The organism is Tenacibaculum litoreum, from assembly GCF_964513915.1.
GTDB lineage: Bacteria > Bacteroidota > Bacteroidia > Flavobacteriales > Flavobacteriaceae > Polaribacter > Polaribacter litoreum.
The window spans coordinates 695,344-753,014 of the sequence record NZ_CAZEQS010000004.1; the positions used below are offsets into that span (position 1 = coordinate 695,344).

A 57,671-nucleotide genomic window follows, 5' to 3' on the forward strand; every position below is an offset into this window, starting at 1 on the left:
ACCTGTGCATTTTTAAAGGCTTCCTTTTGAGCTTCCAACGATACTTGTGCTGCTTCATACGTTTTAGCAGCTGCTTTTGCATCTAAAAAAGCACTTTCTATTTCTTGTTGTAATTGTAATTTTTGATTTTCAAGAGCTAGTTGAGAAACTTCTTTGTTTATTACAGATTTAGTGACCCTGTTTTTTGTTTGAAAACGATTAAAGATTGGAATGTTAAGTGATAAGCCTACATTATATCTAATTCTGTCTTTTGTTTGTTTAAAAAAATAATCATTGCTTTGACCAGGAAACAAGTTGTTAAACTGATGAAAGTAAGAACTACTCGCTCCTATTGAGTAAGACAAGTTAGGTAGATAAGCTCCTTTTTCTAACTTTATACTTAAATCAGCATTGCTTACATCTAATTTTGCTCTTTCTATATCTGGCCAAGCAGTTAATGCTTTTTCATACACTACATCAGCGTTATCATATAATAATGCTGCTGAAGGAGACCCAACTTCAATATCAGCTACATCAAAATCTTTAGAAGGTATTTGCAATAATTGACTTAATCTTAGTAAAGCTATGCTCAAAGTATTTTCTTGTAGTACTACGCTTTGAACATCATTTGCTGCCGTAGACTCGACATTTAATAAATCTCCTTTTGGTATTACTCCTCCTTCAAACTGAGCTCTTGCTCTTTCAATTTGCTTTTTACTAATCTCTGCTTGAACTGTTGCAACCTCTAAATTTTCTTTGGCAAACAACACATTTAAGTATTCGTTTACTACATTTAAAGAAATATCATTTTCTATTTTAGCTAAATCCAATTCACTTCCTTTAACACTTAATTGCGCTTGTTTTTTCTGGTTTAGGTTTCTAAACCCATTAAAAATAGTCCCTCTACTCGATAAACTAAATGAAGAATTAAAGTTTTGTGTATTTTTTAAAACACCTGTTTGATCTGGTGATAAACCAGAACTGAAACCAGCACTAGATGAAGCATTTAAATCAGGCAAAAAATTCCCTTTAGATATTTCAACATCCTTTTCAGCCAATTGAACGCTTAATCGGTTTTGTTTAACTGTTATGTTATTTTTTAGGGCGTAATCTACGCACTCTTTAAGTGTCCATTGTTTTTGTGAAAAAACAGCTACAGAAGTAAAAATAGCTGCAAATAATGCAATTTTAGTTTTCAAAAGATCAATATTTTTTTATTTAAACTCAGTTAGTTGATATTTCTAAAAGTAGAAATATATTGCTTTTCTATTAATTAGAAAAACTAGTAAACAATTTTGTATCTTAACGTATAAATACGGTAAGTTATTTTTTACTGCGACTATATGACGATTAAAACTGAGAAATGTTACAAAAAATATTCTTGATTTTAAAATACTAATTTTTTGCTTTCTTTTTATGGCGGTAAATAAAGTAAAATAAAAGCCCTACTAAGATATATGGAAACACCATTAAGTATGTTATTCCATTATTTACTCCCTCAGCAATAGTTTCATTATCTCCTTCAATTACTGCCTTACACATTGCACATTGTGCAGAAGCATTAAGGGAAAATACTAGAAGTATAAAAAATATAATCTTTTTAAACATAATAAGGTGATATCATTAAATAAACAACTACTCCTGTAACCGCCACATATAACCATAACGGAAATGTAATTTTTGCAATTTTTTTATGCTCTGGGAAATTACCCAAGCGAGCTCTCACAAAAGTTATTAGTACAAATGGAATAATTATTATTGATAATAATATGTGAGTTATCAAAATGAAAAAATACACATATTTAATTATTCCTTCTCCTCCAAATTTAGTAGAATCTGAAGTCATGTGATATGCTACATACATCACTAAGAATAATGCTGAACAAACAATAGCTGTGGTATTTAGTTGTTCATGTAATTTTCTTTTTCCATTTTTAATTGCAACGACCGAAGCAACTAGTAATACAGCCGTAAAACCATTTATACTAGCATAAATAGGCGGTAAAAAAGATAATGGTTCTACATTAGGTATTTTAATTCCAAATAAAGCAGCTACTGCAATAGGAATTACGATAGAAACTACAGTAATAAACTTTTTATACTTTTTTTCTTCTGCTGTACTCATGTTACTCTTTCAGTAATAACTTAATATCTTCTTTTAACTCACTAATTTGGTTTCCAAAATTATGTTCATCTAAGGCTCTGTAATACATAATTGGGTTACCATGCTCATCATAACGTGAACGGATGTATCCATCTTTATCAACTAATGCAAACAACCCAGAATGTTCAAATCCTCCATGACTAGCTTCACCTTTTCCTGCATACAATTTAAAACCTTCATTTGATAACTCATACACAACGTCTTCTGACTTTCCTGTAAGCAGATGCCAGTTTTTATGGTTTATGCCATTATTCTTTGCATACTCTTTTAATTGGTGCGGTGTATCAATTTCTGGTGTAATTGAAAATGATGCTATTCCAAAATTAGGGTTCCCCATAAATTCATTTTGAATCTCCACCATTTGTGCATTCATCAAAGGACAAATCGTAGGACAAGTAGCAAAAAAGAACTCAACTACATATACTTTTCCTTCATAATCTTTATTGGTAATTGTCTTTTCATCTTGATTAATGAATTCAAAATCCGGAACTTTATTGAATTTATGCAAATTAGCTGTTTGAAAATGTGCTACAATTTTGGGAATTGCATAAATACCAAAAAGCAATATTATCAATGAAATACCTACGTATGAATAATTTTGTTTTTTCATGTGAGTCTTTCTTAAATTTCTCTATCTGCGTTATTCTTTTTTAATGCCAAACGATATTCAGCCAATACCACCTTAACATCGTCTTTCATTTTATTATTAAGCTCAGCTACTGATTTCATATTATAACCAAACAACTTGCCTCCTGCACTATCTTCATCATCTGTTCTACCTCTTAAGCTTCCATTTTTATCAATTATAAAAGCCTTTGAAGAATGCAAACTTTTATCTAATGATTGATTTGTTTTAAAGCTATCATACAATACTTCAATTTCAGTATCGCTGGCAAAAACAAAGTTCCATTTTATCATGTTTGTATAAGCTCCTATTTCCTTCTGAAGTTTTTCTACATCTTCTTTAGATTTGCTTGAAGCAATAACAATTAACTGAAAATCTTTAAAACCATAAAATGGTTTGTAGATTTTTTCATTAAGATTAAATAACTCTCCTTTAGCCTCTTCTACATTAGTTCCTAAAAAAGCAACTATTGATATTCTTTTATCAAATTGATGCTTTTTACTAATTGATGAAACATCAATTACATTTTCTGTAAGCACAGGTAATTTTGCAAAGTTATTGATTCCTAATGATAAAAATATATAAAACAATAATGGCACAATAAATAGTGCAAACAATACTATATTTCTTTTTGTTTTATTCATTTTATATAATTTTTAATATAAAAAAAGGTGGTTAACACCACCTTTAATTTTTGTTTTATATGATTACCATTTTACTAATGGTGCTAATGTATCGTATAAGTAACCACCTTCTATTAATACCAGTGTTACTAAGTAACATATTAAGAAAACTGCTGTCCAAACGATAGCACGTCTAAACCATGGTTTTTCACCTTCTAAGTGCATAAAAGCCCATGCAATATAATACGCTTTTACAATTGTTAAGATAATGAATATCCAGTTTAACCAGCTAGTTCCCCAACCATGTAAATGTAACCCTGATGGTTTTACAATACCTAAAGCTACCTCTACTGTTGTTACTATTGTTAAGATTGCTAAAACAACCCAAATTCTTTTTGTATTCGATTCGTGTGCGTGACCCATTTTTACTATTGTTTTTTGATTATACTAAGTAGAAGAAAGTAAATACAAATACCCAAACTAAATCTACAAAGTGCCAATATAAACCTACTTTTTCAACCATTTCGTAGTGTCCTCTACGCTCATACGTACCTAACACAACATTAAAGAAAATGATAATATTGATTACTATTCCTGAGAATACGTGGAATCCATGGAATCCTGTAATAAAGAAAAAGAAATCTGCAAAAATTGGATTCCCATACTCATTAACATGTAAGTTAGCTCCTTCAACAACCATATTAGCTTTACCTAAATGAGCTAAACTCTCTTCTCTAGATAAAATAATTTTTTGTTTAGTTTCAGGATTAATTTTCTCTATTCTAATTAATAAAGATGGATCTGCTTTAAAAGCTTCCTGTACTTGAGCTACTGAATATTGAGAAATTGTTGATTCTTTTTCAAACCACAATCCATTTTCTCTTTGGTGTTGAACTCTTTCATCTTTTCTGTCATTATGAACAAAATCTGCTAAAGCAATTTGATGACCATCTTTTACAAATTGTAAGATATGATTATCAGTAGTTTTAACAGCTCCATAAGAACCATTAATAAAGTTTTTCCATTCCCAAGCCTGAGATCCAACGAAAATCAAACCAAAAACTATCGTAGCAAACATATACCAAGCTACCTTTTTTTGTTGCATTTTATGACCTGCATCTACCGCTAACACCATAGTTACCGATGATACAATTAATATAAACGTCATTAATGCTACATAATACATCGGTGCATGTACACCGTGTAATCCTGGAAAGTGTGTAAATACTTCATCAGCAATAGGCCAAGAATCGATAAATTTAAAACGTGTTAAACCATACGCTGCTAAAAAGCCCGAAAAAGTTAATGCATCAGATACGATGAAAAACCACATCATCATTTTACCATAACTAGCGCCAAATGGTTTTACACCACCTCCGCTCCAGGTCTCTTTGTTGTCAGAATTTACAGCAATATTTGCTCCCATAAATCTCTTATTGTTAATTTTTGTTAAATCAGTGCGCCAAAATTACGCATTTTTCATCATCTAATAAAATAGAAAAAGAAAAATAGATAAATCCACAGTACATCAACGAAATGCCAAAAGATTGCACCGAGTTCAAACCCAAGCATATCGGCTGAAGAATACTTCTTTTTAAAATGATTATAAATAACAACTAAAAGCACTATTATACCTGCTAATAGGTGTAAAATATGCATAAATGTTATTCCTATAATAAACGATGTAGACACCGTACTTTCAGGTCCTGTAAAATAAAGCCCTACAGCCTTTAGTTCATTAAACCCTACATATTGATACCATACAAAACCTAAACCTAACACTAAAGTTATTAGTAATAAAGTAAACGAAGCTTGTATATTATCTTTTTTTAATAGTTTTTGAGAGAAGAACAATGTAACACTGCTCAATACTATTAATACCGTACTAATATAAAATGCTTGAGGTAAATCGAAGGTTACCCAATCTTCACGGTTCATACTAACTACATAAGCACTTGTTAACCCTGCAAAAAACATCACCATACTAATCATGGAAATCCATAACATTGGTTTTGCCGATTTACGTTTCGCTACTTTTAATTCTTCTTTCAATGATTGTTCACTCATTAGTGTAAAAATTTATCTACCACATAAATAATGGGTACAATTGTAATGTAAAAAACACTCGCTAACATTAATTTACGAGCATCTGTATTTTTTTGTGTTTTATATAGTTGTATTGCATAATACAACATTAATAACCCTAACAGAAAAATAATAACTGCTGTTAGTGGATATATATATAAATCTCCTGTTACTTTTAATACGGGTGCAATAGACATTAAAATCATTATACATGTATAAAAGATAATCTGAACAACTGCTCCTTTATCTTTCTTATCCATAGGAAGCATGTGTAACCCTGCCTTATTATACTCTTCAAACTGCAACCATCCTATTGCCCAGAAATGTGGGAATTGCCAAAAAAACTGAATCATAAACAAGAACCCTGCTTCTATGCCAAATTTTCCTGTTGCAGCTACCCAACCTAACATAAAAGGAATAGCTCCAGGAATAGCCCCTACAAAAACGGCTAAAGGTGTTACCGCTTTTAACGGTGTATAAGCACTTGTATATAAAAAAATAGAAATTGCGCCAAATAGGGCGCATTTCGGATTAATGGCATATAAAATGGCAATACCAGCAATTGTAAATAATGTAGCAATCACTAAAGCTGTAGTTGCTGACATTCTTCCAGAAGGTAACGGACGGTTTTTAGTACGTTGCATTACTGCATCAATATCCTTTTCTATTACTTGATTAAAAGCATTCGATGCCCCAACCATTAAATATCCTCCTAAGGCTAATAAAATTATTGTAGTATAATTAATCGATTCTGCTCCTAATAAATATCCTGTGATAGAAGTAAAAACCACACTAATAGACAACCCAACTTTCGTTAACTGTTTAAAGTCTTTAACTATTGATTTTATGGAAGTTTTAGTATATATAGATGAAACAGAATCCACTTCTAATTTTAAAAAATTTCTGCAAAGATATTCCATTCTTATTGAACCACCATAAATTTTTATTGGAATTAAAATTGAAAAAAATTAAAAACTGCTTTGTAATTAAAAAAATGGTGTTATATTTGCACCCGCATTCGCAGTAATGCACGTTCATTAAAATAAAAAATGACTACGCGAAAGTAGCTCAGGGGTAGAGCATCACCTTGCCAAGGTGAGGGTCGCGGGTTCAAATCCCGTCTTTCGCTCAAGCCTTTTTATAAAGAGTATGCTGAAGTGGTGGAATTGGTAGACACGTTGGACTTAAAATCCAATGAGCCGTAATGCTCGTGCGGGTTCAAGTCCCGCCTTCAGTACCAAGAAACCTCACTTGTATGAGTGAGGTTTCATTTTAAAAAAGTAGTCATTAACAAAGCACATACGCTGAAGTGGTGGAATTGGTAGACACGTTGGACTTAAAATCCAATGGGCCGTAATGCCCGTGCGGGTTCAAGTCCCGCCTTCAGTACAAAAGCCTTGACATTTATTTGTTAAGGCTTTTTTTGTATCTAAACTTTTAGAAATATTCTTTGTAATGTATCTTTCAAACGCACGTCTAAACTTCAAAATCGAAATCATGCGAAAGATATTTTTACTTATAAGTTTAGCTTTTTTTCTAAACTCCACTGCCCAATCCACTACTTTTGACACACTTCTAAAAAAACATGTAAACACAAAAGGAAGCGTAAACTATAAAGGATTTAAAACAGACGAAGCTCAACTTCAAGCTTATTTAGATGAGTTAGCAAACATAAAACCTCAAAAATCTTGGTCCGTTGCAAAAGCAAAAGCTTTCTGGGCTAATGCATATAACGCATACACTATTCAATTAATCTTAGACAACTACCCTCTTAAAAGTATTATGAATATTAACAAGAACGGTAAAAATGCTTGGGAAATTCCATTTGCTAAAGTTGGTGGTAAAACCTATACATTAAACCAAATTGAACATGAAATTTTACGTAAAAAATATAGTGACCCTAAAATTCATGTGGCAGTAAATTGTGCGTCGGGTTCTTGTCCTCAACTACCAAATTATGCTTTTACAGAAAAAAATTATGAATCAAAAACTACTCTTTTAATGAAGAGGTTTATTAATGATTTTTCAAGAAATAAAATTTCAGAAAACAAAGTTCAACTATCTAAAATATTCGAATGGTTTCAAGGAGATTTTACAAAAGAAGGAGACCTAATCAATTTTCTGAATCAATATTCAGATGTAAAAATCAATCAAAAAGCTAAAATTAGTTATTTAAAATATGATTGGTCCTTAAATGGTAGATAATATCGCTACCCTTTTGTAAAATAGCAGTGAAAACAATTTGGTACTTTTACTTTTTATTAGAAACAAAAAACATGTCAAAAACATATTACGACCCTGCCGACTTACGTAAGTTTGGTAAAATAACAGAGTGGAGTGAAGAACTAGGAAACAAATTCTTTGATTATTACGGAAAAGTCTTTGAAGAAGGAGCTTTAACCGCACGTGAAAAAAGCTTAATTGCATTAGCAGTTGCACACACCGAACAATGCCCTTATTGTATTGACGCCTATACCAAAGACGGATTACAACGTGGAATTACCAAAGAAGAAATGATGGAAGCCATTCATGTAGGAGCTGCTATTAAAAGTGGAGCAACCCTAGTACATGGAGTTCAGATGATGAACAAGGTAAACAAATTAGAAATGTAAGCAGACTCTTATTTTGCTTCTGGCAAAATTTTAGAGATCGCTTATCCTGAGCATTGGTTGAAATCAAAATGCATTTTGATTGAAAGTACACTAGGAACTAGTCGAAGGATATTAATTAATAATGATGAGAAGCTGAAACAAGTTCAGCTTGAAGGGATGATGAAAAAATCTTTAAAATCTAGAAATAACGATTTAGCAAACACGCAACGCCAGCTTGAAATCTTATCAAACGGAATTTTTGCTGATGGTGAATTGCCTACGTTTGCCAAAAAACTCAAAGAAACCAATCAGTTTCCATTACGTCCTAAAAAATTAGAAATTCTTCAAATTAATTTAGGATACATGTGTAATCAAGTTTGTGCACATTGCCATGTAGATGCTGGTCCTGACCGAAAGGAAATCATGACCATAGAAACCATGGAACAATGTTTAGAAGTGATTCGAAAAACTGGAGCACATACTCTGGATTTAACAGGTGGAGCTCCTGAAATGAATCCTAATTTTCGATGGTTTGTCGAAGAAGCTTCCAAAGCAGGAATTAAAGATTTTATTGTTCGCTCTAATTTAACGATTATTAAAGCAAATAAAAAGTATTACGATTTACCTGAGTTCTTCAAAAAACACAACGTACATGTAGTTTCTTCAATGCCTCACTGGACGCGTGGAAAAACCGATAAACAACGCGGTGATGGTGTTTTCGACAAATCTATTGAAGCTTTAAAAATGCTAAATGCTGTGGGTTATGGAATTGAAGGAACTGGTTTACAACTAGATTTAGTATACAACCCGTCAGGAGCATTTTTACCAGGAGACCAAACCTCATTAGAAAACGATTTTAAAAAAGCTTTAAAAGAAGATTTTGATATTATTTTCAATTCACTTTTTGCCATTACCAATTTACCCATTAGTCGATTTTTAGATTATCTAATTGCTTCTGAAAATTACGAAGATTATATGTATTCGTTAGTAGAAGCATATAATCCGATGGCAGTAGAAAATGTAATGTGTACCAATACATTATCAGTAAGTTGGGACGGATATTTATATGATTGCGACTTCAATCAAATGCTAAATTTGAAAGTAGCAAGCAAATCACAACACATTTCTGAATACAACGAAGCATTATTACAAAACAGAAATATCATTATCAATCAACACTGTTATGGTTGTACCGCTGGTGCAGGAAGTAGTTGTCAAGGTACAGTAGCATAAAAAAATGAAAAATATCGTCTTCTTTATTTTCTTACTTTCAATAAATTCTTTTTCGCAAAAGAACCTACAACAGTTATTGAAAAAATATAATACTGAAAGTGTTCCGTATATTTCTGTTAGTGAACTACAAAAAGAAAAGGAAGTTATTTTATTAGATGCTAGAGAACCTAAAGAATTTGAAGTTAGTCATCTTAAAAACGCGATGTGTGTTGGTTATGATTTTTTCAACTTAGAAAATACCTTAACAAAGCTCCCGAAAGACAAAAATACTAAAATTGTGGTGTATTGCTCTTTAGGAATTCGGTCAGAAGACATCGCTGAAAAACTACAAAAAGAAGGCTACACCAATGTTTTTAACCTGTATGGTGGAATTTTTAAATGGAAAAACCAAGGAAACACAATCGTTAATCTACAAAACAACCCTACAGAAAAAGTCCATGCTTTCAATAAAGAATGGAGTAAATGGTTACAGAAAGGAGAAAAAACATATGAATAATCAAAATGAAATATCATTTCGAGAGCAGTCGACAAACCTTCTCCTAATATTTACTCGAAACCCAGAATTAGGCAAAGTAAAAACACGCTTAGCTAAAACAATTGGAGACGAAGCTGCGTTAGATATTTATAAATTCTTATTAGAACACACAAAACAAGTCACCCAAAATTTATCTTGTGACAAAGCCGTTTATTATTCTGTAAAAGTTCGTGAAAATGATATTTGGAATGCTACCACATATCAAAAGCACCAACAAGAAGGAAATGATTTAGGTGTACGAATGCTCAATGCTTTTCAACAAGCTTTTTCTACTGGATATGAAAAAGTTGTAATTATTGGTAGTGACCTACCTGATGTAACTTCCGAACATATCAATGATGCTTTTGAAAAATTGAGTTCTAATGATGTAGTTATGGGTCCTGCAGAAGATGGTGGTTATTACCTATTAGGCATGAAAAAACTACATGTTAACATTTTTCAACATAAAGACTGGGGAACCTCAACTGTTAGAAAAGACACCTTAAACGATTTACAAAACGAATCAGTACATTTGTTGGAAACCTTAAATGATGTAGATGTTTTTGATGACATCAAAAACAATCCAATATTCAATCAATTTTTAAACTAACCGTCATTACGAGGGAGTATATGACCGAAGTAATCTGTCCATCTCGAAATCATAACTTAAAGATTGCTTCGCTTTAGCCTGTCTTGAGCGACAGTCGAAAGGCTCGTAATGACAAACACAATATAAAATGCAAAAAAAACAACAACTACAAGAAACACAAGAATTTCTTCAACATAAAGGAATTACCAACCCAGAAATAGGAATTGTTTTAGGAACAGGGTTAGGAAAATTAGTTAATGAAATAACCATTGAACATGAAGTACCGTATGCTGACATTCCACACTTTCCACAAGCAACTGTAGAATTTCACTCCGGAAAGTTAATTTACGGAACCCTATCAGGTAAAAAAGTTGTCGTTATGTCTGGGCGTTTTCATATGTATGAAGGATATAATTTATGGGAAGTTACCTACGGTATTAGGACCATGCATGCGTTAGGTATTAGAACTTTGTTAGTTTCTAATGCTGCAGGTGCTATCAACCTTTCTTATAAAAAAGGAGATTTGATGTTACTAGAAGATCACTTGAATTTACAAGGAGGTTCTCCCCTAGCCTTTAAAGGAGCAAACGAGTTTGGGAATATTTTTGCCGATATGTTAGAACCATATTCAAAAAAATTGAACACTCAAATGAAAGCTATTGCTAAAGCCAACGACATAGACCTGAAAGAAGGAATATATGCAAGTGTTGTAGGCCCGCAATTGGAAACCAGATCTGAGTATAGAATGTTACAAATTTTAGAAGTAGATGCGGTTGGAATGAGTACTGTTCCTGAAGTTATCGTAGCAAAACAACTCAACATTCCGTGTGCAGCCGTTTCGGTATTAACCGATGAGTGCGATCCTAAAAATTTACAACCTGTAGATATTACCGAAATCATTGAAGTTGCAGGAAAAGCTGAACCGAAAATGATTACACTTTTTAAAGAATTGATAAAAATAGTTTAGCAGTAAACAGCCCTCAGTATGCACTAAAACAGCATACTGTTAACTGAAAACTGTTAACTAAATATTGAAAATATGAGTTACTTAGAAACCACCAAAGATGTATATAAAGAAGCAGCCTTAACCCCTGATGTTGGCTTATGCTGTACAACAAACCCAATTTGGGAGTTACCTGGATTAAAAATCCCGAAAATTATGCAAGAAATGAACTACGGATGTGGTTCTACAGTGCATGCACGCGATTTAACTAACAACCCTAAAATATTATATGTAGGTGTTGGTGGCGGAATGGAATTACTGCAATTCTCTTATTTCTCACGTCAGAAAAACGGCGTGATCGGGATTGATGTGGTAGATGAAATGCTAGAAGCTTCTCAAAAGAATTTTATTGAAGCTGAAGCACAAAACGATTGGTTTAAAAGTGAGTTTGTAGATTTACGCAAAGGTGATGCTTTACACTTACCTGTAGAAGATAATTCTATTGATGTGGCTGCTCAAAACTGTTTATTCAATATTTTTAAAGCTGAAGAACTGAAAAAAGCCATTGCTGAAATGTACCGTGTATTAAAACCTCACGGACGTTTGGTAATGAGCGATCCTACCTGTGAGCAACCTATGAACGAAACCTTACGTAATGACGAACGTTTGCGTGCCTTATGTTTAAGTGGAAGTTTACCGATTGCGGAATATGTAAAGATGTTAACCGACGCTGGTTTTGGAACCATTGAAATCAGAGCGCGTAAACCATACAGAATTTTAGATCCTAAAAATTATCCTACGGATGAATTGATTTATATCGAATCGATTGAAGTAGCAGCGATTAAAGATCCGATGCCTGCTGATGGCCCATGTGTATTTACAGGAAAAGCAGCGATTTACTTTGGTGATGAAGATTATTTTGATGACGGAGAAGGACACACCTTATTAAAAAACCAACCATTGGCTATTTGTGATAAAACAGCAGCCGCTTTAAAAGCGTTGGAAAGAGACGATATATTTTTCTCAGAATCTACCTATCATTACGATGGTGGTGGGTGCTGTTAGACAAAAACTACTTTAGTTCTGAACCTCGCTTTAGCGAGGTTTTTTTGTTATATAAGTTTTTTGACTATAACCTTTAAAAAATTACCTTAGCTACTGGCTAAATTTAATCATTCAAACTACAGCAGATATCTTAACAATTGAAAATGTAAATTTTTAAACTAAAATATGACGAAGATTAATTTTATTTCTAAAAAAATACTTGACTGGGACTGGAGTATTTCTGGTCAATCTGTTTGTGACCCAAAACCAGTTAAAAGAGCATATGAATTACTTAATCATTCTGAGTCATTAATCACTGATTATTCTTCAAGTTTTGAGTTATCAGATGCTCTCTCTAATTTAAAAAGAGCATTAAATCAACGGTTAAAACTAATAGAGAAAACTTATAATCTTAAATCTGTAAAGTTTTATGATTGCCCTAAAGGTTACTTGGAGCTACTAGAAAAGTATGGTTTAGCTAGACCATATTTAATAAAAATTCTTATGGAAATAAGAAATAAAATTGAACATGAAGACGCTGAACCTCCAAACATTAATAGATGTAAAGAATTAGTTGATGTAACATGGTATTTTTTTAAAATCAACAGATAAAATAGTTAACTTAAAACCTACAGATATTGAACTAGAGCCTAAAAAATCATTAAAATTATCTGATAAATATGGTTGTACCATAGGGGTTAAACAATCAAATAACAACTCCTTGTCAATATCAGGATGGTTTCCAAAAACATATATTTATAATCATGAAAAAGCAGATTCATTAAGAATTAAATGTTCTGTAATACATGATGGTCTCTATTGGAAAGGTAAAGAGCATCATGAAGACAAAACAATAAACGATATATGGCTAGTAGCTGAAATTGATCTTGATTTCAATGAAAAGCATTTATTTTTAAAAAAGGTATTTGAAGCTGTATAAATAATTTTACTAATAACATCATACATTTTAGTTAATTGATATTAATCTAATAGTAAAACCCTTACAATTTTACCAATTGATATTCGTTATTTTGTACAATGAAAACATTGAAAGAGATACAACTTCAACTTAAAGAAAACAAGAAATTAACTCTTCTGTTAAAATACGTAATAGGATTAATACTGTTTGGGTTTCTTTCAGTAGTACTATTATTCTCCTTAGTGTATTTTGAGGTGTTTGGTAAATTACCCAACAAAAAAGAGTTAACATCTGTTATTAATGAAGAAGCTTCTTTAATTTATTCATCAGACGAAGTAATTATCGGTAAAGTATTTGCTGAGAATAGAACTAATGTTCAACTAGAACAAATTCCAAATCACTTAAAAGAAGCTTTAATAGCTACAGAAGATAAGCGATTTTACTCACATAATGGTTACGACGGTCAAAGCTATGCACGTGTTTTCTTTAAAAGTATTTTACTACAAGACGCCTCAGGTGGTGGTGGAAGTACCATTACGCAACAGTTAATTAAAAACTTATACGGAAGGCAGTATCATGGTTTTTTGAGCATGCCTATCAATAAAATAAAAGAACTCATTATTGCTAGTCGTATGGAGAAACTATACAGCAAAGATGAAATCTTGTTATTGTATTTGAACTCGGTTCCTTTTGGAGAAAATAACTTCGGAGTAGAATCGGCTGCTAATCGATTTTTTAATAAATCAGTCAACAAATTAAATATCGAAGAATCTGCTGTACTTGTAGGGATGTTAAAGGCTAATACCTATTACAATCCAAGATTGAATCCTGAAAATGCTAAAAAACGTCGTAACACGGTGCTTCAATTAATGAACAACGAAGCGTATTTAAGCAATGAAGTTACCGATAGCTTACAAAAACTACCTATTACACTCAACTATCATAACCTTGATATAAATACAACAGCCGGTTATTTTACCTATCAAGTAAAGAAAAAAGCTGCTGAACTTATAAAAAAGAGCAATGAAGCTTCTAACAGCAACTATAACTTAGAAACCGACGGGTTAAAAATTCACACAACACTGAATTACGATATTCAGAAAATTGCAGAAAAATCTGCTAAGGAGCAACTCATCGTCAAACAACAACAATTAGACAAAGAATTAGCTTCAAACAGGTTAAAAAATAGATGGCTACAAAAGCAACAATTCACAGAAAAAGATAAACAAAAGAGAACTATTCAACTTTTTGATTGGGACAGTGCAAAAACAATTACTGGTAACAAAATTGACAGTCTTTGGTATTATGATAAAATGTTGAATGCTTCTGTATTAGTTACGAATCCGAAGAGTGGCGCAGTAATTAGTTGGGTTGGCGGAAATAACTTTAACACACTTCCTTTTGATATGGTGTTATCGCACCGTCAAATAGCCTCAGCTTTTAAACCGTTTTTGTATGCTACAGCGTTGGAAAATGGAATTTCTCCGTGTGATTATTTTGAAAACGAGGAAAAAACCTATCCTGAATACGATAACTGGAAGCCACAAAATGCCGACCATAGCACCACTCCTAATAAAAAAGTTGCCATGTGGTACGCCTTAATTAAATCCATGAACATTCCTAGTGTTAATCTATATTTTAAACTAGAAAAAGAATGGCTAATCGATACTTGTGAAAAAGTATTGTTCCCTGAAATTACCGACGACGCTCCTTCTATTGCTTTAGGAACGTTAGATTTATCACTATTTGAAGCCACAAGAGCTTACGGTACATTTGCTAATAATGGTGAAATGAACGATTTGTATATGATTAGCAAGATTACCGATAAAAAAGGGAATATCATTTACGAAAGCGAAAAGCAAAAGACAGAAAGAGTATTTAAAAAAGAAAGTACACAAACGTTAACTACCATTTTACAACAAGCGGTAGAACAAGGAACAGGAGCCAGTATAAAAAGCAGGTATAAAATCAAAAGTCCGTTAGCCAGTAAAACAGGTACTGCTCAAAACTATACCAACGCTTGGTTTATGGCTTATACACCGAATATTGTTCTTGGAACTTGGGTAGGAACTTCTAAAAACGACATACATTTTACTAGTGGAAATGGTTCTGGTTCTTCTTTAGCGCTGCCAATCGTTGCTAACGTTCTAAAAGAAATTGAAAACAACCCTGAACTAAAGGAAAAATACTTAACCTCTTTTGATATTCCTGATGAAATTTCTTTGTCAATAAACTGTCCTCCTTACAGAGAAAAAGGAATTAAAGGGTTTTTCAACAGACTTTTTGGAAAGAAAAAGGAATAAGTTTAACACTTTAAAAAGTTAGATCTCTAATTCAACAGTTCATCCAAAAGAGTTTTTGTCTTATCAAAAGAAGGCCTCGGTGCTTCGGTTGTTACAACCTTACCTTGAGGATCAATCAAAATAAAACGAGGAATAGAAGTTACTGCGTAGGCATTCATAAAATCACTCTCAAATGATTTATCAGCAAATAATTGCACCCCTACTAGTGCTTTATCGTTTATCATATTTTTCCATGTATCCTTATCCTCTTTCTTATCGACAGAAATACTCACAAATACAATATTCTTATCATGATAACGCTTCTCTAATTCCTTGAGATAAGGAATTTGTTTAATACAAGGTGTACACCAAGTTGCCCAAACATCAATGTAAACATACTTCCCTTTAAAATCCTTTAAACTAAACACTTCCCCTCCTATATCCTCAAAACTAAACTCTGGTGAAGCATCTCCTACGTTTAATACTTTTGAATTAATTATTTTCTCATATTTTTTTTCAACTGCTTCAATAAAAGGTTGATGATTGGTAACCCTTTTAATAAGGTCAAGATAATCTTTTGCACGATCCTCCTTGATTGTTATTTTAGAATAAAACCCATTCACTAAACTAATAGCTAATTCTTTTGACGGAACCCTACGTAAAACATTTAACATTTCATCTACACTAGGGGCTGCATCTATACGTTTACTCCAAACAGAATTCACCAAATAACGAAAGTATAACTGTTTTTTATAATCCTTATCATTATTGAGATTCACTTTTTTTATTGGCTCATAAAAATTCTCTGAGAGTATAATATCATCTCCTAAATAAAACTTATAATTTGATTTATAATTTTGAATTTTAAGAAGTCTTTCATATTCTAATGATTTTTTTTCCTCTTTTACAAAAAATCTCTCAACATCATATTGAGATAATAAATTTAAATGGGCATTTTTAATTTTCATTAAGTTTTTGAGATATCCTGTTTCATCTACTTTATAAAAAGCTTCAAAATCTTTGGTTAGCTCTTCTTCTACTTTTGCTTTCTTAGCAAGGTATTTATTTCGTATTGCTCCTTTACCTTTAAAAGCAAGAGTTTCTTTAAAGTTTTTAGCATCAAAAAAAACACTCAACTCATCTTTAGGGTTAAGATAAATGTAAATGTTATTACGTCCATATTTAAGGAAATAATAACCTCCTTCTATTTCAACAGAAATACTAAATTTACCATCAACATCAAGTTCAATAGATGTTAGTTTTTGATTATTAAGGTATGTAATGGTAATCGGATCAGATAAATGATTCTTTACTTGTCCTGAAATATTTATTTTTCCTGAATTTCCAATTGCAGATAAGCTAATAAAAACTGCAAAAAAAGTATGGATAAACTTACTCATTTGTGTTGGTAATTAATTACAAAAAACGCGCTAAAGGTAACAATCTATTTCATTACTATACACCACAAAGACTAACAATTTTAACACATTGTAAGGATACACCTCGCTTAAGCAAACAACGTAGCAAAAGCTTCTTCAATCTTACTCACTAAAATCAATTTTATCGAATGGTTTTTACTGGTGATCTTGTTGTATTTTGAGGTTACAAACGTTTTATATCCTAACTTTTCAGCTTCGGTAATACGCTGATCTATCTTGGAAACAGGTCTAATTTCACCAGCTAAACCAACTTCAGCAGCAAAACACACATCGGGATTGATGGCTAAATCTTGATTTGACGATAAAATCGCTGCTACTACCGCTAAATCTATTGCCGGATCGTCTACATGAATTCCACCAGTAACATTCAAAAACACGTCTTTCGCTCCTAACTTGAAACCTGCACGTTTTTCCAATACTGCCAAAATCATGTGCAAGCGTTTTAAGTTGTAGCCTGTCGTAGTTCTTTGTGGAGTTCCATAAACCGCCGTTGAAACCAAGGCTTGAATTTCTATCATTAACGGACGAATACCTTCTAAGGTGGATGCAATCGCAGTTCCACTTAAATCAGCATCTTTTTTAGAAATTAAAATTTCAGAAGGATTCGATACTTCTCGCAATCCGTCTGATAACATTTCGTAAATTCCTAACTCTGCAGTAGAACCAAAACGGTTTTTTTGCGAACGCAAAATTCTATAGGTATGATTTCGGTCACCTTCAAATTGCAACACCACATCTACCATATGTTCTAAAATCTTAGGCCCTGCAATATGTCCTTCTTTGTTGATATGCCCGATTAACAATACTGGAGTTGCTGTTTCTTTTGCAAACTTTATCAACTCTGCTGAAGTTTCTCGTATTTGTGAAATACTTCCTGGAGAAGCTTCAATCGTATCTGTATGTAAGGTTTGAATAGAATCTATCACCAACACATCTGGCTGAACCTCTTCTATGTTTTTAAAAATCTGTTGTGTATTAGTTTCTGTAAGAATTAAACAGTTAGGATTTTTCCCTTCGATACGTTCTGCTCGCATTTTAATCTGCGACTGGCTTTCTTCCCCAGACACATACAACACTTTTTGTGGAATTTGTAAAGCAATTTGTAACAGTAACGTAGATTTCCCGATTCCTGGTTCTCCACCTAGTAACACCACAGCACCTTTGACCAATCCACCACCTAAAACAGTATCTAATTCTTGGTTTTTAGTACCAAAACGCTCTTCTGGATTCAGTTGAATATCTTCAACTCGTAAAGGTTTTGCAACTCTTTTTTGTGAATTTGATGGCGATTTCCAGTTTCTTTTTTCTTCTTTTTGAATAACTTCTTCAACAATAGTATTCCATTGTTTACAAGAGCCACATTGCCCTACCCATTGTGCATGTTGTGCTCCACAGTTTTGACAGAAAAAAGTTGTTTTGGTTTTTGCCATTCGATTTGTAAGATTTACTTACAAAGAAAAGAAAACTATTTGTTTTTATTGTAGATGGGCAAGAACAAAAACGCCAATCCACCAAAGACAATAATCATAGCTGTTTGAGCGGTCCACATAATCCAACCAAAGGCTGTTGCAGGTTCTTCAGCAATTCCAAATAACGCTAAGGCTCCAGCTACAGCAACAGGATACAACCCTATTCCACCGTTAGTGGCTGCAATAGCAAATCCACCAGCAATAAAACCGATTAAAACACCTCCTAAAGGAACATGAAGTCCATTAATTGCTGGAATCGTTGCCCAAAACATTAATACATACATCAACCAAATAAAAACAGTATGAAAAATGAATGCCCATTTATGCTTCATTTTAAAGATACTGGTAACTCCTTCAATTAACCCAACAACAAAGCTCTTGATTTTTAATCCAATTCCTGATTGCGCTTTTTTTACAAAACGTGTAAAAACTACAAAAACCAAGATTAATCCTACTAAAAGGATTCCTATTTTAATTGGATCAAAATTTTTAGTCAGTAATTCATAAATAAAGTCAAATTGTACAAAAAGTGTGATTGCTATAATACTAAGCATCATTAGCAAATCTGCCATTCGTTCAGCAACGATAGTTCCAAAGCCTTTTTCAAACGGAATATTTTCATAGTTAGTCATCACTGCCGCTCGAGATACCTCCCCTGCTCTTGGCACTGCATAATTTACTAAATACGCTACTAAAACCGCCATGGTACTATTACCAAAATCTGGCTTATACCCCATAGGCTCTAGTAAAAATTTCCAACGATAAGCACGAGATAAATGACTTAATATTCCAAAGAACAGCCCTAAAGCTATCCATCCGTAATTAGCATCTTTAAAATATTGTACTAAGGTTTCAATTGAAATTTTTGACAATGAATACCAAACTAAAAAACCTCCCAAAATGAGAGGTAATAGTATTTTTGTGATTTTCTTTACTGATATACTCAAACTATTCTAGCAAGTTGTTTTCTTCGTTAGGAAATACTAATTGTGGTTTAAACTTTTTGGCTTCTTCTAACTCCATAAAAGCATACACAATTAAAATAAGTACATCTCCTTTTTGAACTCTACGAGCTGCTGCTCCATTCAAAGTTATCTCTCCACTCTTTCTTGGTCCTGGAATAGCATAGGTTTCTAAACGTTCTCCGTTATTGTTATTCACAATCTGTACACGCTCACCCTCAATAATTCCAGCAGCATCCATTAAATCTTCGTCAATGGTGATACTTCCTATATAGTTTAAATCCGCGTTAGTTACTTTAACACGGTGTATTTTCGATTTTACTACTTGTACTAACATGCTGCAAAAATAGTTGTTTTTTAATGAATACTAGGTTGTTTTTTGATGATTTTAACATTATTACAAACCTCATTCTTAGCCCTAAACACTAACTTTTTAATTATTCTTTAAACGAATATTATCAATTAAGCGAATGTCTCCTGCAAAAACAGCAATAAAGGCACGATACTTTGTATTTTCTTTAATCTCTGTTACCGTTTGTAATGTTTTTTCATCTGCAATGGTAAAATATTCTAACTCAAATAACGGATGTTTTTTAAATTGTTTTTCTACCCATTTAGTTAACTCTTCTGGACCTTTTGCTCCAAATTTCTTTTTCGCTTTTTTTAAAACCTTATAAATAAATGGCGCTGCCTCTCTATGTTCTTTACTTAAACGAGTATTTCTGGAGCTCATCGCCAGTCCATCTACTTCTCTGAAAATTGGTCTTCCTTCTATTTTTACTGGGAGTTTGTATTTCTCAACTAGCTTTTTGATAATTTGCAGTTGCTGAAAATCTTTTTTACCAAAATAAGCTATACCTGGAGCTACTATTTCAAATAATGTTTTTACAATAGTACCCACTCCATCAAAATGACCGTCTCTAAACTTCCCTTCCATTTGATATTCTAATCCATCAAAATCGAAGTTTTCAGAAACTATATTTTCAGCATATATTTCCTGTACAGAAGGAAAAAATAACACGTCACAATTAACAGACTCTAACAATGCCACATCATTATCATAAGTCTTAGGGTATTTATCTAGATCTTCTTTATTATCAAACTGTGTAGGGTTTACAAAGATGCTAACCACAGCAATATCATTCTTTTTTTTGGCTCTTTTAATAAGCGATAAATGCCCTTGATGTAGAGCTCCCATAGTCGGGACAAATCCGATTGACTTTTTATCCTTTTTTTGAGTGGATAAAAACTCTTTTATTTCGGATTTTCTTTTGAAAATTTTCATTGTTATTTAATTGAAATGCATGCAAAATTAGCAATTTAACACGATTTTTGCATTAAATTTCGTATTTTTGCACCTTCAATAAAAGAGACCGATTTAATGAAGGATAAGAGAATTTTATATGTTTCATCAGAGGTAACACCATATTTACCAGAAACAGAATTATCGTCTACCGCATTTAACGTTGCTAAAAATGCACATTCTAAAGGAATTCAAACCCGTATATTCATGCCTCGATTTGGGGTGATTAATGAGCGAAGGCATCAGTTACACGAAGTTATTCGTCTATCGGGTATGAACTTAATTATTAATGACATGGATATGCCTTTAATAATTAAAGTTGCTTCTATCCCTAAAGAAAGGATGCAAGTATATTTTATTGACAATGACGAATACTTTAAGCGTAAAGCTGTATATTCTGACGAAGATGACAAGTTATTTGACGATAATGATGAGCGTATGATTTTCTTCGCCAAAGGTGTTGTTGAGACTGTAAAAAAGCTAAACTGGGCTCCTGATATTATTCATGTTCATGGATGGATGGCTTCATTACTTCCTTTATATTTAAGAGAATTTTATAAAGAAGAACCATTGTTTGCTGAAAGCAAGATTGTAACTTCGCTTTACAATAGTGATATTAAGGACTTGAATAAAGAATTAGCTAACAAAGTTCGTTTTGATAAAATTGAAGATTCTAAAGTAGCTACAATCGAAACACCAAGTCATATTAATATTTTAAAGAGTGCTATTGAAAATTCAGATGCTATTATAAAAGGTAGCGAAGTTTTACCTGAAGAAATTGAAACTTTCATTGAAGAAAGCAATGTAAAAGTTTTAGACTTCCAATCTGAGGAAACTTTAACTGAAGCATATTTAGAATTTTATAAAGAAAACGTTTTAGAATTAAGCGAATAATGATTAGAAAAATTGGTGTACTTAGTATTAGCTTGCTATGTTTAGCAGCTATTACATCTTGTGAAAAAGACTTTAGTGAAGTTGGAACAAACGTTGTTAACAACGATAAATTCGAAACAGGAGAAATCTTATTAGATGTTAAAATAACTCCAATAGACGTTGAAAGTGTACAAGCTGATAATATTAACGCTACTATAAGTGATTATTGGCTAGGAGTATATAATAACCCTAATGCTGAAAAAATTGAAGCTTCAATAATTTCTCAAATTGGTTACGTTATAAATCTTAATAATAAAGATACAGATACTACTGCATTTAACCTTGACAAGGTGATTTTAAAAATCCCATATCAAGCTACCTCTAAAGGAACTACTGACGGAGTTACTAGTTTTAAGTTGGATTCAATTTTAGGGAATCCTAATATTGCAACTAATGTTCAGGTGCTCCAAAATGAAACATACTTAAACACATTAGATCCTAGTGATCCATCTAAAAAAAACACATTCTATTCTGATAATGAATATTTAGGAGACAATATACTAAGTGAGGGTGGTATTTATGAATTAAAACCTAAGGCTACAGATACTACTTTTATTTTTGACAGAATTGACAGATCTTCTTCATTAACAAGTACAACTACTTATAAAGATACTGTTAGAGCTATAAACTCACAAAAGCTCAAGGTTCCATTTTTAGCGATCCCTCTGGATATAACAAAAATGAAAGCTTTATTTTGGGATAAGTTTCATAGCGAAGAATTTGCATCTAAAGAAGCTTTTGACAATTATTTTAGAGGAATTAAAATAGTTGCAACAGGAAATGACGGATCTATGATTCCTATTAATTTAACTTCTATAAGTCCTACACCATCTATAGATTTTTTATATACTAAATCCAACATTGATGGATCTACAGTTAAAAACACTACCAAAGGTGTATTTAGTTTCCCTCTTTCTGGTATAAGAAATAGTCATTACAAAATGACTCCTGCTACAAATCCAGTACCTAATAATAACTTTGTTATTCAAGGAACAGCAGGATATATGGCAAAAGTTGAAATTTTAAACGATACAAAAGTTCAAGAGTTAAAAAGTAATAATTGGTTAATCAATGATGCATCTCTTACTTTTTATATAAATCAAACAATTAACAACGATGCTAATATTGTTCCTCAGCAGTTATTCTTATATCAAAATAAAGAAAACGAAACAGGAAGTATTTCACCTACTCAGTTAACTGATGCTTATGTTGACGCTACTTCTTTTGGGGGGGGGTTAGAGAAAACCGATGATGATAACCCTGAAAAATATACGTTTAGGATTACCGATTATATTTCCAAACTATTATCGGGAGAAGAAAACACAACTATTGACCCTTTAGTTTTAAAAGTATACAACCCTACAGATGCACCAGTTAATAATAATATTTTAACAACTTCTGTTAAATCTTATAACTGGAACCCTAGAGCTGTGACATTATTAAATGGAGACGAAGCTGCTAACGGAACTAAAAGAGCCGTTTTAAAAATATCATATTCAAAAGAAAAATAAGTTGTTATGTGCGGAATCACAGGATATATTGGACACAGAGATGCTTATCCGATTGTAATTAACGGACTTAAGCGTTTAGAGTATAGAGGTTATGATAGTGCAGGTATTATGATGTATGATGGTGAAACAATGCATTTATCAAAAACCAAAGGAAAGGTTTCTGATTTAGAAATAATTACAAACAAAGAAGAGGAAAGAAAAAAAGGACAAATAGGTATTGGTCATACTCGTTGGGCAACTCATGGTGTTCCTAATGACGTAAACTCTCACCCTCATTTTTCTCAATCTGGTAACCTTGTAATTGTTCATAATGGAATTATTGAAAATTATGACACCATCAAAAAAGAGTTAATTTCTAGAGGTTATGAGTTTAAAAGCGATACTGATACCGAAGTTTTAGTAAACCTTATTGAGGAAATTAAAAAAAGTGAGGACTGCAAATTAGGAAAAGCTGTTCAATTAGCTTTAACCAATGTAATTGGAGCTTATGCAATTGCTGTTTTTGACAAAACAAAACCTAATGAATTAGTCGTAGCTCGATTGGGTAGCCCTATTGCTATCGGAGTTGGAAAAAACAACGAAGAGTTTTTCGTAGCTTCTGATGCTTCTCCTTTTATTGAGTATACAAAAGATGCTATTTACCTTGAAGATGGTGAATTGGCTATTATAAAAAAAGACAAAGGAATTAAAGTTCGTAAAATTGAGAATGATAAAGAAATTGATGCGAACATTCAAAAGCTACAATTAAGCCTTGAACAGATAGAAAAAGGTGGTTACGATCACTTTATGTTGAAAGAAATATATGAACAACCTAAGGCTATTATAGATACTTATAGAGGTAGAATGTTAGCCAATGAAGGAATTATAAAAATGGCTGGTATTGATGATAATATGTCTAAGTTTTTAAATGCAGACAGAATTATCATTGTAGCATGTGGTACTTCTTGGCATGCAGGTTTAGTTGGAGAATATCTTTTTGAAGATATGGCTCGTATTCCTGTTGAAGTGGAATATGCTTCAGAGTTTAGATATCGTAACCCTATCATAACTCCAAAAGATGTAGTAATTGCTATTTCTCAATCTGGGGAAACAGCGGATACTTTAGCTGCCATTAAATTAGCTAAATCTAAAGGAGCTTTTGTTTTTGGAGTATGTAATGTTGTAGGTTCTTCTATCGCAAGAGAAACACACGCTGGTGCTTACACGCATGCTGGACCAGAAATTGGAGTAGCATCAACTAAAGCATTTACAACACAAATAACAGTTCTCTCTTTAATCGCCTTAAAACTGGCACAAGCTAAAGGAACTTTATCTACATCTGCAGTAAATACTTATTTACAAACGATGCAACAAATTCCTGCTCAGGTAGAAAGTTTATTGAAAATTGATGCTCAAGTTAAAGAAATAGCAGCTGTTTATAAAGACGCTAAAAACTGTTTATATTTAGGTAGAGGATTTAATTTCCCTGTTGCTTTAGAAGGTGCTTTAAAATTAAAAGAAATTTCTTATATCCATGCTGAAGGATATCCTGCAGCTGAAATGAAACATGGACCTATTGCCTTGATTGATGAAAACATGCCTGTTTTTGTGATTGCAACAAGTAGAGGGCATTACGAGAAGGTAGTAAGTAACATTCAAGAAATTAAGTCTAGAAGTGGAAAAATAGTAGCAATCGTTACCGAAGGTGATGAAACAGTTAAAGGTATAGCTGATCATGTAATTGAAATACCAGACACAGAAGAGGCTTTTTCTCCTTTATTAACAACAATACCATTTCAATTACTGTCATATCACATAGCGGTAATGTTAGGTAAAAATGTTGATCAACCAAGAAACTTAGCAAAATCGGTTACTGTTGAATAACAGCCCGCTTTATTCAAAATATAAATCCTGAGAAAGTTTTTCTCAGGATTTTTTTATCTATCTTTTTCAAGAGTAATATAAACAGGAAAATGATCTGAAAAGCCCCCCTTATAAAAAGGTCCTATAAAGGTTCTAAAAGGACTTCCCTCATATTTTCCATTATATATTTTTAACCAATCTTTATTATAAATTTTTGCATTTAAAAAAGTATGCTTACTTTTTTCCGTATCAAAAAAATCTCTAGAAAACATTATTTGATCAAACAAATGCCATTCTTTATAATGAGTAGTGGTTCCTACTCCTCTTTCATACAAAGGTTTCATTGGGTTATATAAGTCATCCGACATTAGATACTCTTCAATACTTTTATTTATAGGGTTATCATTAAAATCCCCCATAATAATAAACTTTGAAATCTTTTCTTCTTTTTTAATTTTATCCATAACACTTCGAGTCAATTGGGCTGCTTTTATTCTATTATTTTCAGTTTCAGACACTCCTTCTCTACGTGAAGGCCAATGATTAATTAAAACGTGTGCCTTTTCATTATTAAGCACTCCTTTAACCACTAACAAATCACGCGTATAATCTACCCCACCTTCTTCATCATTTAATAAGAGTGAATGTGTTTCAGAAAATATCACCTCAAAGAAATCTTTGTTGTACATCAAAGCAACATCAATACCTCTCTCATCAGGAGAATCATAGTGAACATAATCATAATTGAAATTTGACAAGTTTTTATGTTTTACTAAATCTTTTACAACTTTTGCGTTTTCAACCTCTACTAAACCAACTATAACGGGTGGATGAGCAGATTGATTATTTCCTAACTGACTAATAACTGATGTTATTTTTCTAAGTTTATGACCGTACCTTCTCCTATTCCATCTTAATTTACCATTTGGCGTATAATCATTGTCATAAGTATTTGGATTATCTACAGTATCAAATAAATTTTCAACATTATAAAAAGCAATCGTATATCTGTTTTTTCTCTTATTGGCAGTCATTAAAAAATATTTATCCCCCGAAAATACGAAAATGAAGGAAGCTCTATAACATAAAGCTAACCTTAATTATTAATGAATTTGTATAAGGTTTTAAAAATAACCTTATACATTTTGATAAAAATTACTGAATTATTTAAAATTCAGTAAAAAAGAAAAGTAAAAAAGACAAATATCTGCAATATTAAGTATATGTAAAACTGTTATAAGGCGCTTATTTATTTTACTTTAAAACAATATTTTATTAATCATCAATACCCCTTTAAAAAACTCATTTACAATACTTTTACATCGTTAAATTCTAACAAACTTAAAACAAACCCTAAAACTCTAAAAAATGAAAAAGTTATTTGTATTAATGTTCGTCACCCTGATGAGTACTTCAGTTTTTTCAACAAACGAAAATCCTGCAAAAAAGCAAATTAGAACAAGAATCGTTGAACTATTAGGTAACCCTAACTTTGTTCTAGATAAAGAAGTAAAAACTACCGTAGAATTTTTAATAAATAAAAACGGAGAAATAGTTATTTTGAATGTTAACTGTGATACTGAACAAGTTTGTCACTATGTAAAAAGTAGATTAAATTATAAACTTATATCTAAAGAATTAATGGTGAAGAACCATATCTATAAAATGCCTTTAACTATAGAAAAAAGTAGTAATAAGTAATCACTTACCGATTATCCCCTAATAAAAAAAGCCTCATAGAAAATCTATGAGGCTTTAATTTTATTATCTGTAAATTATACTGCTCCTTGGTCAAGCATTGCATCAGCAACCTTAACAAAACCAGCAATATTTGCTCCTTTTACATAATCAACATATCCTCCTTCTTGTGTACCATATTTTACACAAGCTTCGTGAATGTTATTCATGATAGAATGTAATTTAGCATCCACTTCTTCACGAGTCCAAGACAAACGTAAAGAGTTTTGAGACATCTCTAAACCAGATGTTGCTACACCTCCTGCATTTGAAGCTTTTCCTGGTGCAAATAAAATTTTTGCATTGTGAAATACTTCAATAGCCTCTGGAGTAGACGGCATGTTTGCTCCTTCTGCAACACAAATACATCCATTATCAACTAATGCTTTTGCTTCTTCTCCATTTAACTCATTCTGAGTTGCACATGGTAAAGCTACATCACACTTAGTTCCCCAAGGTCTTTCTCCTTTAAAGAATTTTGCTGATGGGTATTTCTCTACATATTCATGTATTCTTCCACGTTTTACATTCTTTAACTCTTGTACAAAAGCTAATTTTTCAGCATCAATACCATCTTCATCATAGATATAACCTGATGAATCAGATAAAGTAACAACTTTAGCTCCTAATTGAGTTGCTTTTTCAGTAGCATACTGTGCTACGTTACCAGAACCAGAAACAACTACAGTTTTACCTTCGAAAGAATCTCCTTTGGTTTTTAACATGTTTTCAGCAAAGTAAACATCACCATAACCTGTAGCTTCAGGACGGATTAATGAACCTCCCCAAGAAGCTCCTTTACCAGTTAATACTCCGGTAAACTCGTTACGTAAACGCTTGTATTGACCAAACATGTAACCAATTTCACGACCTCCAACACCAATATCTCCAGCAGGAACATCAGTATCAGGACCAATATGACGCGCTAACTCTGTCATAAATGATTGACAAAAAGCCATTACTTCACGATCAGACTTTCCTTTAGGGTTGAAATCAGATCCTCCTTTACCTCCACCCATTGGTAAGGTTGTTAATGAGTTTTTGAAAACTTGCTCAAATCCTAAAAATTTTAAGATTGATAAGTTTACTGAAGGATGAAAACGTAACCCTCCTTTATAAGGACCAATTGCTGAGTTAAACTCAACTCTATATCCTCTGTTTACTTGAGTTTCTCCGCTATCGTCAACCCAAGGTACTCTAAACATAATAGTACGTTCAGGTTCAACCATACGCTCAAGTAATTTCTTACCTTGATATTTTGGATTATTTTCAATAAACGGAATTACAGTTTCTGCTACTTCATGTACAGCTTGCAAAAACTCTGGTTCATATGTATTACGCTCTTTTACGTAATCCATAAATGCTTGTATCTTAGATTCCATAAACTTAGTTGTTGTTCTGTTATTTTATAATATTAACAATTTTACTATGCAAATATAATTATTTTACTATTCGTTAATTTCTATTTTTCTGTTTATTTCCCTTATTTTATTGGTGTTTTTGCAAACACTATCAAAAGTCCTTTTTTTTACACAAAAAAACGTAAATTTGCACCTTAACTTTTGGAAAGATTATGTTAGACAAGGTAAAAGAATTGATTGGAGAGGTAAAAGCTTTTAATGCCACTTCAAAAGAAGAAATTGAAACATTTAGAATTAAGTATTTAGGAAGCAAAGGAATTTTAAAAGATTTATTTGCCGAATTTAAAAATGTACCTAACGACCAAAAGAAAGAATTTGGACAAACCATTAATTTGCTTAAAAATTCTGCTGAAGAAAAAGTAAACACTTTAAAAGAAGCTATAGAAAATGCTGTTGAGGAAAAAGGTGTTTATGGCGATTTAACTCGTCCGTCTGAACCAATTAACTTAGGTTCTCGCCACCCTATTTCTTTAGTAAAAAATCAAATTATCGAAGTATTTAACCGTATTGGTTTTACCGTTTCTGAAGGACCAGAAATTGAAGATGATTGGCATAACTTTACTGCTTTAAACTTACCAGAGTATCATCCAGCACGCGATATGCAGGACACTTTCTTTATTGAAAAGAATCCTGATACGTTGTTAAGAACACATACCTCATCGGTACAAGTACGCTATATGGAAAACAACGAACCTCCAATTCGTACAATTTCTCCAGGACGTGTATTTAGAAATGAAGATATTTCTGCACGTGCACACTGTATTTTCCATCAAGTAGAAGGATTATACATTGACACTGATGTTTCTTTTGCTGATTTAAAACAAACCTTATTATACTTTACCAAAGAAATGTTTGGTAAATCTAAAATACGTTTACGTCCGTCATACTTCCCATTTACTGAGCCAAGTGCTGAAGTAGATATTTACTGGGGATTAGAGACTGAAACCGATTATAGAATTACCAAAGGAACAGGTTGGTTAGAAATTATGGGATGTGGTATGGTAGACCCAAATGTTTTAAAGAACTGTAATATCGATCCAACAAAGTATAGCGGTTATGCTTTTGGAATGGGTATCGAGCGTATTGCAATGTTATTATACCAAATTCCAGATATTCGTATGTTCTATGAAAATGACAAACGTTTCTTAGAGCAATTTAAATCTGTAATTTAATTTTGAAATAAATTCAAACAACATAAAAGACGAAAGCACTAAACTTTCGTCTTTCCTTTTAAAGAAGTATTCAATGAAAAAAGATATTGAAATTCCTAAAGTAACAGGTGTAGAAATCGCTGTAGTTTTAGAAACCAATGAAATTGACGGTAAAGAGGATTGGAATGTATATATTCTAAACAGAAAGGATGTTGACTTAGAGATGGTCGTAATTGTTTCTCAAGGATTCTCAGACACTAAAACTACTTCTGTTTTCCGTAGAAAAATAGACAAACTCCCTGCAAACAGCTATCAAAAATTTGAATTGATGCAACCTGAATTGTTTAATTTAGACAATCGTTTTCAGGTAACGTTTTTTGAAAACAATAGGCTACATGATAAAACCTTTATTTTTCAAGCAGAAACTATTCAAGAAGGTTTTTTAAGAGATATTGAATTCTTAGGAAAAAAGGGAATCGTTTGTAAATAAACACAGTACATATAAAATTCACAAAAGAACGATAGTTGTTAATTCACAGCTATCGTTCTTTCTTTTGTATTCACTTTTAGTACTTTCGCTTAAAATATCACTTTATGTTTGCAAACATTCAAGACTTAGTTGCTCAATTTTCTTCTTGGGTATGGGGAATTCCTTTATTAATATTACTTATTGGTGGCGGTTTATACCTCTTTATTTACTCGGGATTAATTCCTTTTAGATACATCGGTCATGCTATTGCCATTTTAAGAGGAAAATACGACAAAGCTGATTCTCCTGGAGATTTATCGCACTACGAAGCCTTATCATCTGCTATTGCAGCTACCGTAGGAATGGGGAACATTAGCGGTGTTGCTATTGCTATTGCAACTGGAGGTCCTGGTGCTATTTTTTGGATGTGGGTAAGTGCTTTTGTAGGTATGGCTACTAAGTTTTTTACCTGTAGTTTGTCAGTTATGTATCGTGGAACTGATGAAAGTGGAAATGTAAAAGGCGGCCCAATGTATGTAATTATGGAGGGATTAGGAAAAAAATGGAAACCCTTAGCCATATTTTTCTCTGCTGCAGGGTTGATAGGAACTTTACCTGCTTTTCAAGCAAACCAATTAACACAAACATTAATTGATGTTTTTCATGTACAAGAAACCAATCATTTTACTGCAAAATTATTGCTAGGAATTACCATTGCCATTATTGTAGCTATGGTAATTTTTGGGGGAATTAAACGAATTGGTAGTGTTGCTGGGAAATTAGTTCCTGTAATGGTAGTAGTATACCTTATTACAGTGTTAACTATCCTATTTTTAAGAATGGAACAAGTTCCAGCTATTTTTTCTTTAATTTTTGAAGATGCATTTTCAGGAAAATCAGTTTTAGGAGGTGCTTTAGGAGTTTTGATTATTACTGGTGTTAAACGTGCAGCATTTTCTAATGAAGCAGGATTAGGTACTGCACCTATGATGCATGGAACAGCAAAAACTAAAGAACCTATTCGTGAAGGATTGGTTGCTATGTTAGGACCTGCTATTGATACACTTTTAGTTTGTTCTTTAACTGCCTTGGCTATTTTAGCTTCGGGAGTTTGGAAAGGTTTTGAAGGTAACGGAATTTCAATGACGCTGGCTGCATTTGATGCAGTACTTCCTCACAACATAGGAAGTGTTATTTTAACCATTTGCGTATTAATTTTTGCTTTCTCAACACTATTTACCTACTCCTTTTACGGATTGAGTTGTTTGAGTTTTTTAACCAACACTAAAATAGGAAAGAACTACAACTATATTTACATTTTTACAATTGTAGTTGCTTCTATCATAAAATTAGACTTTGTAATCAATTTAATTGATAGTGCGTATGCTTTAATGGCAATTCCTACTGTACTCTCAACGCTAATTTTAGCACCTAAAGTAAAGAAAGAAGCCAAAAAATATTTTCATAAACTAAAGACTAATTCGTTTTAATACGTGTAAGCTCTTCAGTAATTTTAGAAGATAGAGAATCTATTTTCTCTGATGCATCTTTTATATATTCCTGATGTTTTGTTGAACCCTTTACAACATCTAACGTTGTTTTGGTTGAATTGATATACCAATCTTTCCACGCTGAAATAATGGATAATTGTGTTGATAACGAATCCCCCTTTTTTAGAGCTATTTCACTTTGTTTTTGCTCTTCTTGAAGTCTTTCTATAGCTGCCTTTTCAATATCTTGAAGTATTGATTTTGCTGTGATACTATCTGCATTTAATAAAGTATAAGCTGAAGCCAATGAAGCAATCCCAACATTTTTCAGCGTTTTTTTAGACACTTTATCAATTCGATCGTTATCGGTATGATAAAATTGGTCGGTAAAATGCCAGAACAAAACACTAGGAATATTTCTTTTCAAAAAAGGTACGTGATCACTTCCTCCTTCAAACGGATTTGTATTCACTATCCAATTTGTTCTTTTTCCTTGTTCTTTAAATTTATCAATTAAAAAATCATTTAGATAGTGTGGAGTCATTTCTTCAAGTTTCATTTTTCGCCCTCCCCATTCAGTATGTTTATCATTACCTCTCGTCCAAATAGCACTAGGATCGGGCATTTTTTCAATTAAAAAAGTACCGCCTGTTTTTTGAGTATCTTCTCCAACCATATCTAAAGAAATTCCCCACTTAATATCTTTTGCTCTTATACTATCTTCTTTCACATACCTGTTTGTTGAGATAATTTCATCACCCCATAAAAAAGTTAAAGTTCTGTTAGGTACAAATATGTTGTTTTTAATAAGTTCAGCTGTAAGTGTCGCCATTTCTAAAGCAACTCCTACACCTGTAGCATTGTCGTTTGCTCCAGGTTCTTGTATATGAGCACTAAAAACCAAACGCTCTTTAGGATACTTATCCCCTTTTATATCGGCAACAATTGTCAACTCTTCTGATGGGTAGATATTTGTTTCAATATGTACATCTAGAAAAACTTTTCCTTTTAACAATGCTGCCTTTAATTCTTCTTTAGCCTTATAAGACATGGCTATTGCCCAAGATTTCACCTCTTTATTTAATGGGATAGTTCTAAATTGAATAGAAGTAGTATTTTTCTGAGGCTGTAAGTATTTTGGATTGCTATAGGTAATAAGCCCCAAAGCACCACCTTTTACAATAGCTTGATTAAATATTCTATGAGGGTTTGTTTCAACAAAAACAATCTTCCCTTTAACATCTAACTCTTTCAACTTTTTTAAGTCTTTAACGTAAACAACCTCTGCATTAACTCCCTCTTTAGGTGTACTGTAAGAATTTAAAGCAATCATATTTCTATTGGTGCTATGTCCCAAAAGAGGAACCTCATCTCCAACTATTTTTACAAAAGCGTTCACAGATTCCCAAGTAGGATTTTTTAAGGGTCTTTTTTCTATTCTATAGGTTAAAATATCATTACTCGTAGCGCTATCTTCTTTAACAAATCCTGCCTTTTCTAATTCTTCTGCAATTTTGTATACACTTTTATTAAAGCCTGTATTACCAACAACACGCCAATATTTTTCTACAAAAGAAGTTGTTTCATAGGCCAAGTCACCCGTAAATTCTTCATTTAAAACATCAAAATAATTAGAGGTATTTAAAACGGGAACTGCTTTTTCATTCTTACAACTTATAAATAATAAAAGGAAAGGTAATAGATAAAGGTTTTTTTGCATAACGGGATTTTATGGCTTTAAATGTACACTTTTTATGTCTTCTTGTGCTTGTCAACTTTACTTTCTTAATGACGACAGTTTATTTAGTATGTTGCAAAAAACTGTAAGCTTAAAAAAAGGAAAAGCTAAAAAGTATTTTCAAAAAATAAAAAAATCATACTTTGAAAAACCTAAATGTCACTTTTTTTCTTCATTTAGAATCAAAAAACTCTTGTTAAACCCATATAAACACTAAGAATTATACAATTTAAAGTTTTATCAAAATAGGACAAAAAATAATTTCTGTAATTCTGTCCTAGAACATTTCCTTATTTTACAGTCACTTCAAAGAGACACAAAACTTAACATCAAACACCTAAAAATACATAAACAACTAATAATAAGATAATTACACTTTGTTAAAAGCTGTTTTTTGTGTCCTATTTTTATTTTACATGCTATCATAAAATTGTTGAAAATAATTAGTAACAAAAAATAATGAACAAACTTTATTTAACCGCTTTAAAAGAAATGATTTGTAGCTTTGGGTTAATAGAAAGTTAAATAGGATTATAATAATGAACAATAACTTTAACATACTTCCTAAGTTTACTGGAAAATATATTCATAAATCAATAAAACTGATTGTATTTTATGTAGTCCTACCCGTCATAGTAACTATAATTTTATTAATAGTATTTGATAATGAAAAGTTAATTAATCTATTATCTGCTTTATAGTTTACGACTTATTTTCTGGTTCTGGAGGTTTTACTCTTTCCCAATTGGGTAATCTTCATAAAAATCTTCAAAGGTTTTATCGGTGGTGTAATGGTCTTTTAATACTTTGTAAACCATTAACACTACTAGTAGTTGACCGATAACTGTAAGTATAAAAACCCAGCTAAAGCCTATATTAGTATAGACCAAAGCAGTTAGCACCAATAAAAAAACAGTGACAAACAATACCAAAAACATCGCCGAATTCCTCATAATCACACATTACCCTATAATTTACGAAAAAATCAACAAATAATGAACCCCTAATTACTTTATAAAAAGTATCCTTAGATTTTTAATAGTACTATGAAGCATTTATTTGAGATAGAAGAAGTAGACTAATTCTCTAACAATACTTAACGTTTTGTTAGCGCCTCTCCTTCAAAAAATAAGCCTTCAAAACCAGTTTTTATAAAATTTCTAATGTTTTGGTGATCTGTTCCTTCAGGATTTTTTAAAACATCTTCAAAATAATACTGTCCAAAACAAGCCAAGGTTTCTTCTTTACTGAACCCTTGTTGTATAGCAAACGAAAACACTTTACATGAACCTTGATTTTTTTCAGCTTCATTGTGTAATTCTCCATTTTTAAAGGCAGTGGGTGTAAAACTATATAGGTTTTCAATCACTAACATAGTATCAGAAAACTCAACTTTTTCTGGTGTACTTTCTATGATTTGTTTAAATCTATCTAGTCTCATTTTAAAAAGGTTTTATGCTGCAAAACAAAAGATTAAAACTCATAAAAACTAACCCGTAGTAATTTTTTACAAACTAACATTTATAGTTAAATTTGCACAGCAAAAATTTCAAGAAATGTACAGAACGCATACTTGTGGTGAATTAAGAGCATCGCACATCAATACTGAAGTAACCCTTTCTGGATGGGTACAAAAATCACGTGATAAAGGTTTTATGATTTGGGTAGATTTACGTGATCGTTACGGAATTACACAGTTAATTTTTGACGAAGAGCGTACTTCTAAAGAGTTAATGGAAAAAGCCAAAACTTTAGGACGTGAGTTTGTTGTACAAGTAACTGGAAAAGTTATTGAGCGTCAATCTAAAAATGCAAATATTCCAACAGGTGATGTAGAAGTTTTAGTATCGAACTTAGAAATTTTAAACGAAGCTAAATTGCCACCTTTTACTATTGAAGATGAAACGGATGGTGGTGAAGATTTACGTATGAAATATCGTTATTTAGATATTCGTCGTAACCCAGTTAAAAACAGCTTAGTTTTCCGTCATAAAGTATCAATGGAGGTTCGCAAATATTTATCTGACAAAGGATTTATTGATGTGGAAACTCCATATTTAATCAAGTCTACTCCAGAAGGGGCGCGTGATTTCTTAGTACCTTCACGTATGAACGCGGGACAATTTTACGCCTTACCACAATCTCCTCAAACCTTTAAACAGTTGTTAATGGTAGGTGGTATGGATAAATACTTTCAAATTGTAAAGTGTTTTAGAGATGAAGATTTACGTGCCGATCGTCAACCAGAATTTACACAGATAGACTGTGAAATGGCATTTGTTGAGCAAGAAGATGTGTTAGAGATTTTTGAAGGAATGACACGTCATTTATTAAAAGAAATCAACGGAGTTGAAGTAGACAAATTCCCAAGAATTACGTTTGATGAAGCAATGCGTAAATATGGTAACGACAAACCAGACATCCGTTTCGGAATGGAATTTGGCGAGTTAAACGAAGTAGCACAACACAAAGACTTTAAAGTATTTAACGATGCTGAGTTAGTAGTAGGAATTGCTGTACCTGGAGGAGCTTCATACACTCGTAAAGAGATTGATAAATTAATTGATTGGGTAAAGCGTCCGCAAGTAGGAGCTTTAGGAATGGTATATGTAAAATGCAACGAAGATGGAAGCTTTAAATCATCAGTAGATAAATTCTACGACCAAGAAGATTTAGCAAAATGGGCAGAAGCTACCGGAGCGAAGGCAGGAGATTTAATTTGTGTGCTTTCAGGAAATACTAACAAAGTTCGCGCACAATTAAGTGCTTTACGTATGGAAATGGCAGAACGTTTAGGTTTACGTAAACCTGATGAGTTTGCGCCATTATGGGTAATCGATTTCCCATTATTAGAATTAGATGAGGAAACAGGTCACTACCACGCAATGCACCATCCATTTACTTCTCCAAAACCAGGTCAGTTAGCATTATTAGATACTGATCCAGGAGCTGTAAAAGCAAACGCTTATGATTTAGTGTTAAATGGAAACGAAATTGGTGGAGGATCTATTAGAATTCACGATAAAGAAACACAAGCTATCATGTTTAAGCATTTAGGATTTACCGAAGAAGAAGCAAAAGCTCAGTTCGGATTCTTAATGGATGCTTTTGAATATGGAGCACCACCACACGGAGGTTTGGCTTTTGGATTGGATAGATTGGTAGCTATTTTAGGAGGTCAAGAAACCATTCGTGATTTTATTGCCTTCCCTAAAAACAATTCAGGACGTGATGTAATGATAGACGCACCTGCAACTATAGACGCCGAACAACTACAAGAACTAAGCATCAAACTAGATGTGAAATCTTAAAAAATAAAAACCCTGCAAAATTTGCAGGGTTTTTTATTACCTTTAATGTACGTCTTGAAAAGGTTAAACTTCACGAAAACAAACCAATAACATATTATGAAGCAAGCTATTTCTAAAAAGCTTAATGAACTAGAATCAACTGCTATTTGTGGTAACGACATTAGCTCCTCTGTTTTGTATGTATCAGCATTAGCTATTGCTTTTGCAGGTCAATATGCATGGATAACTCTTTTAATAGTATCAGTGGTATTGTTTTTATTTCGGAAAATTTATGGTGAAGTAGTTGGTGCAATGCCTTTAAATGGTGGTGCTTACAACGCTTTATTGAATACCACAAGTAAGTTAATGGCTTCTTTTGCTGCAACCCTTACCATACTTTCTTATATGGCCACTGCTGTTATTTCAGCCAATGAAGCAATTCATTATCTACACCATCTAGTTCCTTCTATGCCTATTATTATAGCAACTGTTGGACTTTTATTGTTTTTTGCTTTATTGACTATTGGTGGTATAACAGAATCCGCTAAAGTTGCTGTCGGAATTTTTTTGTTTCATCTACTATCGTTAGTTGTTCTTGCCTTTTTTATTGTTTTTTATTTATCTCAAAACGGAATAGAGATTCTTTTTAACAACTGGAATCATCAATCTGAAAACAGTATTTGGTATGCTATCTTTTTTGGTTTTGCAGCATCTATGTTAGGAGTTTCTGGTTTTGAAAGTTCTGCAAACTTTGTTGAAGAACAACAAAAAGGTGTATTTCCAAAAACACTAAAAAACATGTGGGTAATTGTAAGTATCATTAACCCTTTAATGGCTGTTTTTGCTTTATCTCTTTTCGCAATTCCTGTTTTACAGAGCACTGATTATCAAAATACTTTATTAGTTCAAATGGGAGAATTTGTTGGTGGTGATTGGATTGCGGCAATTATTGCTATAGATGCTTTTTTAGTATTAAGTGGAGCTGTTTTAACCAGCTTTGTAGGTGTTACAGGCTTGTTGGAACGTATGACATTAGACCGAATTATGCCTCAATTCTTCTTAAAAAAGAACAAAAGAGGTAGCTCTTACCGTATTATTATTCTATTTTTTATCCTAGCTGTTTCTGTATTACTAATAACGAATGGAAATGTTGCCTTATTAGCTGGTGTGTATACTATTTCTTTTTTATCGGTAATGGCATTATTTGCTATAGGAAACATCTTATTAAAAATAAGGAGAAATCAATTGCCTAGGCCTGAAAAAGCAACTTGGGCTTCTGTTCTGTTAGCCATAGTTGCTGTATTATGCGCTTTAATAGGTAATATTTTAATGGAACCGAAAGATGGTTTACCTAGCAACACGTCTGTATTTTTAAATTATTTTATCCCTACTATAATTTTTATCATAATTATGCTAAACCGTACTGTTTTATTAAAATTAGTACTGCAAATAATTTATGCTCTTTTTAACCCTTTGAGACGACTAGTTTCAAGCACGGATAGGAAAATTACCCAAACCATTAATAAAATAAACGATCAAGAGTTTGTCTTTTTTACAAAAGGAGATAATATTGCTACTCTCAATAAGGTTATGTTATACATTATTAAAAATGAGCATACAAAAAAGATAAGAATTGTATTAGCTCTTGACGAAGGGGATACAATTCCTGAAAACTTACCTAATGAGATCACTTTTCTAGATAGAGAATATCCCAAGATTAAAGTAAACTTTCAAGTTGTTCAGGGAAAATTTAGCCCTGAGTTAATTAGAGAATTGTCTGAGAAATGGAATATCCCTATTAATTTTATGTTTATAGGTGCTCCAAGTGATAAATTCCCTTACAAAGTTGAAGAACTTGGAGGCGTCCGATTAATTGTCTGATAAAATTTTTTCTTCTTATTTAATAAATCAAAAAGAGGATAGTATCTTTAAGTATTCTTAACTAGCTTTTCAAATATTAACTAAGAGTCTAGAAAACAATGCCTACATCTAAGGAAGCTTATAAAAAAATATTAATTTGGAGATACAAACATATCTCTGAACGACAATTTGTATATGTTTTAAGCGTTTTAGTCGGGTTTTTAGCCGGTATTGGTACCTTAATTCTTAAGAACCTTACTTTTTACTTTCATCGTATTTTAGAAGATGGACTTATTAAAGATTATCATCATTCTTTGTACTTTATTTTTCCTATCATCGGGTTATTTTTAGTGTTTTACATTAAAAAATACCTCATCAAAAAAGATATTGGTCATGGTATTTCAACCACCTTGCAATCTATTTCTAAAAAAAATGGAATTATTGAGCGTTATAAAGTTTATGCTTCTTTAATTACAGCGCCCATAACTGTAGGTTTTGGAGGATCTGTAGGGTTACAAGGCCCTGCTGTAAGTACTGGTGCTGCCTTAGGTTCTGGCGTTGCACAGTTTTTTCATATGAATATGAGAACTCGCATGTTACTAATTGGTTGTGCTACTGCTGGTGCAATGTCTTCAATGTTCAAAGCTCCCATTGCTGCTATAATTTTTGCGGTAGAAATTTTTAGCTTAGATCTTGCTTTTGCCTCATTAGTACCTTTATTGCTAGCATCTGTTTCTGCAGTAATTACTTCTTATTTCTTTTTAGGAAAAGATGTGTTGTTTAGTGTGCAACTTCAGGATGCTTTTGAAATTAACGACCTTATCTTTTACATAGCTTTGGCTATTTTTACAGGATTTTCTTCTGTATACTTTTCTAAAATTTACTTTAGAATCATTAATTTTTTCAAAAAATACAATCCCTTTAAACGGTTGGTGTTTGGTGGAATTGCTATTGGTATAATGCTATTTTTAATTCCTCCTTTATTTGGTGAAGGATATGGGATTATCAACAATTTATTGTCTGAAAATGCCAGTGCTGCTCTAAAAAGTATTCATTATTCGATTGATTTTGATAATGTTTGGATGGTTATAGTTTTCCTATTAATTATTGGCGTTTTTAAAGTAATTGCCATGACTACTACTTTTGCTGCTGGGGGAGTTGGTGGTATCTTTATTCCTACACTTGTTATGGGAAGTGCTTTGGGAAATGTTACTGCTAAAATTATCAATCAATTCGGATTTGATGTCTCGGAAACTAATTTTACCTTGATTGGTATGACAGGCTTAATGGCTGGTGTTTTACACGCACCTTTAACTGCAATTTTCTTAATTGCTGAAATAACTGGAGGTTATGATTTATTCGTTCCATTAATGCTTGTTTCTGCAGTTTCTTATGCTATTACTAAATACTTTGTTTCTAATTCAATTTACACTATTGAGCTAGCCAAACGTGGCGAACTTATTACGCACAACAAAGACAAAAATGTAATGATGATGATGAAGATTAGTAAGATTATTGAAAAGAACTTTATTAAAATTCATCCTGATATGACTTTGGGAGAAATGCTAAAACAAGCTGTTTCTAAATCGAAACGAAATATCTTTCCTGTCGTTGATAGCAACAATAAGTTTATAGGAATTGTTTTACTAGATGATATCCGCCCAATGATGTTTAATCAAGAGCTGTATGATACGACTACTGTTAAAGATATTATGAAAATAGCTCCCGCCATTATTTTTTATGATGATGGCACTGAAAAGGTGATGCAAAAATTTAAAGAAAGCGGTGCTTGGAACTTGCCTGTAGTTAAAAATGGGGTATATGTTGGATTTATTTCTAAGTCAAAACTACTATCTGTGTATAGAAATAAGCTAATTGAGGTTACCGTTTAGTTTAACACTCTCATTTCACATTTTGATGTAAAAAAATAACTTCCTTCTTTAGATTTCTTAGGCAGTCTATTATCCACACACATATAACGTAACTCACAATCTTTACATTCATTTATTACATCTTTATTAACTCTCCAATACTTTTGAAACTGTTCTGAATCTATAATCGCTTCCAAGTCCTTAAATGTTATTTTCGTTATGTTTCCGAATACCTCTTCAGTTTCTGGAGCATTGAATATCCCTCCTTCTTTATTTATAAAGATTTTTTTATTAAAGTATGTATTATATTTTTGAGATTCAGTAAATAAGGATATGTTTATCTTGAAAAAATATTCTTTTTTATTTACAAATTTCTTAGGTGATGTTATAAGAATTTTTGAAGATGATGTTTTTAACTGTTCTTCACTCAACAGAAAAATAGTTTCTATCCTTTTATTTTCAACTATAAGCTGTTCATAATCGGTTATTCTTTCTTCTTTATTGAATTTTGCTTCAAAAACAACAGAAAAAATAGAAGAAGTGGTTAATTTTCCCACAATATCTTTAATAACATTATAAGATTTAGGAATACATATTTTAATATACAAATATTCACAGCCTAATGCTGTAAGGCATTTTAATATTTTATCTAAAAAAGGATATGTTGTTTCACTTATCTCAATAATTGCATTTGATATTTTAGCAGGAGATGTCCATTTCATACTCAATTTAGGAAATAACTCTAGCTCATCTTTATCTATTAAAAATGTAAGCTCTTTATTTGTTAAAAATTGAAAGTACTCTTCTACAACTTGCTCATTATCTTTACCACATAATTCAAATATTTCTGAAATAGTATGTTCTTCGAATAACTGAATGAAGTTGTATAAATCGTTAGGAATATTAAACATTTGCTTTCTTTGCAAGTCGTATATAACGGATTTATCTCTCCCTAAAACTGGAATGCAATTAGAAAACATTCTTACATATTTATTACTGTTATTCATTAGTAGGGTGTTGTATTGTTATTGGCTTATAAAAACTTCTTTTTAAAGCATACCTATCGTGATATTTATCTATTGATATTCTATTATGAATTAATGACATTGAACTATTACTAATAGGTTTTATTTCTGATAAATAAATTACTGCCGGTAATTTGTTTTTACACTCTTCTTTCGTTTTATTTAATAACTGTTGAGCTTCTTTTTGAGATATCATAATTTTTAAGTTTGTATGCTATTTTTTCTTCTAAATAGTAATTACATGGATAAGAAACCATCCCAAATTGTCCAATAGGGTTTACCTCTAAGAAAACATACTTTTTAGAAGGTGTGTAAATTAAATCGAAAGAACAACTAGTTAAATTCAGTTTTTCTGCCAGCGTTTTTAATTTTATTTCTATGTCAGAAGGTAGGTTGAACGGAATTGTTCTATTAGGTTTTTGATTATTATAACATCTAAAATCCGTTTTAGTTTGTTCATCTAACTGAGAAAAAATAGCCATTGAATGAAACTCTCCATCCAAAAAACAACTACGTATTTCTAGAGTTTTTTTAATATTTTCTTGAAATAAACTAATTCCAAAAGAATCATTAAATAAATCAGCTTTTTCTTCATTTATTGATGTTGTATAGGTAGGTAACCAATAAGTATCTCCATACAAACTAATAGGATCATTAATAGGCTTTGTAACTATTAACTTGTCTTTTAATTCTTCTTTTAAAACCTTTTTTTGATTTGTAATTGTAGTTTTTGGAATACACAATCCCAACTCTTTAGCTATTGTTAATACAATAAGTTTATTAACTTTTTTAAAGTTATAATTATTTATAGATGGTTTTTGATTCAGTAAAAAGTGTAAGTACTCAAATAAATCTTTTTTCTCCTCATTATAAAACTCTGTTATTTTATCTCCGATAAAATCTTTCATCTCAATACAGTCATAGAGGGTAAAGTTTCCTCTTCGATACCAAACCGAGGTAACTTCATTAAAATTAACTGTTACGTCTTTGATAGTAATAAAAACCTCAGAGGTGTTTATATTTACGGTTAAACTGTTTATAAGCTCATTATTATTAAGCAGTATAAAATCTTCTTTTAAATAACAAAGCCACCTTATTATATCAATGGTACTTTCATCTTGCTCTATGGATAAAATTAATATCATACTTCAACTATTTAACCCATTCTGCCAAAATAGAATTAGCTGAATGGGTTATTAAGAACTAATTAATCTTTATAACCATCAGTTCCCATATTAATCCCGTCTACATAGGTTCCAATATTAAAACTTCCTACATAGTCTTCTTCTCTCTCGTCTCTCCAATAAACACCAGATCCGTAGTAAAGACCTCCTTTGGTTGTGTCCATCTCATTTTGAGACATTTCAAACTCTTTTAATGATTTCATTTTTGAATTCATAATAAATATTAATTTGGTTACCTACTCTGTTTACTATGGGATTTTCGGCTTACTCCCTTTACTAACTATATCAATTCTTACGTATTTTTACGTCCCTTTTAAAAAAGGTTGAATACAAATATTGAATTTTTAGCAAGGTAAAATTGAAGTGCTAGGGAACTATTTATAAAATTAGGAGGTACTATTTAAAAATTATAACAGCTTAATAAAGCTAATCTCTAATTGTAAAATCGTTTTTTTGTTAGTAGTTAAAGCCGTTAAAGTTTATCGTTTTTTCACATACTGCTTAAGGTTATTAGAGTCTCTACAAAACTTCTTAAACAAGATTAAGTATTTGCTTATTCTGTAGCAAATTAGCATGCTACAAACTCCTTTTTTTTATCTGTAAAAAAGTATTATACCTGTAATTCATCTACAAAAAAACTCATAAAAAGTTACTCTTGTTAGTTGAATTTAAGTAATGTGATTGTTACCATAGCAACATGAGCTACACTTTTAAAAATTTTTAAAAATATAGTTCTCTCGTTTTGGCAAATTGCTTGAAGTATATACGCCTATTATCTAGCTAAAAAAGTAACCATTTTATCAGGAAAGTCGGTAAAACCACCATTTACATTTGCTTCGAAAAGTAAAACTTGCATCATTTCTTCAAAAGAAGAAAACTCATCTAATTGATCAGCTCTAAAAGTGTACGGATGCACTTGTAATCCTAGTTTATGAGCTTCTTCAACCAATGCTGTAAACTGCCATTGATTTCCTTCTTTCTTATCTAAAATTTGTTTATACCAAGGCCCTAACCCGTCAGCATAAGTTGCAAAATGCTTCAGTTGTTTAGTTTCCTCTGAGAATTCAATTAATTGAACTAAAAACAAATCTGACTGTAACTCTTTTCGAACCCTCTCCAATTCTTTTGCATCAAAGCATTGAAACATGCATTTATCTTTCTTGGTTTTATAACCGTATTTTGAAAGAATATTCAACGTAATTTTGGCAATGTCTTTTCCATTTTCATTATGAAATTCTGGATTTTTAATTTCAGGATAAATCCCGATGTTTTTTCCTGAGGAAGCATTCAATCCTTGAATTAACTCTATCTCTTCTTGTAAAGAATGTAATTTAAAGTTTCCTTTTCCCTTTGGGAATCGATTCGGGTACACTTGCTCTCCCGTCTTCGTATTGAAACGTTCTGTAACATTTAACTCTTGTAGCTCTTTAAAAGTAAAATCAATTACATAAAATCGTCCATCTTCTCGTTTTTTTTCTGGGAATTTTTCAGCTACATCTGTAACATCATCCAAATAAATATCATGAATAACTACAGCAACATTGTCTTTACTCAATACTAAATCTTGTTCTATATAATCAGGGTTCATAGCATGTGCCATGGCTTTAGCTTCCATAGTATGTTCTGGTAAATATCCTGAGGCTCCACGATGAGCAATTACAATTTTCTTTTGCATATTCGTTGGTTTTGTTTTTGGATTACATCCAAAGAAAAGAGATAAGAAATACAGTATATAAATTTGTTTCATTATTTACAGATATACTTGTGCAGTTAAAACCAGCATTGTAAAAACTGTTAAGATAATTACTAACGGGATTACAAACTTCAACCATTTATCATAACCAACTTTCACAATAGCTAGGGATGCTAAAATTAACCCTGTTGGGTTGATAAAAGCAAATAAACCCATACCGTATTGATACGTATTTACAATCACCTCTCTACCCACTCCAACCGTATCTGCCAACGGCGACATAATAGGCATAGTTAAAACTGCCATACCTGAAGAACTTGGAATAAAAAACGACAATCCTGAATAAATAAATAACATTACGTTTGTAAAAACACCTTTGGACATTCCTGTTGTAAACTCACTTGCATGTTGTAAAATAGTATCGCTTATTAAACCTTGTTCCATTAATACTGAAACTCCACGTGCAATACCTATAATAAAAGCGACTCCTAATAAATCTCCTGCTCCTTTAATAAAAGTATTTACAAAGTTTTCTTCTTTCATTTTGGCTAAAAAACCAATTAAAATAGCTCCTATTAAAAACACTACAGTCATTTCTTCAAACCACCAACCTAAGCGAGAAACCCCGTATATCATAATTACGAAACACATCGCAAAAATGGTTAGTATAATTCGTAACCTACCCGTTAACGTATGTGTATTTGATGTTAAGTTACCAAAAAGATTTTCAATCATTTCTTTTTGATCGTAAATAATCGATTTTGTTGGGTCTTTTTGAACTTTGTTTGCGTAACGTAAAATGTAAGTAACGCAAATAACAACACCTCCAATTAGCATTAACAATCTCCCAGTAAAACCAGTTGTCCAGTTAATTCCTGCTGCATCTGAAGCAATAATAACACTAAATGGATTTACTGTTGAGCACATCGTACCAATAGACGACCCAATATATACACAAGCTAAAGCTACAATTGCGTCATATTTTGCTGCTAAAAATATGGGAATTAGTATAGGATAAAAAGCAATGGTTTCTTCTGCTAACCCAAAGGTAGTTCCTCCTACAGCTATTAAAGTCGTTACTACAAATATGAGCCAATACTCTTTTCCTTTAAGTACTTTTGCTAACCAAGCTATTCCTGCATCAAAAGCACCTGTAAAATTCATTATACCTATAATTCCACCTAAAATTAGAACAAATAAAATTATATCAGATGATTGGATAATTCCTTTTATAGGAGATTTAAAGAAGTCTAAAAAGCCTTGTGGTTTTGGATCTAACTGAGTGTATGTTTCTGGTACGCTAATTGGTTTTGCTATATCTCCATTAGTAAACTTTTCCAACGGAATTTTAATTCCCAAAGCTTCTAATGTTTCTTGATTAGCTGGCATTGTTTTTTCATCCTCTAAATGTAAATAGATAAATGAATTACTGTTTTTTTGATACTGTAACGTATCGAACTTACCTGCAGGCACAAACCATGTTAAAATAGCCACTAACCCTGCTATCAATAATAAAATGGTATGCGGGGTTGGAAATTTAATGTTCTTCAAGACAACAAATTAATTATTTATCTGCATAAAAGTAAAAAAAACCAAGAGATGCACATCTCTTGGTTTAATAATAATTAAAATAATTATTGGGAATATTGAAAAAAGACTTTGGTTTTCTAATTTAACATAGAAGCTCTTGCTCCTCCTGGTTGAAAGATTGCTCTCATTCTGTTGCGTTGACCATCTGTAAACATATACATACAAGCATCATCAGTATAATCCATATAGTTCATTGTCATGTCTGCCGACTTACAATTAACTGTTGGATATGAAGGACAACCGTAATTAGGTCCATCAGAAGCAGGTGTATCTTCTACAAAATCATCTTGACGACATCTACCATCTCCCCAAATATGACGAAGATTTAAGTAATGACCTATCTCATGAGTTAAAGTTCTTCCTTCATTATAAGGTGCTGCAGAACCTCCTGGTAAACTTGAGTACAGTAACACAACACCATCAGTATCTGAATTCCCTCCAGGAAATTGAGCGTACCCTAAAATTCCTCCTCCAATATTACATACCCATACATTTAAATGAGTTTCTGGTGTAATTGGTGGATAAGCTTGTTTTACTGCATCATTTGTTCCCCATGAAGACCTAGAGTCATCATACCTAAAAGTACCTGCTAACGTAAATGTTATTTCTGTATTGGTAGCATCGTTAATAAAATCAGTAGCTCCTGAAGGTAGTTGATCTGTATTTGGACTTGTAAAATCACTATTAATCACATTCATTTGTGATTGTACTTGTGAGCTTGTAACTACACTAGCATCTGGTAATACTATATGAAAGTATACAGGAATATTAATACTTAAACCATCATCTATTGGCTCAACATCAACGTCTCCACCTCCTCCATTATTTCCTCCGTTTCCACCTCCTGGTGTCCCATCAGGTTTCTTACTGTTTAGAAACTTTCTTGTAGTATATTCTATATTATACATTTTCTTATACAGTCCAAGGTTTTCTTTTACTTGTCGATTCAAAACCTTCATGGAATAACATTTGTTAGATATGGTTCCTTTTGAAGCAACTTCATCTGTTTCAATATAGAAATTGCTCATATCAACAGCCACCTCTTGAGTTATTTCTTGTTTGTTATTTGTTTCATCCTGACAGCCAATTAATAGACTTACCATTACCGCAAGCCCTAGGAAAAGTTTTTTCATTTTTTAAAGTTTTAAAGAGTTAGTTAAAATTTTCATTTAATAGCTATCCAATTTACAAATAACAAAAACAAATAAAAACAGGAAAAACACCTGATAAACAACAACTTAACCTCCTTTTTAATATTTAAAACTTAATTGTTTTCTAAATAAAAAAGCCAAGAGATTTAAATCTCTTGGCTTATAATAATTGTAATAATTATTGAGAACGTCTTAAAAAAAGACTTTGGTTTCTTAGTTTAACATAGAAGCTCTAGCTCCTCCTGAAGCAAATAAAGCTCTCATTCTGTTACGTTGACCATCTGTAAACATGTACATACAAGCATCGTTTGTATAATCCATATAGTTCATTGTCATATCAGCAGATTTACAGCTAACATCTGGATAAGTTGGACATCCGTAGTTTGAAGCATCAGAAGATGGAGTATCAGCTACGAAATCGTCTTGACGACATCTACCATCTCCCCAAATGTGACGTAAGTTTAAGTAGTGACCTACTTCGTGAGTTGCAGTTCTACCCATGTTATATGGAGCAGAAGAACCACCTGGTAAGCTTCCAGCTAATAAAACTACACCATCAGTAGCAGAGTTACCTCCTGGGAATTGAGCATATCCTAAAATACCTCCTCCTATTTCACACACCCACACGTTTAAGTGAGTTTCTGGAGTAACTGGAGGGTAAGCAGCTTTTACAGCATCGTTAGTTCCCCAAGAAGACTTAGAGTCATTGTGTCTAAAAGTACCTGCTAATGTAAATTGGATTCCTGTGTTAGTTGCATCATTAATAAAATCAGAAGCTCCTGAAGGAAGTTGATTTGTATTTGGATTACTAAAATCATCATTTAACACATTCATTTGTGCTTGAATTTGACTATCTGAAACACTATTTGCATTTGGTAAAACAACGTGTACGTATACAGGAATATTAATAGTTCCTAAACCGTCTTCGATAGGTAATACATCTACATCTCCTCCACCAGTGTCTCCACCTCCTGGTTTACCTTTCGCTGTTGTTAATTTTCTTGTAGCATACTCAATGTCATACATTTTTTTGTATAATCCTGGGTTTTCTTTTACTTGTCTGTTTAAAACTCTCATTGAGTGACATTGTTCAGATCCTCCTTTATGAGAAACTTCTTCAGTTTCTACGTAGAAGTCGCTCATGTCAATTGATTGTTGAGGGTCTAAAGCTTCGTCTTTAGAGTTTTCCTGACATCCTACTAAAACCGAGGCTGCTACAGCTAGTGTTAAAAAAATTCTTTTCATGTTGTGAAAAATTAAAAAAATTAGTTATTGAAAAAAACTGCCTATAAGGCAATAAACTTGTTAAAAAACTCAAAAGAGAAGGCTTCTACAATTAAATTGTTAAATACCTATCACTTTGATAATTATTTGAAGGGTTTTTTAACGATGTGCAATATATAATTTTTTTTTAATGCTAAAAAAAAGTTAAAAAAAAGTTAATTTCTTAGACTTTATCACTTGGGAACCTCCATTTCTTAACAATATAGAAATGTTAAAATTTAACAAAAACAATAAAAAAACGTCAATTTTAAACAAAACAAATCATCAACAAGATAATTTTCAAGCTCTTAATATGTATTTTCAACAACACTAACACACAAATTTAAAATCACCTAAAAAGCATATCTTTACGCTCTATTTAAAAAATTAATTATGGAAAATTCATTTAACTCAAAAGTGCTTGTTGCACAAGTCTCAGAAGCTGATAGAATTGCTTTTTACAAAAAAACATATGCACACGTTGCTGGTGGTGTATTATTGTTTGTTTTGTTTGAATATTTATTTTTACAAAGTGCTACTATTGTTGAATTTGCCTTATCAATGACACAGGGTTATAAATGGTTATTGTTATTAGGTGGTTTTATGTTAATTACTAATTACGCTGAAAGTACTGCTTTAAAAACCTCTGATAAAAACTTACAATACTTAGCATATTCAGGATATATTTTTGCTGAAGCATTTATTTTTATTCCTCTAATTTATATTGCAATAGCATACACTAATAACTTTGACGTTATAAAACAAGCAGGGATTGTTACACTATCGTTGTTTGTTGGAATTTCATCAATCGTTTTTATTACCAAAAAAGATTTTTCTTTTATAAGAGCTGGATTATCTGTTGGATTTTTTATTGCTATCGGGCTAATTATTGCTGGTGCTTTATTTGGATTTAATTTAGGATTATGGTTTTCAGTTGGAATGTGTGTATTAGCTGCTGGTTCTATTTTATATCAGACATCTAACTTAGTTCACAAATTCTCTACAGATGATTACATTCCAGCAGCATTAGGCTTATTTGCTTCTTTAATGTTGTTGTTCTGGTATGTATTACAGATATTTATGTCGAGAGATTAAGAAAGACACTTATAATTTATAATAACATAAAAAAAGCCTCCAAAATTGGAGGCTTTTTTTATGTTCTAGTTATATTATCTTTTTAACTTAACATCATCTGTGCTTTCTTAACAGCTTTTACCAATACATCAACTTCTTCTTTAGTGTTATAAAAAGAAAAAGAAGCTCGTACTGTTCCTGGAATACAGTAAAAATCCATAATAGGTTGTGCACAATGGTGACCTGTACGAACCGCTACTCCTAGTTTATCTAAAATAGCTCCAACATCATACGGGTGAATTCCTTCGAGATTAAAGGATATAACTGATGTTTTATTTGATGTTCCATAGATTTTTAATCCATCTATTTTTTCTAATTCTTGTGTGGCATATGATAACAGTTCGTTTTCTTGTTTCTCTATGTTATCAAAACCAACTGAATTCATATAATCTACAGCAACACCAAAAGCAATACCACCACAAATATTTGGTGTTCCAGCTTCAAACTTATGAGGTAACCCTGCGTAGGTAGTTTTTTCAAAAGTTACAGTTTCAATCATTTCTCCACCTCCTTGGTATGGTGGCAATAATTGCAACAGTTCTTCTTTACCATATAACATTCCAACTCCCGTTGGTCCACACATTTTATGAGCTGAAGCCACATAAAAATCGGCATCTAATGCTTGTACATCTGGTTTTATGTGCGGTACTGCTTGTGCACCATCAATCAACACATAAGCACCAAATTTGTGTGCAGCATGAATAATTTCTTTTATTGGATTAATTGTTCCTAATGCATTAGATACGTGATTACAAAAAACTAATTTTGTTTTTGGATTCAATAATTCATGGTATATATCCATGCGTAAAGAACCATCTTCATCCATCGGAATTACCTTTAAAATAGCTCCTGTTTTTTTACATAACATTTGCCAAGGCACGATATTAGAATGATGTTCTAAAGCTGAAACAATTATTTCATCTCCTTCTTGTAAAATTGATGCGAAACCAGATGCTACAATATTAACTCCATGTGTTGTTCCTGAGGTTAAAATAATTTCATACGAATGCTTCGCATTGAAATGCTTTTGAATCTTAATTCTGGCTTCCTCATACTTATCAGTTGCTTCCTGACTTAATGTATGTACACCTCTATGAATATTTGCATTGTAATTAGAGTAATAATCTACAATGGAATCGATTACTACCTGTGGTGTTTGTGAAGTTGCTCCGTTATCTAAATACACTAATTTTTTCCCATGTACTTCTCTATTTAAAATAGGAAAATCAGCTCGAATTTTATCTATACTAAACATATAAAATATCAAATTTAGCACAAAGGTAGGGCTTGCTTTTCAAATACAAACATCAAACAATTAAATTCTTACATTTGCTAGAAACCCGTCACATGAAAAATTTAAAAAGAATCCTTTTACTCATTCTGATTGCCTTAGCAATTGCTGTTTTTTACAACTATCCGAAGTTAAATATTTTGGCAGGATATTCCGCTAAAAATACCGCTTCATCAGTATTTCTAGCAGGAAGAAGTTTAGCCTTTACAGATGCTAATGACAACAATTTTTCCCCTATAAATATTACTTCTGATAAAATTAATACAGAAGAAAAATCAGCTACTGGTTCTGTTTATGGATTACTAAAGAGAAAAGCTATTTATAGAGAAGGCCTTGGAGCTGTTTTGGTTACTAATGATTTTGATATTACCCAACCTCAACTTACTCCAAAACGTTCTGAACCTGACAATTTTACTCCTTTTCCTTACGGAAATGCAGATCATAAAGACACTATTTTTGCTAACATTGATTATACAAAACTGAACGAAACCATTGATACTATTTTTAATGATAGAAATCAAACACGCTCGGTAGTAGTGGTATATAAAGACAAGATTATTTTTGAAAAATATGATACAGGTTTTACCAAAGAATCAAAACAGTTAGGTTGGTCAATGACCAAAAGTATTACAGGAACTTTATTTGGGATTTTAAAATGTCAAGGAAAAATTAATGTTCAAGAAGATAATTTATTTTCTGAATGGGAAAATGACGATCGAAAAAACATCACTATTCATAATTTATTACAAATGAATTCCGGTTTGGAATGGAACGAAGATTATAATAGTATTTCAGACGCTACCAAGATGCTTTTTCTAGAAAAAGACATGACCAAAGTTCAAGTAAATAAACCATTGGTAGGAAAGCCAAACGAAACTTGGAACTACTCTTCTGGAACCTCTAATTTGTTATCGGGTATTTTACGAACAAAATTCGACACACACCAAGAGTATCTTGATTTTTGGTATAGTGGTTTAATTGATAAAATAGGGATGAACTCAATGATTGTTGAAACCGATATGAGTAACCACTTTGTAGGATCTTCATACGCTTGGGCAACAGCAAGAGACTGGGCTAAACTAGGATTACTATACCTACATAATGGCGAATGGAACGGAGAGCATTTGTTTGATAAGGATTGGGTAAGCTATGCTACAACCCCTACTCCTACTTCAAATGGCAGGTACGGTGCACAAATTTGGTTAAACAAAGGTGGTAAACACCCAGATGTACCTAAAAATATGTTTTCTTTTAATGGATATAAAGGTCAAAATGTGTTTATTTTGCCTAGTCAAGATTTGGTAGTAGTTCGTACAGGACTCACCAAAAATGCAGATGTAAATACCTTATTAAAAGGAATTGTAAATTCTATTAAACACTAAACCATGAATCCATTTTATTACGTGCTTTCTATAAACGGATTGCTTTTTTTATTCAGTATTATTTTTCATTTTTTCCCTCCTAAAAAAATCAATGCTATTTATGGGTATCGTACTAATAAAACTATGAAGAATGATACTATTTGGCAATTTGCCAATGCTTTTTTCACCAAAGAGTTTATGAAATATTCAGCAATTTCGTTAGTTGCAGCTTTGGTTTTAGCCTATATATCAAAAGAATTAACATGGCAACCTATGGCAATTATGTTATTGTCACTAGCCGTATCTGTTGTTAAAACCGAACAAGAAATAAATAAGAATTTTGATGAGGATGGGAATAAGAAGTAAAAAACTCATTAAAACGTTTTAACCAAAAGCCCTTGATGTTTTTATAAAAACATCAAGGGCTTTTTTTAAACTCATATGTGTCATCTTGAACTATTTTTACTTCATTATCACTTCAATAATTCAATAGTAAAAATTGTTTTCTCAACCTCTTTGAGTAAACATATTAACCTTCTCTTTATAAATTAAACACAACATGCAAACCAAAGAGCTATCAAAAACATAGTATATTTACTACCGGATAAAAGTATTTGTTAACCTATATATATAACAACAAAATGAAGGGCCTGTAAAATTAATTCACATAATTAAACCTATTAATTACAATGGCTTTACTCAACAACAATGATAGCTCTACAACAATTTGTGAGCTAATTAACAAACAGATGATAGCTCATCCAAAACGAAGAGCTATTATAGACGGAACTACTCATATAGATTATGCTACTTTAGTTAAACGTAGCAATGAGGTAGCAGGAGAACTCAATAACAAAGGAATAAAACCGGGAGCTTTAGTAGGCGTCTGTATGAACCGTTCGTGGGAATTGGTGGCTACTTTAATAGGTATCATGCAAGCAGGGTGTGCATATATACCTTTAGATCCTGCATACCCGAAAGATCGTATACACTACATGCTAGAACACTCTCGTACCTCTGTTGTTTTTGTTAACTCTGATATTACAGCAAACTTATGTAACAGTGTTAACGAATTGATTCGGATAAATACAGTAGGTAATTACACAGATACAACAATTAACACTTATTCAGAAGACTTGGCGTATGTAATTTACACGTCAGGATCCACTGGTCGTCCTAAAGGTGTAGCTGTCAAGCACAAAAGCATTGTTTCTTTAGTAGAATCTATGAATGAATTGTTTACAGAAGATGATTTAAAAGGTATGGTTGCTGCCGCTTCTGTTTGTTTTGATACATCCGTAATGGAAATTATAGGAACACTATCGTTAGGAGGAACTATCATTTTAGCAAAAAATGCTTTAGAACTCACCACACTTCCTGCAGTTGACCTTGTAACAATGTTTGTTATGGTTCCTTCGGCAGTACAAGCTATTATCTCTTCACAAAAATTACCTAAAAACTTACAATGCTTAGTATTTGGTGGTGAAGTTCTTAAACGTTCTTTAGTAGAACAAGTATACAAGCAAAAACCTAACCTAAAAGTATTCAATGCCTATGGTCCTACCGAAGACACTGTATATTCAACAATTGCTAAAATAAATAAAGGTGATAGGTTAATTACAATTGGATCCTCCGTTCCTAACTCTTGTGCCTATATTTTAGACGAAAAACTAGTGCCTGTAACTAATGGAGAAATTGGTGAGTTATACCTTTCTGGAACTAAACTAGCTCATGGCTATTTATTTGATGAAGAACTAACCAAAGAAAGGTTTATCAATGTAAAGTTTAATAACCAAAACACAAGTATTCGTTTGTATAAAACAGGTGATTTGTGTCGTTGGACTCCTAATAATGAAATTGAATTTATTGGACGTTCCGATCAACAAGTTAAAATCAGAGGACATCGAATTGAACTTGAAGAAATTGAAGCTGTTATTGAAACTATGGAAGACATTGATACAGCTGCCGCCGTAGTTACTGATGGAGGTATTGGTCAAAAAGTGCTTATCGCCTACGTAATCAGCAATGAAAACAAACAAATAAACTTTTCTGATGTTAAATCTTTTGTAGCAAAGCACTTACCAAAATACATGATTCCTCAAGTTATTAAACAAGTAGAAAAGCTACCACTACTTCCCAACGACAAGCTAGACAGAAAAAAACTAACCAACCTTTCTATCGAGCTATCTTCTGAACTGGTAACCGAAAATTCTCAACACTATCAAACCCCTCCAAAGCAGCACCTTTCTTCAAATGATTACAAAGAACACCTATTGAGGACCATTCAAAATGAAGTAGCTAAACTTCTTACCATGAACAACTCAGCAAATGTATTGCCTGATGATTCATTTGACAACCTCGGAATCGATTCGTTAACCACACTAGAACTGAGTAGCAGACTGAGTAACCTATTACAGTTAGATATTAGTGCGTATGATATCTTTGAAAACCCTACGCCCAACGCCTTAATCAATCATATCATTGGCACAAAAGAAAACACCAAAGAAAACAAGAATTTAAAATTAAAAACAGATACGCTTACAAGTTTTCAAACTCATATTCAGTCCAGTCATCCCACTTTTCAAGCAGCTAAGGTTTCTGCATGGTCAGTAAACGATAAAAGCAAGCTAGTACAAGAAGTATTGCAAATGGTAAACGATACTCGTAGAAATCCATACAGTAAAGTGTTGCTTACTGGAAGTGCTACCAAAGGATTAGTAGGAGACGCTTATAATGATGAAACACAAGAAGCAATTATTTGGACAACAAATCTATACCTAGGATTAAATCGTGATCCTGAAGTAATAAAAGAAGCTACTATTTCTTTAGAAAAGTATGGAACAGGTATGGGAACGTCTGCTGCAGCCTCAGGTATGACACGTCAGCATCTTGAATTTGAAGAAGAATTTGCGGACTTAGTAGGTAAACCTAGTGCATGTTTATTCCCTACAGGTTACACTGCCAATGTAGGTGCTGTCGCTGGACTTTTAGGAAGAAACGATATGGTTCTTATAGATCAACTCTGTCATGCTTCTATTGTAGATGGTGCTAGACTTTGTGGAGCCAAAGTTCGAACTTTCAAACATAATGATGCACAAGATTTAGAAAGTATTTTACAGTCAGAAGTATCTCCGTATCGTACTATTTTAGTAGTTTTAGAAGGTGTTTATAGCATGGGAGAAGGAGCTGCTCCCGTAGCAAAAATTATTAAAACAGCTAAAAAATATAATGCTCTTACTCTAGTAGATGAAGCTCACTCTTTTGGTTTTTACGGCAAAGGAGGTGCAGGGATATGTGCAGCACAGGGAGTAACCGAAGAAGCAGATTTTATAATGACGACGCTAAGCAAGGCACTAGGGAGTCTTGGGGGTGTCGTTGCTGCCAGTGAAGAACATATTGATTTATTAAAATCATCTTCTAGAGCCTACATTTTTCAAGCTTCTATTAGTCCTGCAGATATGGCTGCTGCCTTAACAGCTTTAAGAAGACTTAGAAAAGATGATGCCTTGCGTCAAAAGTTATGGGATACTACCCGCTACATGCGCCAAAAATTTGAAGAAGCTGGTTATGATTTAGGTACTGGTGATGGCCCTATTGTTACGCCTCATTTTGAAAATAAAGACAAACTTTATGCAATTGTACAAGAACTTTACAAGTTAGGAATTCAAACATCTGCTGTTACCTACCCTATTGTTGAAAGTGGAAGAGGACGTCTTCGATTAATTTGTTCAGCTGCTCATACACGTGAAGACGTAGATAAGACATTAGCGGCTCTAATTAAAGCAGAACAAAAGGTAGATATAATGCTGGAAAAAAAGCAAAAAAATAAAGAATATACCAGCGTTCCTTTTTCTGAATTAGAAAATTGGGCTAAAAATTTTTCACATTACTTAAAAACAATAATCAATGAAAGTACACCTAACTTAGCTGTAGAGTTAAAAAACACTGAAAACACTGACACTATTTCTATCTTGGTAAAAGATAACAAGGTTACTCTTAATCATAATATCTCTCATGAACTACCTACTTGTTCTTTACTAATAAGTGAGAAAGCAGCTATAGATGCTTTAGAGTCTTTTAATATTCAAGACTTATTACATACTATTTCAAATGGTTCTTGTGTTTTAAAAGGTCAAATAGAACCTTTTGTGTGGCTAATTGGGCGTATTTCAGAATATGATAAAGCTGCCGTTTTACAAGTAAATTAAAAGTTTATTCACTTTTTAAAACAAACTTGTCAAAACGTTTTAACCAAAAGACCTTGATGTTTTTCAAAAACATCAAGGTCTTTTTTTAAGCTCATACGTGTCTTTTGTACAAGTTATATTGACAAACTACTTTTTATACTCTTCTTTTAACAACGTAATGTCATCAATAATTTTCTGCATATTTTCTTTCTTGGTTCCATCATACGAACCCCTAATACGTCCTTCTTTATCTATCAGCACAAAGTTTTCAGTATGTACCCAATCGTTTTCTCCTCCATCTCCTTCATCCAATACAGCAAAATAATGCTTACGTGCTAAGTTGTAAATATGTTTCTTTTCTCCTGTAGTTACATTCCATTTTCCATCAATCACACCTTTTTCATCAGCATACTTTCGTAATTGTGGTACACTATCCATTACTGGAGTTACGGAATGTGACAAAAACATGATGTCGTCATCATTTTTATAATGCTCTTGCAACTCACTCATATTATACGCCATCGCAATACAAATAGTTTGACAACGCGTAAAAAAGAAATCAGCTATATAAATCTTTCCTTTATAATTAGCATTCGTAATGGTATCTCCATTTTGGTTAATCAACCTAAACTCACCTACTCTATGATTTTTTGTTCTATTTCTCACAGAAGCGTCAACCAATTTTGGATTGATATCAGCAGGGTTATAAATAGGTAATTTGTTATCAACTTTTACTAAATGATAAAAAACAGGAACTCCAACGGCACAAAAAACTAAAATAAAAATTAAGGTGCTTTTTGACTTTTTAAAGAATTTAATATCCACAGTACTAAAATTTTCTGCAAAAATACGACTAAAAACAAGGTTTATAAACCACTACCCTAAAAACTTTGTTAAAACAAATGCGCAACTGTTACACAAACTTTTAGAACTGTACTGAAAAACGTACATTTGTCAGATTTTAAATTTAGACGAACACCATTTATGGAAATTTTAATAAAAGCATCACAATTCATTTTAAGCTTATCGCTCTTAATCGTTTTACACGAATTAGGACACTTTATTCCAGCGAAATTATTCAAAACCCGAGTAGAAAAATTCTACCTGTTTTTCGATTATAAATTTTCTTTATTTAAAAAGAAAGTTGGTGAAACTGTTTACGGTATTGGTTGGATTCCGTTAGGTGGGTATGTTAAAATTGCAGGAATGATTGATGAAAGCATGGACACTGAGCAAATGCAAAAGCCTGCTCAACCATGGGAGTTTCGTTCTAAACCAGCATGGCAACGTTTAATTATTATGTTAGGTGGTGTTATCGTAAACTTTATACTAGGTATATTAATTTATATCTGTTTAATGTGGGCTTATGGTGAGAAATACTTACCGAATGAAAGCTTAAAAGATGGCGTTTGGGTTCAAGATCAATTAGGAAAAGATTTAGGTTTAGAAACAGGAGATAAGATTTTAACAATTGACGGACAAAAAATAGAAAAGTTTAGAGAACTTCCGTTAGAGTTTATTAACGGTACTTCTTATACTGTTGAAAGAAATGGAACTGTTCTTGAAAAAGAAATTCCTACCGACTTTATCTCGAAGTTAGTAGATAGAGGTAAAGATGCTGGAGCTTTTATAACTCCAAGATATCCATTTGTTATTGCTGGTGTACAAAAAGATTCGTTAAATGCTGATAGTAATATTTTACCAAAGGATATTAT

General features: G+C 32.2%; 54 protein-coding genes and 3 tRNA genes (2 of these 57 only partly in view). 28 read left to right on the top strand and 29 right to left on the bottom strand.

Features of this window, described 5'->3' with window-relative positions; translation table 11 throughout:
* From ACKTTR_RS14640 to cyoE, 9 genes are all read right to left on the bottom strand, one after another.
* Positions 1 to 1,178, bottom strand: partial view of a TolC family protein gene (locus ACKTTR_RS14640; protein ID WP_408028538.1) — the 5' portion only. Its footprint begins 154 nt before the window's first position; only the first 1,178 of its 1,332 coding nucleotides appear in the window; it begins with the start codon at positions 1,176 to 1,178; the stop codon falls past the left edge of the window.
* A 196-nt stretch (positions 1,179 to 1,374) separates the two neighbouring features.
* Positions 1,375 to 1,587 carry a hypothetical protein gene (locus tag ACKTTR_RS14645; RefSeq protein ID WP_408028539.1) on the bottom strand — a complete coding sequence of 71 codons (213 nt, stop codon included), beginning with the start codon at positions 1,585 to 1,587 and terminating at the stop codon, positions 1,375 to 1,377.
* Positions 1,580 to 2,104: a DUF420 domain-containing protein gene (locus ACKTTR_RS14650; protein ID WP_408028540.1), complete on the bottom strand. Its 525-nt coding sequence runs from the start codon at positions 2,102 to 2,104 to the stop codon at positions 1,580 to 1,582. Before ACKTTR_RS14650 ends, ACKTTR_RS14645 begins: the two co-directional genes overlap by 8 nt.
* Position 2,105: 1 nt before the next feature.
* Positions 2,106 to 2,753 carry an SCO family protein gene (locus ACKTTR_RS14655; RefSeq protein WP_408028541.1) on the bottom strand — a complete coding sequence of 216 codons (648 nt, stop codon included), beginning with the start codon at positions 2,751 to 2,753 and terminating at the stop codon, positions 2,106 to 2,108.
* Positions 2,754 to 2,764: 11 nt separating this feature from the next.
* Complete coding sequence (locus ACKTTR_RS14660) at positions 2,765 to 3,412, bottom strand: hypothetical protein (protein WP_408028542.1); 648 nt, start codon at positions 3,410 to 3,412, stop codon at positions 2,765 to 2,767.
* 63 nt (positions 3,413 to 3,475) lie between these two features.
* A complete protein-coding gene (locus ACKTTR_RS14665) occupies positions 3,476 to 3,814 on the bottom strand; it encodes a cytochrome C oxidase subunit IV family protein (protein ID WP_408028543.1) in 339 nt (112 codons plus the stop codon).
* A gap of 19 nt (positions 3,815 to 3,833) precedes the next feature.
* Complete coding sequence (locus tag ACKTTR_RS14670) at positions 3,834 to 4,817, bottom strand: cytochrome c oxidase subunit 3 (RefSeq protein WP_408028544.1); 984 nt, start codon at positions 4,815 to 4,817, stop codon at positions 3,834 to 3,836.
* Between the two features lie 56 nt (positions 4,818 to 4,873).
* On the bottom strand, positions 4,874 to 5,458 hold the full coding sequence (locus ACKTTR_RS14675) for a cytochrome c oxidase subunit 3 (protein WP_408028545.1): 585 nt from the start codon (positions 5,456 to 5,458) through the stop codon (positions 4,874 to 4,876).
* Positions 5,458 to 6,396, bottom strand: coding sequence for a heme o synthase (gene cyoE, locus ACKTTR_RS14680; protein ID WP_408028546.1), 939 nt, complete (start codon positions 6,394 to 6,396; stop codon positions 5,458 to 5,460). The genes ACKTTR_RS14675 and cyoE overlap by 1 nt, the downstream gene beginning before the upstream one ends.
* Positions 6,397 to 6,533: 137 nt before the next feature.
* Between cyoE and ACKTTR_RS14685 the strand changes: the two genes are divergently transcribed.
* The 13 genes from ACKTTR_RS14685 (at position 6,534) to ACKTTR_RS14745 (ending at position 15,612) form a co-directional block, all read left to right on the top strand.
* Positions 6,534 to 6,605 (top strand) — tRNA-Gly (locus ACKTTR_RS14685).
* A gap of 22 nt (positions 6,606 to 6,627) precedes the next feature.
* Positions 6,628 to 6,716: transfer RNA gene (locus ACKTTR_RS14690), tRNA-Leu, on the top strand.
* A 63-nt stretch (positions 6,717 to 6,779) separates the two neighbouring features.
* A tRNA-Leu gene (locus ACKTTR_RS14695) sits at positions 6,780 to 6,865 on the top strand.
* A 108-nt stretch (positions 6,866 to 6,973) separates the two neighbouring features.
* Complete coding sequence (locus tag ACKTTR_RS14700) at positions 6,974 to 7,681, top strand: DUF547 domain-containing protein (RefSeq protein WP_408028547.1); 708 nt, start codon at positions 6,974 to 6,976, stop codon at positions 7,679 to 7,681.
* 71 nt (positions 7,682 to 7,752) lie between these two features.
* The gene (locus ACKTTR_RS14705; protein ID WP_086029663.1) at positions 7,753 to 8,088 is read left to right on the top strand and encodes an arsenosugar biosynthesis-associated peroxidase-like protein; all 336 of its coding nucleotides are present in this window, start codon (positions 7,753 to 7,755) and stop codon (positions 8,086 to 8,088) included.
* A 156-nt stretch (positions 8,089 to 8,244) separates the two neighbouring features.
* A complete protein-coding gene (gene arsS, locus ACKTTR_RS14710) occupies positions 8,245 to 9,300 on the top strand; it encodes an arsenosugar biosynthesis radical SAM (seleno)protein ArsS (protein ID WP_408028739.1) in 1,056 nt (351 codons plus the stop codon).
* A gap of 4 nt (positions 9,301 to 9,304) precedes the next feature.
* Positions 9,305 to 9,796 (top strand): rhodanese-like domain-containing protein, encoded by a 492-nt coding sequence (locus ACKTTR_RS14715; protein WP_408028548.1) that lies wholly within the window; start codon positions 9,305 to 9,307, stop codon positions 9,794 to 9,796.
* A complete protein-coding gene (locus tag ACKTTR_RS14720) occupies positions 9,789 to 10,424 on the top strand; it encodes a TIGR04282 family arsenosugar biosynthesis glycosyltransferase (protein ID WP_408028549.1) in 636 nt (211 codons plus the stop codon). Before ACKTTR_RS14715 ends, ACKTTR_RS14720 begins: the two co-directional genes overlap by 8 nt.
* Positions 10,425 to 10,551: 127 nt before the next feature.
* On the top strand, positions 10,552 to 11,370 hold the full coding sequence (locus ACKTTR_RS14725; RefSeq protein WP_408028550.1) for a purine-nucleoside phosphorylase: 819 nt from the start codon (positions 10,552 to 10,554) through the stop codon (positions 11,368 to 11,370).
* Positions 11,371 to 11,442: 72 nt separating this feature from the next.
* The gene (gene arsM, locus ACKTTR_RS14730) at positions 11,443 to 12,411 is read left to right on the top strand and encodes an arsenosugar biosynthesis arsenite methyltransferase ArsM (RefSeq protein WP_408028551.1); all 969 of its coding nucleotides are present in this window, start codon (positions 11,443 to 11,445) and stop codon (positions 12,409 to 12,411) included.
* 165 nt (positions 12,412 to 12,576) lie between these two features.
* Positions 12,577 to 13,002 (top strand): hypothetical protein, encoded by a 426-nt coding sequence (locus tag ACKTTR_RS14735; protein WP_408028552.1) that lies wholly within the window; start codon positions 12,577 to 12,579, stop codon positions 13,000 to 13,002.
* A 109-nt stretch (positions 13,003 to 13,111) separates the two neighbouring features.
* Positions 13,112 to 13,330 (top strand): hypothetical protein, encoded by a 219-nt coding sequence (locus ACKTTR_RS14740; protein ID WP_408028553.1) that lies wholly within the window; start codon positions 13,112 to 13,114, stop codon positions 13,328 to 13,330.
* A gap of 98 nt (positions 13,331 to 13,428) precedes the next feature.
* Positions 13,429 to 15,612, top strand: a complete 2,184-nt coding sequence (locus ACKTTR_RS14745) for a transglycosylase domain-containing protein (protein WP_408028554.1) — start codon at positions 13,429 to 13,431, stop codon at positions 15,610 to 15,612.
* Positions 15,613 to 15,638: 26 nt separating this feature from the next.
* Here ACKTTR_RS14745 and ACKTTR_RS14750 read toward each other — a convergent pair whose 3' ends face one another.
* The 5 genes from ACKTTR_RS14750 to panC all read right to left on the bottom strand — a co-directional run bounded on the left by ACKTTR_RS14750 (position 15,639) and on the right by panC (position 20,746).
* Positions 15,639 to 16,991: a TlpA family protein disulfide reductase gene (locus ACKTTR_RS14750; protein ID WP_408028555.1), complete on the bottom strand. Its 1,353-nt coding sequence runs from the start codon at positions 16,989 to 16,991 to the stop codon at positions 15,639 to 15,641.
* 107 nt (positions 16,992 to 17,098) lie between these two features.
* Positions 17,099 to 18,460: a DNA repair protein RadA gene (gene radA, locus ACKTTR_RS14755; protein WP_408028556.1), complete on the bottom strand. Its 1,362-nt coding sequence runs from the start codon at positions 18,458 to 18,460 to the stop codon at positions 17,099 to 17,101.
* Positions 18,461 to 18,495: 35 nt separating this feature from the next.
* Positions 18,496 to 19,446, bottom strand: coding sequence for a lysylphosphatidylglycerol synthase transmembrane domain-containing protein (locus ACKTTR_RS14760; RefSeq protein ID WP_408028557.1), 951 nt, complete (start codon positions 19,444 to 19,446; stop codon positions 18,496 to 18,498).
* Position 19,447: 1 nt separating this feature from the next.
* Positions 19,448 to 19,798 carry an aspartate 1-decarboxylase gene (gene panD, locus ACKTTR_RS14765; RefSeq protein ID WP_028891458.1) on the bottom strand — a complete coding sequence of 117 codons (351 nt, stop codon included), beginning with the start codon at positions 19,796 to 19,798 and terminating at the stop codon, positions 19,448 to 19,450.
* A 96-nt stretch (positions 19,799 to 19,894) separates the two neighbouring features.
* Positions 19,895 to 20,746: a pantoate--beta-alanine ligase gene (gene panC / locus ACKTTR_RS14770; protein WP_408028558.1), complete on the bottom strand. Its 852-nt coding sequence runs from the start codon at positions 20,744 to 20,746 to the stop codon at positions 19,895 to 19,897.
* A gap of 96 nt (positions 20,747 to 20,842) precedes the next feature.
* Here panC and ACKTTR_RS14775 point away from each other — a divergent pair, with 96 nt between their 5' ends.
* The 3 genes from ACKTTR_RS14775 to glmS are packed head-to-tail and all read left to right on the top strand — an operon-like array spanning position 20,843 to position 25,071.
* On the top strand, positions 20,843 to 21,658 hold the full coding sequence (locus tag ACKTTR_RS14775; protein ID WP_408028559.1) for a glycogen/starch synthase: 816 nt from the start codon (positions 20,843 to 20,845) through the stop codon (positions 21,656 to 21,658).
* Positions 21,658 to 23,208 carry a DUF4270 family protein gene (locus ACKTTR_RS14780; RefSeq protein WP_408028560.1) on the top strand — a complete coding sequence of 517 codons (1,551 nt, stop codon included), beginning with the start codon at positions 21,658 to 21,660 and terminating at the stop codon, positions 23,206 to 23,208. Before ACKTTR_RS14775 ends, ACKTTR_RS14780 begins: the two co-directional genes overlap by 1 nt.
* Positions 23,209 to 23,214: 6 nt before the next feature.
* Positions 23,215 to 25,071: a glutamine--fructose-6-phosphate transaminase (isomerizing) gene (gene glmS / locus ACKTTR_RS14785; RefSeq protein WP_408028561.1), complete on the top strand. Its 1,857-nt coding sequence runs from the start codon at positions 23,215 to 23,217 to the stop codon at positions 25,069 to 25,071.
* Between the two features lie 53 nt (positions 25,072 to 25,124).
* On the opposite strand, the gene ACKTTR_RS14790 is transcribed toward glmS, so the two are convergent.
* Entirely contained in the window at positions 25,125 to 26,084 is a 960-nt protein-coding gene (locus tag ACKTTR_RS14790; protein WP_408028562.1) for an endonuclease/exonuclease/phosphatase family protein, read from the bottom strand.
* A gap of 334 nt (positions 26,085 to 26,418) precedes the next feature.
* Here ACKTTR_RS14790 and ACKTTR_RS14795 point away from each other — a divergent pair, with 334 nt between their 5' ends.
* Positions 26,419 to 26,751: a hypothetical protein gene (locus tag ACKTTR_RS14795; RefSeq protein WP_408028563.1), complete on the top strand. Its 333-nt coding sequence runs from the start codon at positions 26,419 to 26,421 to the stop codon at positions 26,749 to 26,751.
* A gap of 74 nt (positions 26,752 to 26,825) precedes the next feature.
* On the opposite strand, the gene gdhA is transcribed toward ACKTTR_RS14795, so the two are convergent.
* A complete protein-coding gene (gdhA, locus tag ACKTTR_RS14800; protein ID WP_408028564.1) occupies positions 26,826 to 28,169 on the bottom strand; it encodes an NADP-specific glutamate dehydrogenase in 1,344 nt (447 codons plus the stop codon).
* A 191-nt stretch (positions 28,170 to 28,360) separates the two neighbouring features.
* On the opposite strand from gdhA, the gene pheS reads away from it, so the two are divergent.
* From pheS to ACKTTR_RS14815, 3 genes are all read left to right on the top strand, one after another.
* The gene (gene pheS, locus ACKTTR_RS14805) at positions 28,361 to 29,380 is read left to right on the top strand and encodes a phenylalanine--tRNA ligase subunit alpha (RefSeq protein ID WP_408028565.1); all 1,020 of its coding nucleotides are present in this window, start codon (positions 28,361 to 28,363) and stop codon (positions 29,378 to 29,380) included.
* 73 nt (positions 29,381 to 29,453) lie between these two features.
* Positions 29,454 to 29,849 (top strand): hypothetical protein, encoded by a 396-nt coding sequence (locus ACKTTR_RS14810; RefSeq protein WP_408028566.1) that lies wholly within the window; start codon positions 29,454 to 29,456, stop codon positions 29,847 to 29,849.
* A 104-nt stretch (positions 29,850 to 29,953) separates the two neighbouring features.
* Entirely contained in the window at positions 29,954 to 31,318 is a 1,365-nt protein-coding gene (locus ACKTTR_RS14815) for an alanine/glycine:cation symporter family protein (protein ID WP_408028567.1), read from the top strand.
* Here the strand turns inward: ACKTTR_RS14815 and ACKTTR_RS14820 are convergent.
* From ACKTTR_RS14820 to ACKTTR_RS14830, 3 genes are all read right to left on the bottom strand, one after another.
* On the bottom strand, positions 31,305 to 33,038 hold the full coding sequence (locus ACKTTR_RS14820) for a M28 family peptidase (RefSeq protein ID WP_408028568.1): 1,734 nt from the start codon (positions 33,036 to 33,038) through the stop codon (positions 31,305 to 31,307). The genes ACKTTR_RS14815 and ACKTTR_RS14820 overlap by 14 nt on opposite strands.
* Positions 33,039 to 33,787: 749 nt before the next feature.
* On the bottom strand, positions 33,788 to 34,009 hold the full coding sequence (locus ACKTTR_RS14825) for a hypothetical protein (RefSeq protein ID WP_408028569.1): 222 nt from the start codon (positions 34,007 to 34,009) through the stop codon (positions 33,788 to 33,790).
* 143 nt (positions 34,010 to 34,152) lie between these two features.
* Entirely contained in the window at positions 34,153 to 34,497 is a 345-nt protein-coding gene (locus ACKTTR_RS14830) for a HopJ type III effector protein (RefSeq protein ID WP_408028570.1), read from the bottom strand.
* A 115-nt stretch (positions 34,498 to 34,612) separates the two neighbouring features.
* Between ACKTTR_RS14830 and aspS the strand changes: the two genes are divergently transcribed.
* The 3 genes from aspS (at position 34,613) to ACKTTR_RS14845 (ending at position 40,098) form a co-directional block, all read left to right on the top strand.
* Positions 34,613 to 36,367: an aspartate--tRNA ligase gene (gene aspS / locus ACKTTR_RS14835; protein ID WP_408028571.1), complete on the top strand. Its 1,755-nt coding sequence runs from the start codon at positions 34,613 to 34,615 to the stop codon at positions 36,365 to 36,367.
* A 96-nt stretch (positions 36,368 to 36,463) separates the two neighbouring features.
* The gene (locus tag ACKTTR_RS14840) at positions 36,464 to 38,227 is read left to right on the top strand and encodes an APC family permease (protein WP_408028572.1); all 1,764 of its coding nucleotides are present in this window, start codon (positions 36,464 to 36,466) and stop codon (positions 38,225 to 38,227) included.
* Positions 38,228 to 38,325: 98 nt separating this feature from the next.
* A complete protein-coding gene (locus tag ACKTTR_RS14845) occupies positions 38,326 to 40,098 on the top strand; it encodes a chloride channel protein (RefSeq protein ID WP_408028573.1) in 1,773 nt (590 codons plus the stop codon).
* Here ACKTTR_RS14845 and gwsS read toward each other — a convergent pair.
* The 8 genes from gwsS to ACKTTR_RS14885 all read right to left on the bottom strand — a co-directional run bounded on the left by gwsS (position 40,095) and on the right by ACKTTR_RS14885 (position 47,965).
* Positions 40,095 to 41,084: a grasp-with-spasm system SPASM domain peptide maturase gene (gwsS, locus tag ACKTTR_RS14850; protein ID WP_408028574.1), complete on the bottom strand. Its 990-nt coding sequence runs from the start codon at positions 41,082 to 41,084 to the stop codon at positions 40,095 to 40,097. The genes ACKTTR_RS14845 and gwsS overlap by 4 nt on opposite strands.
* Positions 41,077 to 41,298, bottom strand: coding sequence for a hypothetical protein (locus tag ACKTTR_RS14855; RefSeq protein ID WP_408028575.1), 222 nt, complete (start codon positions 41,296 to 41,298; stop codon positions 41,077 to 41,079). The genes gwsS and ACKTTR_RS14855 overlap by 8 nt, the downstream gene beginning before the upstream one ends.
* The gene (gene gwsG, locus ACKTTR_RS14860) at positions 41,261 to 42,247 is read right to left on the bottom strand and encodes a grasp-with-spasm system ATP-grasp peptide maturase (RefSeq protein WP_408028576.1); all 987 of its coding nucleotides are present in this window, start codon (positions 42,245 to 42,247) and stop codon (positions 41,261 to 41,263) included. Before gwsG ends, ACKTTR_RS14855 begins: the two co-directional genes overlap by 38 nt.
* Before the next feature lie 62 nt (positions 42,248 to 42,309).
* A complete protein-coding gene (locus ACKTTR_RS14865) occupies positions 42,310 to 42,489 on the bottom strand; it encodes a hypothetical protein (RefSeq protein ID WP_125066489.1) in 180 nt (59 codons plus the stop codon).
* Positions 42,490 to 43,058: 569 nt separating this feature from the next.
* The gene (gene glpQ / locus ACKTTR_RS14870) at positions 43,059 to 44,033 is read right to left on the bottom strand and encodes a glycerophosphodiester phosphodiesterase (protein WP_408028577.1); all 975 of its coding nucleotides are present in this window, start codon (positions 44,031 to 44,033) and stop codon (positions 43,059 to 43,061) included.
* Between the two features lie 3 nt (positions 44,034 to 44,036).
* Positions 44,037 to 45,530: a YfcC family protein gene (locus ACKTTR_RS14875; protein ID WP_408028578.1), complete on the bottom strand. Its 1,494-nt coding sequence runs from the start codon at positions 45,528 to 45,530 to the stop codon at positions 44,037 to 44,039.
* Between the two features lie 116 nt (positions 45,531 to 45,646).
* A complete protein-coding gene (locus ACKTTR_RS14880) occupies positions 45,647 to 46,702 on the bottom strand; it encodes a zinc metalloprotease (RefSeq protein WP_408028579.1) in 1,056 nt (351 codons plus the stop codon).
* A gap of 231 nt (positions 46,703 to 46,933) precedes the next feature.
* Complete coding sequence (locus ACKTTR_RS14885) at positions 46,934 to 47,965, bottom strand: zinc metalloprotease (protein WP_408028580.1); 1,032 nt, start codon at positions 47,963 to 47,965, stop codon at positions 46,934 to 46,936.
* Positions 47,966 to 48,376: 411 nt separating this feature from the next.
* On the opposite strand from ACKTTR_RS14885, the gene ACKTTR_RS14890 reads away from it, so the two are divergent.
* Positions 48,377 to 49,078 (top strand): Bax inhibitor-1/YccA family protein, encoded by a 702-nt coding sequence (locus tag ACKTTR_RS14890; RefSeq protein ID WP_206197832.1) that lies wholly within the window; start codon positions 48,377 to 48,379, stop codon positions 49,076 to 49,078.
* Between the two features lie 82 nt (positions 49,079 to 49,160).
* Here ACKTTR_RS14890 and ACKTTR_RS14895 read toward each other — a convergent pair whose 3' ends face one another.
* Complete coding sequence (locus ACKTTR_RS14895; RefSeq protein ID WP_408028581.1) at positions 49,161 to 50,372, bottom strand: aminotransferase class V-fold PLP-dependent enzyme; 1,212 nt, start codon at positions 50,370 to 50,372, stop codon at positions 49,161 to 49,163.
* Positions 50,373 to 50,464: 92 nt separating this feature from the next.
* Between ACKTTR_RS14895 and ACKTTR_RS14900 the strand changes: the two genes are divergently transcribed.
* The 3 genes from ACKTTR_RS14900 (at position 50,465) to ACKTTR_RS14910 (ending at position 55,977) form a co-directional block, all read left to right on the top strand.
* A complete protein-coding gene (locus ACKTTR_RS14900; protein ID WP_408028582.1) occupies positions 50,465 to 51,790 on the top strand; it encodes a serine hydrolase domain-containing protein in 1,326 nt (441 codons plus the stop codon).
* Positions 51,791 to 51,793: 3 nt separating this feature from the next.
* Positions 51,794 to 52,135, top strand: coding sequence for an SdpI family protein (locus ACKTTR_RS14905; RefSeq protein ID WP_330487855.1), 342 nt, complete (start codon positions 51,794 to 51,796; stop codon positions 52,133 to 52,135).
* A 323-nt stretch (positions 52,136 to 52,458) separates the two neighbouring features.
* On the top strand, positions 52,459 to 55,977 hold the full coding sequence (locus tag ACKTTR_RS14910) for an amino acid adenylation domain-containing protein (protein WP_408028583.1): 3,519 nt from the start codon (positions 52,459 to 52,461) through the stop codon (positions 55,975 to 55,977).
* Between the two features lie 126 nt (positions 55,978 to 56,103).
* Here the strand turns inward: ACKTTR_RS14910 and ACKTTR_RS14915 are convergent, their stop codons facing one another.
* On the bottom strand, positions 56,104 to 56,781 hold the full coding sequence (locus tag ACKTTR_RS14915) for an SCO family protein (protein ID WP_408028584.1): 678 nt from the start codon (positions 56,779 to 56,781) through the stop codon (positions 56,104 to 56,106).
* A 159-nt stretch (positions 56,782 to 56,940) separates the two neighbouring features.
* Here ACKTTR_RS14915 and rseP point away from each other — a divergent pair, with 159 nt between their 5' ends.
* Positions 56,941 to 57,671: the 5' portion of an RIP metalloprotease RseP gene (gene rseP, locus ACKTTR_RS14920; RefSeq protein WP_408028585.1), read on the top strand. Its footprint extends 616 nt past the window's final position; the window shows 731 of its 1,347 coding nt (coding positions 1–731); its start codon is at positions 56,941 to 56,943; its stop codon lies off the right edge, out of view.

Coding starts and splice junctions, on each gene's coding strand:
- ACKTTR_RS14645 (WP_408028539.1), bottom strand. CDS start 1,587: ATGTTTAAAAAGATTATATTTTTTATACTTCTAGTATTTTCCCTTAAT.
- ACKTTR_RS14650 (WP_408028540.1), bottom strand. CDS start 2,104: ATGAGTACAGCAGAAGAAAAAAAGTATAAAAAGTTTATTACTGTAGTT.
- ACKTTR_RS14655 (WP_408028541.1), bottom strand. CDS start 2,753: ATGAAAAAACAAAATTATTCATACGTAGGTATTTCATTGATAATATTG.
- ACKTTR_RS14660 (WP_408028542.1), bottom strand. CDS start 3,412: ATGAATAAAACAAAAAGAAATATAGTATTGTTTGCACTATTTATTGTG.
- ACKTTR_RS14665 (WP_408028543.1), bottom strand. CDS start 3,814: ATGGGTCACGCACACGAATCGAATACAAAAAGAATTTGGGTTGTTTTA.
- ACKTTR_RS14670 (WP_408028544.1), bottom strand. CDS start 4,817: ATGGGAGCAAATATTGCTGTAAATTCTGACAACAAAGAGACCTGGAGC.
- ACKTTR_RS14675 (WP_408028545.1), bottom strand. CDS start 5,458: ATGAGTGAACAATCATTGAAAGAAGAATTAAAAGTAGCGAAACGTAAA.
- cyoE (WP_408028546.1), bottom strand. CDS start 6,396: ATGGAATATCTTTGCAGAAATTTTTTAAAATTAGAAGTGGATTCTGTT.
- ACKTTR_RS14700 (WP_408028547.1), top strand. CDS start 6,974: ATGCGAAAGATATTTTTACTTATAAGTTTAGCTTTTTTTCTAAACTCC.
- ACKTTR_RS14705 (WP_086029663.1), top strand. CDS start 7,753: ATGTCAAAAACATATTACGACCCTGCCGACTTACGTAAGTTTGGTAAA.
- arsS (WP_408028739.1), top strand. CDS start 8,245: ATGATGAAAAAATCTTTAAAATCTAGAAATAACGATTTAGCAAACACG.
- ACKTTR_RS14715 (WP_408028548.1), top strand. CDS start 9,305: ATGAAAAATATCGTCTTCTTTATTTTCTTACTTTCAATAAATTCTTTT.
- ACKTTR_RS14720 (WP_408028549.1), top strand. CDS start 9,789: ATGAATAATCAAAATGAAATATCATTTCGAGAGCAGTCGACAAACCTT.
- ACKTTR_RS14725 (WP_408028550.1), top strand. CDS start 10,552: ATGCAAAAAAAACAACAACTACAAGAAACACAAGAATTTCTTCAACAT.
- arsM (WP_408028551.1), top strand. CDS start 11,443: ATGAGTTACTTAGAAACCACCAAAGATGTATATAAAGAAGCAGCCTTA.
- ACKTTR_RS14735 (WP_408028552.1), top strand. CDS start 12,577: ATGACGAAGATTAATTTTATTTCTAAAAAAATACTTGACTGGGACTGG.
- ACKTTR_RS14745 (WP_408028554.1), top strand. CDS start 13,429: ATGAAAACATTGAAAGAGATACAACTTCAACTTAAAGAAAACAAGAAA.
- ACKTTR_RS14750 (WP_408028555.1), bottom strand. CDS start 16,991: ATGAGTAAGTTTATCCATACTTTTTTTGCAGTTTTTATTAGCTTATCT.
- radA (WP_408028556.1), bottom strand. CDS start 18,460: ATGGCAAAAACCAAAACAACTTTTTTCTGTCAAAACTGTGGAGCACAA.
- panD (WP_028891458.1), bottom strand. CDS start 19,798: ATGTTAGTACAAGTAGTAAAATCGAAAATACACCGTGTTAAAGTAACT.
- panC (WP_408028558.1), bottom strand. CDS start 20,746: ATGAAAATTTTCAAAAGAAAATCCGAAATAAAAGAGTTTTTATCCACT.
- ACKTTR_RS14775 (WP_408028559.1), top strand. CDS start 20,843: ATGAAGGATAAGAGAATTTTATATGTTTCATCAGAGGTAACACCATAT.
- ACKTTR_RS14780 (WP_408028560.1), top strand. CDS start 21,658: ATGATTAGAAAAATTGGTGTACTTAGTATTAGCTTGCTATGTTTAGCA.
- glmS (WP_408028561.1), top strand. CDS start 23,215: ATGTGCGGAATCACAGGATATATTGGACACAGAGATGCTTATCCGATT.
- ACKTTR_RS14790 (WP_408028562.1), bottom strand. CDS start 26,084: ATGACTGCCAATAAGAGAAAAAACAGATATACGATTGCTTTTTATAAT.
- ACKTTR_RS14795 (WP_408028563.1), top strand. CDS start 26,419: ATGAAAAAGTTATTTGTATTAATGTTCGTCACCCTGATGAGTACTTCA.
- gdhA (WP_408028564.1), bottom strand. CDS start 28,169: ATGGAATCTAAGATACAAGCATTTATGGATTACGTAAAAGAGCGTAAT.
- pheS (WP_408028565.1), top strand. CDS start 28,361: ATGTTAGACAAGGTAAAAGAATTGATTGGAGAGGTAAAAGCTTTTAAT.
- ACKTTR_RS14810 (WP_408028566.1), top strand. CDS start 29,454: ATGAAAAAAGATATTGAAATTCCTAAAGTAACAGGTGTAGAAATCGCT.
- ACKTTR_RS14815 (WP_408028567.1), top strand. CDS start 29,954: ATGTTTGCAAACATTCAAGACTTAGTTGCTCAATTTTCTTCTTGGGTA.
- ACKTTR_RS14820 (WP_408028568.1), bottom strand. CDS start 33,038: ATGCAAAAAAACCTTTATCTATTACCTTTCCTTTTATTATTTATAAGT.
- ACKTTR_RS14825 (WP_408028569.1), bottom strand. CDS start 34,009: ATGAGGAATTCGGCGATGTTTTTGGTATTGTTTGTCACTGTTTTTTTA.
- ACKTTR_RS14830 (WP_408028570.1), bottom strand. CDS start 34,497: ATGAGACTAGATAGATTTAAACAAATCATAGAAAGTACACCAGAAAAA.
- aspS (WP_408028571.1), top strand. CDS start 34,613: ATGTACAGAACGCATACTTGTGGTGAATTAAGAGCATCGCACATCAAT.
- ACKTTR_RS14840 (WP_408028572.1), top strand. CDS start 36,464: ATGAAGCAAGCTATTTCTAAAAAGCTTAATGAACTAGAATCAACTGCT.
- ACKTTR_RS14845 (WP_408028573.1), top strand. CDS start 38,326: ATGCCTACATCTAAGGAAGCTTATAAAAAAATATTAATTTGGAGATAC.
- gwsS (WP_408028574.1), bottom strand. CDS start 41,084: ATGAATAACAGTAATAAATATGTAAGAATGTTTTCTAATTGCATTCCA.
- ACKTTR_RS14855 (WP_408028575.1), bottom strand. CDS start 41,298: ATGATATCTCAAAAAGAAGCTCAACAGTTATTAAATAAAACGAAAGAA.
- gwsG (WP_408028576.1), bottom strand. CDS start 42,247: ATGATATTAATTTTATCCATAGAGCAAGATGAAAGTACCATTGATATA.
- ACKTTR_RS14865 (WP_125066489.1), bottom strand. CDS start 42,489: ATGAAATCATTAAAAGAGTTTGAAATGTCTCAAAATGAGATGGACACA.
- glpQ (WP_408028577.1), bottom strand. CDS start 44,033: ATGAAACAAATTTATATACTGTATTTCTTATCTCTTTTCTTTGGATGT.
- ACKTTR_RS14880 (WP_408028579.1), bottom strand. CDS start 46,702: ATGAAAAAACTTTTCCTAGGGCTTGCGGTAATGGTAAGTCTATTAATT.
- ACKTTR_RS14885 (WP_408028580.1), bottom strand. CDS start 47,965: ATGAAAAGAATTTTTTTAACACTAGCTGTAGCAGCCTCGGTTTTAGTA.
- ACKTTR_RS14890 (WP_206197832.1), top strand. CDS start 48,377: ATGGAAAATTCATTTAACTCAAAAGTGCTTGTTGCACAAGTCTCAGAA.
- ACKTTR_RS14895 (WP_408028581.1), bottom strand. CDS start 50,372: ATGTTTAGTATAGATAAAATTCGAGCTGATTTTCCTATTTTAAATAGA.
- ACKTTR_RS14900 (WP_408028582.1), top strand. CDS start 50,465: ATGAAAAATTTAAAAAGAATCCTTTTACTCATTCTGATTGCCTTAGCA.
- ACKTTR_RS14905 (WP_330487855.1), top strand. CDS start 51,794: ATGAATCCATTTTATTACGTGCTTTCTATAAACGGATTGCTTTTTTTA.
- ACKTTR_RS14910 (WP_408028583.1), top strand. CDS start 52,459: ATGGCTTTACTCAACAACAATGATAGCTCTACAACAATTTGTGAGCTA.